Below are 56309 nucleotides of genomic sequence, written 5' to 3'. Positions count from 1 at the left end.
GCGGGGGCCGCGGCGCCCACCGCGTCGAGCAGCAGCTTCACGCCCTGCCCGGCCCGGGCGGGCTTCGCCGCTCTGCGCGCCCGGGCCGACGGCGCGGGCCGGGCGAGGTCGTGCAGATGCGCTCGCTCGGCCTCGCTCAGGCCCAGCGCACGGGCCAGGCTCTCGATCACCGACTCCGACGCACGGGTGGACTGCCCCTGTTCGAGGCGGGTGTAGTACGTGGCGCTCACCCCGGCGAGCTGCGCCAGTTCCTCGCGGCGCAGGCCCGGCACCCGGCGCGTCCCGTACGAGGCGACGCCCACGTCCTCCGGCTTGATACGGCTGCGCCGGCTGCGGAGAAACTCGCCCAGGGCCGCGTTGGAGTCGATGGCCCCATCGTCCCCGATCCGCCCGGGAGTTGACTGACCCTGTCAGTGCCAGGCAGCGCCGGCCCACCCACAACACGGTGTGGTTGCCCGCCCGGAGGACGGCGACAGTGCTGATCACCAGCACCGCGCCCCTCCGGAAGGAACCCTCCAGCATGTCCAGTCTTGATCGGGCCGTCGCCAGTGAACCGGCGGCCTCCGTGCGGATGACGGGGCGGCAGCGGCTCGCCCTGGCCCTGTTGCTCACCGCCAACTTCACCCTGGCCGTCGACTTCTCCGTACTGAACGTCGCGCTGCCCACCATCGGCGCCGACGTCGGCTTCTCCTTGGCGAACCTCCAGTGGATCGCCACCGGATTCGCGCTCGCCGCCGCGGGCTTCACTCTGCTGTTCGGGCGGATCGCGGACCTCTTCGGCCGCCGCAGGCTCTTCCAGGCGGGGATGGCGCTCCTTGCCGTCTCCTCGCTGGCGGGAGGGCTGGCGAACACGCCAGTGCTGCTTCTGACCGCCCGGGTCGCACAGGGGCTGGCCACCGCCGCGGTGACCCCGGCCGCGCTCTCCCTGCTGACCACCGCGTTCCCCGAGGGGCCGCTGCGCGCCAAGGCGCTCGGCCTCAACGGGTCCCTCGCCGCGGCGGGCTTCACCACCGGTGCGATCCTCGGCGGCGTCCTCACCGACCTGCTGAGCTGGCGCTGGGCGTTCTTCATCAACGTGCCGGTCGCCCTCGGCGTCCTCGTCCTCGCCCCGTCCGTTCTGGAGGAGGGCCGCCCCCAGGAGCGGCGCAAGCTGGACTTCCCCGGCGCGGTACTGGTGACGCTCGGACTCCTCGCACTCATCTACGGACTGACCGGCGCGGGTCAGAAGTCCTGGGGCGATCCGCAGGCCGTGGGTCCGCTGGCGGCCGGTGCGCTGCTGCTCACCCTGTTCTGGCTGGTGGAGCGGAAGGTCGCCGAACCGCTGGTCCCGGTGGCTGTTCTGCGCCGGTCCGCCGTGGCCTGGGGCAATGTGGTCGGCCTGCTGGCTTTTGTGACGCAGACCGGTCTCATCTTCCTGCTCACCCTCTATCTGCAGCGCGTTCTGCACTACACACCGCTGGAGGCGGGACTGTCCTTCATCGTGCTCGGCGTCGCCGCGTTCCTCGGCGGGGTGAGCTCGCCGAAGATCCTCGGCAAGCTCGGCACCAAGAGGATGATCGTGGCCGGCTTCCTGGCGCAGGCCGTGGCGACCCTCTCCCTGATCCTGCTCGGCGCGGACTCGGTCTGGATCACCCTGCTGCTGGTGGCGACCTTCGTCGGCGGCTTCGCCAACCTCCTGCCGATCGTGGGCTTCATGGTCACCGCGACCTCCGCACTGCCCGACCGTGAACAGGGCCTGGCGACCGGCCTGACCACCATGACGCAGCAGGTCGGCATCGTGCTGGGCATCCCCGTGCTCAGCGCCGTGTTCGCCGCACGGATGAACTCCCTCGGAGGCGAGAGCGCCGATCACGTCCTCGGCGGAATCACCACCGCGATCGGCGTCGACGCGGTGCTGTGTCTGGTGGGAGCACTGCTGGTCATGCTGTTTCTGCGTCCCGTACAACAGTCCGCCCCGCAGTAGCCGCCGAGCGCAGCAGCCCGGCCGCGGTCAGCAGCCCCAGCACCCCGGTCACCGGCAGCAGTACGTGGGTGTCCACCACCGCGACCAGGCCCGCGCCCGCCGCCAGTGCCAGCGCGTTCGGTACGAAGACCAGGGTGTTGGCGGTGGCGGCGGTGCGGCCGAGCACCTCGTCCGGGGTCTCGCGCTGCACCGCCGTCAGTGCCGCGATCAGCACGCACGGCAGGCCGAGCCCGATCGCCGCGCTGCAGGCGAGCACCACGCCGTCGTACGGCAGCGACCGCAGCCCCACCGCCGCCGCGAACAGTGCGGTCCCGGCCCCGGCGAACACCCGCTCCGGCAGCCTCCGCAGGAGCGGGCCCGCGAGGAGCCCGGCCGCGACGGAGCCCGCGCCCTGGACGGCGTACAGCACACCGGCGTACGCGGGCGAGTGTCCGAGCCCCCGGTCCACCACGGCATAGAGCGCCGCCCCGTTGAGCCCGGCGAGCAGCATGGTGGCCCCGCCCGCGCCCACCAGCGGCCGCAGTACGGGGGAGTGCCACAGCGTGCGCGCACCCTCGGCCGTGTCGGCGAGCCAGCGGCCGGCAGGGGCGCGGGCCGGCTTCTCCTCGCGTACGCGCAACGAGGCGAAGATGCCCGCTGCGAGGACGAAGGTCACCGCGTCCAGGAGCGCCACCGCGGGCCCGCCGAAGCGGACGTACAGGCCCGCGCCCGCCAGCGGGGCGAGGAGCTTCATGCCCTCATTGGCCGACATCCGCAGTCCGTTGAAGTCCCCGAGCAGCCTGTGGTCGATCGCCGCGACGACCAGCGCGGCCTCGGCGGCGTCGGCCACGACGCCCTGCGCGCCGTACACCAGCAGGACGGCGAACAGGATCCAGAGGCGGCCGGGGGAGTCCACCGCGAGCAGCGTGGGCAGCAGGGCCGCGACGGCGAGGTTCGACCAGACCAGCAGGGGCTTGCGGCGGACGCGGTCGGCGAGGGTGCCGAGCAACGGGCCGACCAGCGAGGGCGCCCACATCATGAAGACCGTCAGCGCCGCCAACGCGTTCGATCCGGTGAGGGACTTGACCCACACCCCGGCCGTCAGCCACATCGCGCTCGTGCCGAAGCCCGAGACCACGAATCCCGTCAGATAAAGCCCTGCGTTGCGGTCCCGCAGGACGCGCCCGATCGCCTGATTCATGGGGCCAGCGTGGGGGCTGAGGCCCCCGTCGACGCATCGGGAACATGCCCTAGACGAGGCCGGTGAGGGCGGGCTCGTGCGGGGCGGTCGTAGGGCTGCCCCGGAACTTAGCCTGCCGCGAACCGGCGCACAAGGCTCTATGACCGACTGGTCGGTTTTGGCTCTCCAGCAGGGCCGTTGCGATCGGAACGCGCGATTCCAGGTTTCGATCGCATGACGTACTGACTGGTCGGTATTGACAGGCGGCGGCTCCGAGGTTGTGATTCCTGCGTCACAGTCGACCGGTTCCCGCCCTGCGGGCAACCGTTCTCTCAGCGTGTTCGTCGCTACGACCGAGAGGGAAGTCCCGCACATGTACGACGGCTTGGATGCAGTGGCGCAAGCGAGCGCCGTACGCGAAGGCCGGGTGAGTCCGGTCGAACTCGTCCGGCACAGCCTCGACCTGATCGACGCCCACGACGCGACACTCGGGGCGTTCATCTCGGTCACCGCCGATGCGGCCCTGCGCGAGGCGCGGGAGGCCGAGCGGCGCATCGCGTCGGAGGGGACCGAGGGGCTGCCGCCGCTGTTCGGAGTGCCGACCGCGATCAAGGACCTGACGCCCACGGCCGGAGTGCGCACCACGTTCGGATCCAAGGCGTACGACTCCCACGTCCCGGACGTGGACGCCCACAGCGTGACCCTGCTGCGCGCGGCCGGGACGATCAGCCTCGGCAAGACCAACACCCCAGAATTCGGACTCTCCGGGTACACGGACAACGACGTCCGGGGCCAGGCGCGTTCGCCCTGGGACCTCACGCGCTCCGCAGGCGGCTCCAGCGGCGGAGCGGCGGCCGCCGTCGCCGCCGGACTCGTACCGTTCGCGCACGGCAGCGACGGGGGCGGCTCGCTGCGCATCCCCGCGAGCAGCTGCGGGATCTTCGGGCTGAAGCCCTCGCGGGGCCGGATCAGCCCGGGGCCCGACGCCAATGTGGCGGGCCTCGCCGTGGAGGGACCGCTGAGCCGCACCGTCAGGGACGCGGCCGCGATGCTGGACGCGCTGTCCGTGCCGATGCCCGGCGACCCGTACTGGGCGCCGCCGCTCCCGCCCGGCGAGACCTTCCTCGCGCACGCCGCCGAGGAGCCGGGCCGGCTGCGGATCGCCCGCTACGCCGACCTGGGCGACAGCGGATTCGCCGTGGACCCCGTGTGCCGGAAGGCGTACGAGGAGACCACCGAGCTCCTCGGGGCGCTCGGCCACGACGTCGAGGAGGTCGCCAACCCCTTCGTGGCGGAGCTCGGTGAACTCTTCTTCGTCATCTGGGGAGTTCAGTCCCTGCGCTACGAAGTCGCCCCGGAGCAGGAAGAACTGCTGCGCCCCGTCACCCGCTTCTGGCGCGAGCGCGGCCGGCAGACGAGCGCCGAGGACTTCTACCGTGCGCTCGCCGGAGCGCAGCGGCTCAGCCGGCGGGTCGTCGAGGCCACGGAGCGCTACGACGCGGTCCTCACCCCGACCCTGGGCCTTCCGCCGCAGCCTGTTGCCTACTTCACCGGTGAATCGGGCGAAGAGCTGATGGAACAGATCGGCCGCCAGAGCCTCTTCTCGCCGTTCACCAGCGGCTACAACCTCACCGGCCAGCCCGCGGCCAGCCTGCCGCTGCACTGGACCGAGGACGAACTGCCCATCGGCGTCTCGCTCACCGGCCGACCGGCCGGCGAGGCGCAACTGCTGTCGCTCTGCGCACAGCTGGAAGCGGCCAAGCCCTGGGGACACCGCCGCCCCGCCCTCTGACCCAGGTCATCCCACCCTGCCCACGTCACACCATCGCGCCCCGGAGGCTCGCATGGCCAGTTCAGTACGCCCATTTTCGCCCCGAATCCTTCCGATTCTGTTGTGCGTGGGGCTCGGCGCCACCGCCTGCACGACCAGCAGCAGCGGTTCCGGCGACACCAAGGGAGGCGGCAACGGACGCATATCCGCCGCCATGGCCTCCGACCCCACCTCGCTCGACCCGAGCAAGGGCACCATCGCCGCCGATCTGCAGATGGCGCGCATGACGTACGACTCGCTCGTCGGCCGCGACGACGGCGGGAAGGTCGTCCCCGCGCTCGCGGAGAAGTGGGACGCGACCTCCACCAAGGCCGAGTTCACCCTGAAGTCAGGGATCACCTGCACCGACGGCGCCAAGCTGACGGCGAGCGACGTCGCCGCCTCGCTCAACCGGTTCGGCGACCCGAAGACCGGAGCGACGGCCGCCGCGCAGGTCTTCGGCGCGGGCAACACCGTCACCGCCACCGGGGACGACGCCTCGCGCAAGGTGACCGTCCAGCTGAAGAACGCCTGGTCCGACCTGCTGTACGGGCTCGCGATGCCGCAGGCGTCCATCATCTGTCCGGCCGCGATGAAGGACCCCGACCTCCTCAAGAACGGCGGCAAGGGCGCGGGCACGGGCCGCTACTACCTGACCAAGGCGCAGCCGGGCAGCGTCTACAGCCTCACCGCGCACGAGGGCTACAAGTGGGGCCCCCAGTACGCGAAGCAGCCCGCCGGCAAGGAGCCCTCGGGCGCCGACATGCGGGTGGTCCAGTCCGAGGCCACCATGGCCAACGAGATGCAGACCGGCACCCTGGACTCGATCGGTCTCACGGGCGCCGACGTCGCCCGCTTCACCGGCAAGTCCGGCTACAAGATCGAGCCCGCGCCCATCGTCCGCATGATGGTGGTCTTCAACGAGCGCAAGGGGCACCCGGGCGCCGACCCCAAGGTGCGCAAAGCCATGGCGGCCGCGCTCGACCAGAAGGCGTTCAACCAGGCCGTCACGCGCGGCTCGGGCCAGCTGATGACCAGCATCGCCGACGCCAACGTCCCGTGCGTGTCCAAGGACGCCTCGCTGCTCACCGCGTACGACAAGGCGGCCGCGTCCAAGGACCTCAAGGGCCTGAAGATCACCGTCGAGGGGACCAACGCGGTCGCAGGCGGGGCCGGAAACGAGTACGTACAGGCGGCCCTGAAGGCGGCCGGCGCGAACGTCACCCTGCGCAATGTCGCCAACGCCAACTGGGGCACCGAGGTGCTCGGCAACAAGGGTGACTGGGACGTCACCGTGCTGCCCAACCTCAACCTGACGAACCTGCTCACCGCACCCGCGAGCCTCATGTCGGGACCCGAGCCGACCGCGGGCCGGAACTTCGGCAACATCCAGAACCCGGCGTTCGACAAGGCCTTCGGCAAGGCCCTGTCCACCACCGACGAGACCGCCAAGTGCGCCGCATGGGGAGACGCCCAGAAGGCGCTGCTGACGCGCAACGACGTCGTCCCGATGGCCGCCGTCAACGTCTACTACATCGACGGCAGCCGGATCCTGTCGGCCGCGCCCGACGGTCTGTACGACCCCGGCACCATCCGGCTGAAGAAGTAGTGATGAGCCAGGCCGTGCGGGTGACACCCGCTGTCAAGGTGGCGCAGGGGAAGGCCCGTTCGCCCTGGACGGGGTTCCTCGTGCGCAGGCTCGTCGGCCTGGCCGGTGTGCTCGTCACGCTGGTCGTCGGCACCTTTCTGATGATCCAGCTCGTACCCGGAGACCCGGCCCGGCAGGTGGCCGGATCGGGCGCCACGGCCGAGCAGATCGAGCAGGTACGGCACGGCCTCGGGCTCGACCGGACGCTGTGGGAGCAGTTCACGTCGTACGTCGGCGGGCTGCTGCACGGCGACCTCGGGACGTCCTTCGCGGCCGGCCGGCCGGTGAGCCAACTCATCGGCGACCGGCTGCCGTTCACCGCGCAGCTCGCGCTCATCGCGATGGTCGTCGTCCTGCTGGTCAGCGTGCCGCTGGGCATGGCGGTCGCAGTCGCCTGCCGCGGCGGGCGGCGGCGCTGGCTGGACTCCTGCTTCACCGCCGTCACCGCGGTCGCCGGGGCCGTGCCGGAGTACGTCCTCGCGACCGTGCTCGTACTCGTCTTCGCCGTCACCTGGGGCGTACTTCCGGCCGCCGGGGCCGCCTCGCTCTCCGCGATGGTGCTGCCGGTGCTCGCCGTCAGCGTCGGGCCCGTCTGCACCCTCGCGCGCATCGTGCGCAGGGAGACCGCGACCGTACTCACCCAGGACTATCTGCGCACCGCGCGCGGACACCGGCTGCGTGCGGTGCGGCTGTACTCACGCCACGCGCTGCCCAACCTGCTCACCAGCACGCTCACCCTCGGCGGGCTCATCCTCTCCGGGCTGCTCGGCGGAACGGTGATCGTCGAGATCGTCTTCGCCTGGCCGGGACTCGGGACCGGTGTCGTGAACGCGATCACTGCCCGCGACTACCCGGTCGTCCAGGGCATCGTCCTTCTCCTCGGGCTGCTCGCCACCGTGCTCAATCTCCTTGTCGACATCGTCCTGGGTCTGCTGGACCCGCGGACCCTGACCGGAAGGACGGGTCCGGCATGAGGCGCACCCTGAGGTCACCGGCGCTCCTCGCCGGAATCGTCATGCTCGGCGCGCTGCTGCTGCTCGCCGTGGTGGGGCCCTTCATCTGGGGCGATGCGGCGGACACCCTCACCGGCAACGCGCATCAACCGGCGTCCGCGGCACACTGGTTCGGTACGGACGCGCTGGGCCGTGATGTCTTCGCACGGACCATGGCGGCGACCCGGCCCACCCTCGTCATGACCCTGGCGGCCACCGCGGTCGCCGCGGTGGGCGGCATCGGGCTCGGCGCGGTGATCTGGGTGGCGGGACCCCGTACGCGAGAACTGGGCCAGCGGCTCATCGACGTGATGATCTCCTACCCCAGCGTCATCTTCGCCCTGATCGTGGCGGCCGTCCTTGGCCCGGGCTCCGTCACCTCGGTGGCCGCGATCGGCCTGGCGACCTGCCCGGCCTTCGCCCGCCTCACCACCAACCTCGCCGCCTCGGTCGCGGGCCGCGACTTCGTCGCCACAGCACGGCTGTTGGGCGTCTCGCCGCTGCGGCTCCTTCGCCGCCACCTCCTGCCGAACATCGCGGAACCTCTGCTGGTCCTGCTCTCGGTGGCGTTCACCGCCTCGCTCAAGGCGCTGTCGGGGCTCTCGTTCCTCGGGCTCGGCGCGGACTTCGACTGGGGGCGACTGCTCTTCACCGGGCTGGAAGGCATCTACGTGAACCCGGCCCCGGCACTCGGCCCCGCTGCGGCGATCGTCGTCGCGGGACTCGCGGGCGGGCTCATCGGCGACGGCCTCGCGGCGGCCGCCCAGCCCGGGCAGACGTACCGGCCGAGGAGCGAACGGGCCCGGATGCGCGAGGTGTTGAGCCGTACGGACACGAGGAGCGCAGCCCCGGACGCCTTCGCCGAAGCGCGCGAGCTCACCGTCTCCCTCCCGGACGGCACCGTCCTCGTCGACGACGTCTCCCTCCACGTCGGCCGCGGCGAGATCGTCGGCATCGTCGGCGAGTCCGGATCCGGCAAGAGCCTCACCGCGATGTCCTTCGCCAAGCTGCTCCCCGACGGCCTCACGGCGGACGCGGCCGCACTGCGCGTCGGCGATCTGGACCTCACCGGAGAGCCCGAACCCGCCCGTCTGGCACGGGAGATCGGGATCGTCTACCAGGACCCCTCCGCCTCCTTCAACCCGACGCTGAAGATCGGCAGCCAGCTCACCGAAGTGCTGCGCGTGCACGAAGGCGTCCCCCGCAAGGAGGCCGACCGACGGGCGGTCGAGCAGCTCAGGCTCGCCCGGCTCACCGTGCCCGAGCAGCGCATGAAGCAGCATCCGCACGAACTGTCGGGCGGTATGCGCCAGCGCGCCATGATCGCCGCCGCGCTGCTCACCCGGCCGCAGCTGATCATCGCGGACGAACCGACCACCGCGCTCGACGTCACGGTCCAGAAGGAAGTGCTCGGACTCATCAAGGAGGCCAACGAGCGCGACGGCCTCTCCATCCTCCTCATCTCGCACGACATCGGCGTCGTCTCGACGGTCTGCGACCGCGTCCTGGTGATGTACGCGGGCCGCCTCGCCGAGGAACTCTCGGTGGCGGACCTCCGGGAGGGACGGGCCCAACACCCTTACACCCGCGCCCTGTTGGCGGCCACGCCGGCGATCGACAGCGACCGCCCCCTGGCCGCGATCCCCGGCCGCCCGCCCCAGCCGGCGGAACGCCCGACCGGCTGCACCTTCGCACCGCGCTGCCCGCTCGCCCGCGCCCAGTGCACGGAGGAGCGGCCGCTGCTGCGGACCGAGGGGCCGCGCGTCGCCTGCCACGCACTCGACTGGGAGCCCGTACATGCCTGAGCCGGTACTGCGCATCGAGCGCCTCGACGTCTCCTTCGGCCATGGGTCGGGGCGCCGTCACGTCCTCCACGAGGTGAGCTTCGACCTGTCGGCCGGCCGTACGCTCGGCCTCGTCGGCGAGTCGGGGTCGGGCAAGTCGACGGTGGCGAAGGCCGTGGTGGGTCTGGTGCGCCCGCACGGCGGCCGGATCCTGCTCGACGGCCGGGACCTGACCCTCGTACGGAAGGCGGAACTGCACGCCCTGCGCCGCAGGGTCCAGCTGATCCCGCAGGACCCGTACGCCTCGCTCAATCCGCGTATGACGGTGGGCGACGCGATCGCGGAGGCGATCGACCCGCGCCGCGGCAGACTCGCCGAACATCGGGAGCGGGTGGGGGAGTTGCTGGCGAAGGTCGCCCTCGACCCCGCTGCCGCCGACCGCTACCCGGCTGCCTTCTCGGGCGGTCAGCGCCAGCGCATCGCGATCGCCAGAGCGCTCGCCGTCGAGCCGGAGCTGATCATCGCGGACGAGGTCACGTCCGCGCTCGACTGCTCGGTGCAGGCCGAAGTCCTCGGCGTACTGGACGGACTGCGCCGCGACATGGGCCTGACGATGCTCTTCATCTCGCACGACCTCGCGGTGGTGCGGCACGTCAGCGACGAGGTGGCGGTGATGTCGGAGGGCAGGATCGTGGAGCACCGCACCCGCGACGAACTCTTCGACGACCCGCAGCACGCCTACACCCAACTCCTGCTGGCGAGCGTGCCGAAGGTGGGCCCCGCCGCGTAGCGTCCCGCCCATGTCGTACACCCTCACCGTCCTCGGGACCGCGTCCCCGCACCCCGCCCCCGGCCGCCCCTGCTCCGGCTATCTGCTGAGCGGGGGCGGGGCACGGGTGTGGGTGGACGCGGGGCCCGGGACCTTCGCCGAGCTGCAGTGGTACGCCGACCCGGCGCGGCTCGACGCGATCTGGATCTCGCATCTGCACGCCGACCACTGCGCCGACCTGCTGAGCGCGGTGTACGGACTGGCCTACGGCGGCCTCACCCCGCCCGCGCCCGTACCGGTCTACGCGCCGCCCGGGTGCGCCCAGCGCCTGGCCGCGTTCTTCGGCCGCCCGGACCCCGGATTCCTGGCCGGGATCCTGGACTTCCGCGACCTGCACGACGGCCACGAGGCGAAGATCGGCGGCCTCCGTCTCATCAGCCGCGCCGTCACGCACGACACCGAGGCGTACGCCCTGCGCGCCGAGTACGAGGGCGCGGTCCTCGCGTACTCCGGCGACAGTGGCCCCTGCGCCGCACTCGCCGAACTGGCCCACCGCGCCGACCTGTTGCTCTGCGAGGCCGACATCGACCGGCACCCGGGCGAAGAACCCCAGGTCCATCTCACCCCCGAGGACGCCGGCGCCCTCGCCCGTACCGCCGCAGTGGGCCGCCTCGTCGTCACCCACGTCGGCCCCACCCTCACCCGCGAGGCGGCCACGGAGCGTGCCCGCCGGTCCTTCGGCGGGCCCACCGTCACCGCCCGCGAAGGGGACATCCTGCCCTTCGGGTGACAACTGGCCTGCCGCGCCGGGAAGTTCTTCTGCCGGAAGCGTTGACGAAACAAAACCACGGCCTTAGCTTCAACGCGTCGTACTTCGTACGTCATATATGAGACGCGATACGCCAGATCTGAGAGCGCTGATGACCTTTGCCCCGAGTCCGATCCCCTCACGGACCCAGTACGTGCAGGATGCGATCAAGCACGCGATCCTCACCGCGCAACTGGTGCCGGGGCAGGCCCTCGTCGAGACCGAGCTCGCCGCCCAGTTCGGGGTCTCCAAGACCCCCGTGCGGGAGGCGCTGAAGACCCTGGCGGGGACCGGGCTCGTGGTGATGAGCCAGTACAAGGGCGTCACCGTGCGCATGGTCGACGCCGAGATGGCGCGCGAGGTCTACGACGTACGGCTGCTCCTCGAACCCGAGGCGCTGCGCCGCTCCATCACCCGCAAGGCCTCCCTCGAAGCCGCGCAGGAGGCGCTGTCGCGCTCCGACACCGCCGAGGACAAGGCGGACCGGTCCCTCGCCAACCGCGACTTCCACCGGGCGCTCTACCTCCCCTGCGGAAACCCGCTCCTGGCCCGGATGCTCGACGAAGTACGCGACCAGGCCGCCCTGGTGTCCACCGTCGCCTGGTCCGCGATCCCCTCGTGGGAGCGCGAGGCGGCCGAGCACCGGGAGATCCTGCGGCTCGCGCTCGACGGTGACGCGGACGGCGCGGGCCGTGCGCTGCACGAACACATCGCCTCGTTCGTCCGGCGGGCCTTCCCCGAAGAGGGCGCCGAGGCATGAACCACCAGCACTTCGATGAAAGGTCGGTCCGCATGGACTCCTCACCGCTGAAGGCGGCCCTCGCAGACGTCGTGGCGATCCCGGTGACGCCGTTCGACCCGGACGGGTCGATCGACGAAGCCGCCCACCGGGCGCTGCTCAGAAGGCTCCTCGACGGCGGGGTGCGGACCCTGACGCCCAACGGCAACACCGGTGAGTTCTACGCGCTGACCCCCGAAGAGCGGCGCACCGTCACCGAGTTGACCATCGACGAGGCGGGCGACCGCGCGGTCATCCTGGTCGGTGTCGGACACGACGTGCCCACCGCGATCGCCGCCGCCGAGCACGCCCGCGACGCCGGCGCGCAGATGGTGATGGTGCACCAGCCCGTCCACCCGTACGTCTCGGACGGCGGCTGGGTCGACTACCACCGTGCCATCGCGGAGGCCGTCCCCGGCCTCGGCGTCGTCCCGTACATCCGCAACCCGCAGCTTCCCGGTGCGCGCCTGGCCGAACTCGCCGACGCCTGCCCCAACGTCATCGGCGTCAAGTACGCGGTCCCCGACGCCGCCCGCTTCGCCGCCTTCGCACGCGACGCCGGACTCGAGCGCTTCGTGTGGGTCGCCGGGCTCGCCGAGCCGTACGCGCCCTCCTACTTCTCCGCGGGCGCCACCGGCTTCACCTCCGGGCTCGTGAACGTCGCGCCCTCCGTTTCGCTGAATATGATCGAAGCGCTTCGATCGGGCGACTACCCGGCCGCCATGAAGGTCTGGGAGCAGATCCGCCGCTTCGAGGAACTGCGCGGCGCCAACGGCTCCGCCAACAATGTCACCGTCGTCAAGGAGGCCCTCGCCTCGCTCGGCCTGTGCCGCCGCGACGTACGCCCGCCGAGCAAGCAGCTGCCCGAGTCGCAGCGCGCCGAGGTCGCGGAGATCGCTGCGGGGTGGGGGATATGACCGCCCGCAGAACCCCCGAGCAGCTCCGCAGCCACCAGTGGTACGGCACGGACGGCCTGCGCTCCTTCAGCCACCGCGCCCGCACCCGCCAGCTCGGCTACCTGCCCGAGGAGCACCTGGGCAAGCCCGTCATCGCGATCCTCAACACGTGGAGTGACATCAACCCGTGTCACGTCCACCTCCGCGACCGCGCCCAGGCGGTCAAGCGCGGAGTCTGGCAGGCCGGCGGTTTCCCGCTCGAATTCCCGGTCTCCACGCTCTCCGAGACCTTCCAGAAGCCGACCCCGATGCTCTACCGGAACCTCCTCGCCATGGAGACCGAAGAGCTCCTGCGCTCCTACCCCGTCGACGGCGCGGTCCTGATGGGCGGCTGCGACAAGTCCACCCCCGCCCTCCTCATGGGCGCCGCCACCGTCGACCTGCCGACTGTCTTCGTGCCGGCCGGCCCCATGCTGCCCGGTCACTGGCGCAATGAAGTCCTGGGCTCCGGCACCGACATGTGGAAGTACTGGGACGACAAGCGCGCCGGACTCATCGGCGACTGCGAGATGGCCGAGCTGGAGAACGGGCTCGCCCGCTCGCCCGGCCACTGCATGACGATGGGCACCGCCTCCACGCTCACCGCCGCTGCCGAAGCGCTCGGCGTCACCGTCCCCGGCGCCTCCTCCATCCCCGCCGTCGACTCGGGACACGACCGGATGGCCGCCGCCTCCGGACTGCGGATCGTCGACATGGTGTGGAACGACCTCAAGCTGTCGAAGCTGCTCACCCCCGAGGCGTACGAGGACGCCGTCGCCACCGTTCTGGCGCTGGGCGGCTCCACCAACGCCGTCATCCACCTCATCGCGATGGCGGGCCGCTCCGGAGTCACCCTCACCCTCGACGACTTCGACCGCATCGCCCGCACCGTCCCGGTCCTCGCCAACCTCCGCCCCGGCGGCCGGTATCTGATGGAGGACTTCCACTTCGCGGGCGGACTCCCGGCGTTCCTGGCCGAGTTGGGGGAGGAGACGCTCCACCTCGACCGCCCCACCGTCTCGTACGGCACGATGCGCGAGCAGCTCGACGGCGCCCAGGTCCACAACCCGGACGTCATCCGCCCCCGCAGCAACCCCCTCGCCGACGAGGGCGGCGTCGCCGTCCTGCGCGGCAACCTCTGCCCCGACGGCGCCGTCATCAAGCACATCGCCGCCGAGCCGCACCTGCTCAAGCACACCGGTCCCGCGGTCGTCTTCGACGACTACAGGACCATGCAACGCACCATCAACGACCCAGAGTTGGGCATCACCGCCGAGCACGTCCTGGTGCTGCGCAACGCCGGCCCCAAGGGCGGCCCCGGCATGCCCGAGTACGGCATGCTCCCCATCCCCGACCACCTCCTCAAGCAGGGCGTCCGTGACATGGTGCGGATCTCCGACGCCCGGATGAGCGGCACGAGCTACGGCGCCTGCGTCCTGCACATCGCCCCCGAGTCGTACGTCGGAGGGCCCCTCGCCCTCGTCCGCACCGGAGACCGCATCACCCTCGACGTCGAGGCCCGCACCCTCCATCTCGACGTCACCGACGAGGAGTTGGCGGAGCGCCGCGCCGCCTGGACCCCGCCGCCCACCCGCTTCGAGCGCGGCTACGGCGCCCTCTACAACGAGCAGATCACGCAGGCCGACACCGGCTGCGACTTCGAGTTCCTGGCCAGGCCGGGAGAGGTCGCGGACCCGTACGCGGGCTGACGCAACCCCCGCACTTTGTTCGTCCGCAGTTCCGATCGGTATCTGGAAAGCGCTTGCACAGCAGATACGCAGAATCAACAGAGAACGGAGAAGAGTCATGGCACAAGCCGCAGCCGTGGCCACACCCAAGAAGCCGCCCCGGCGCCGGAGCGCGACGCCGCGCCGCCTCCCGTATCTGCTGATCGCGCCCGCAGGCCTGCTGATGCTGGGCTTCATCGCGTACCCCGTGATCAGCGTCTTCTACTACAGCCTCCAGAACTACAACGTCACCAAGCCCTGGCGGAACGGATTCGCGGGCCTCGACAACTTCAAGCGGATCTTCACCGAGGACGACCAGTTCTGGACGACGCTCGCCTTCAGCGGGCAGTGGGTCATCACCCAGATCGCCCTGCAGCTCGCCCTCGGCCTCGGGCTCGCGCTCATCGTCAACCAGACGTTCATCGGCCGCGGCATCTCCCGCGCGATGGTCTTCTCGCCGTGGGCCGTCTCCGGGGTGCTGACCTCCACCATCTGGATCCTGCTCTACAACTCCTCGACGGGCTTCAGCCGTTACCTCGCGGACGCCGGCATCGGCTCGTACGGAACCTCCGTGCTCTCCGACACCGGTACCGTCTTCTGGGCCGCGACCGTCGCCGAACTCTGGCGCGGAGTCCCCTTCTTCGCGATCCTCATCCTCGCCGACCTGCAGTCCGTCTCCAAGGAGCTGTACGAGGCGGCGTCCGTCGACGGGGCGGGCAGGCTGCGCCAGTTCTTCCACATCACGCTGCCGCACCTCAAGGACGCCATCATCCTGGCGACCCTGCTGCGCGGCGTCTGGGAGTTCAACAACGTCGACCTCCTCTACACCCTCACCGGCGGCGGCCCCGCGGGCGAGACCACGACCCTCCCGCTCTATGTCGCCAACACCGGGATCGAAGGGCACGACTTCGGTTACGCCTCCGCGCTGACCACCGTCGCCTTCGTGATCCTCCTCTTCTGCTCGATCGTCTATCTCCGCCTGAGCAAGTTCGGAGGCGAAAAGTGACCGCCGCACTCGCCGAGAAGCGCACGGACACCCCCGTGTCCGACGCCCCCGGGCCGCCCGCCCCCGTACGCCGCACGAAGCGCGAGCGCGCCTTCGACGACGTACCGCGCTGGCAGATCTACCTCCCGCTCGGGCTGTATCTGCTCTTCACGCTCATCCCGTTCTACTGGATGCTGCTCTTCGCCGTCCGCCCGGCCGGATCGACCTCGCTGGTCCCCTGGCCGATGACCTTCGACCACTTCGACAAGGTCTGGAACGAACGCAGCTTCGCGACCTTCTTCCAGAACAGCATGATCGTCGGCGTCGCCACCCTGGTGGCGACCACGGCGGTCGCACTGGCCGGCGGATACGCGCTGGCGCGCTTCAACTTCCGTATCAAGGGCGGCTTCATGCTGGCCCTGCTCTGCTCGCAGTTCATCCCGGGCGCGCTGATGCTGGTCCCGCTCTTCGAGATCTTCAAGAACCTCCAGCTGATCAACTCCCTGGTGAGCGTGATCATCGCGGAGACCGTCTTCCAGCTGCCGCTCTCCATCATCCTGATCAGCGGCTTCATCAAGAACGTGCCGGTCTCCCTCGAAGAGGCCGCCTGGGTAGACGGCTGCGGACGCTTCCGCGCCTTCTGCGCCGTGGTGCTCCCGCTGCTGCGCCCCGGACTGATCGCGGTCGGCTCCTTCGCCTTCGTGCACAGCTGGAACCACTTCCTCTTCGCCCTGATGTTCCTCAGCGAGCAGGACAAGCAGACGATCCCCGTCGGCCTCAACACGCTCATCGGCGCGGACAGCGTCGACCTGGGCGCCCTCGCGGCAGGCGGTGTCATCGCGGCCGTACCCGTCGTGATCGTCTTCGCCTTCATCCAGAAGTGGCTGGTCACCGGCTTCAGCGCAGGGGCGGTGAAGGGATGAGCGCGATACCCGTCGTCCTCGCGGGCGCCCGCGGCCACGGCCGCTGGCATCTGGAGAACATCCGCCGCCTGCAGGCCACCGGCCTGGTCACCCTCGCCGGAGTCTGCGAGCTGAAGCCGCTCACCGACAAGGAGCTGGAGGGCTTCGGCACCCCCGAGCAGTCCCCGGACTTCGCCGCTCTCCTCGACTCCACGGGCGCCGGGATCGCCGTCATCTGCACCCCGATCCCCACCCACACCGACCTGGCCCTGACCGCCGCCGAACGCGGAGTGCACGTCCTCCTGGAGAAGCCGCCCGCTCCCTCCTACGCGGAGTTCCGGCGGATGGCCGACGGTGTGAGCGCGGCAGGCGTCCACTGCCAGATCGGCTTCCAGTCGATGGGCTCGCACGCCCTGGAAGCGGTACGGGAACTCATCGCGACGGGCGCGATCGGCGAGGTCACCGGCATCGGCGGCGCCGGAGCCTGGGTGCGCGACGAGGCGTACTTCCGCCGCGCCCCCTGGGCGGGCCGCCGGCGCATCGGCGGCACGGACGTCGTCGACGGCGTACTGACGAACCCTCTCGCGCACGCGGTCGCCACCGCCCTAGCCCTGGACGGGAGTTCACGCGCCGAGGACATCGGGACCATCGAGGCCGAGCTCTTCCGGGCCAACGACATCGAGGCCGACGACACCTCGTGCGTACGGATCACGACCCGGCGCGGCACCCCCGTCGTCATCTCCGTCACCCTCTGCGCCGCCGCACCGGACGAGCCGTACCTCCTCGTCCACGGCACCCGCGGCCGTATCACCTTCTGGTACAAGGACGACCGGATCCTGGTCCAGCGCGCCGGCCAGGGCCCCGAGGAGTCCGTCCACGGCAGGACCGACCTCCTGGAGAACCTCGTCGCCCATCTCGCGGGCGAGGCCGACCTCCTGGTCACCCCGGACCTGACGGGCGCCTTCATGCGGGTCGTCGAAACGGTTCGAACCGCCCCCGAGCCGGCCGCGATCCCCGCCGACGCGTGGAGCGAGTCCACGGACGCGAACGGGGTGCGCCGCCGCACCGTCCACGGCATCGACGGGCTGGTCGCCGCCGGAGCCGACACCCTCACCCTCTTCTCCGAACTGGGCGTCCCCTGGGCGCTCCCGAGCGAGGTGCACTCGTCATGAGCGATGCGATCCTGCTGCGCTGCGCAGGCCGCCCCGTCGGCCGCTACCTCTACCGGCCCGAACTCGAAGCGCGGCTCTCCCCGCGCCCGTACCTCCATCCGCTCACCACGCTCGCCGGGGTCGCCGTCACCGAGGAGATGCCCGGCGACCACCTCCACCACCTGGGCGCGGGGGTCGCCGTGCCCGACGTCGCGGGCCGCAACTTCTGGGGCGGGCGCACCTACGTCCGCGGGCAGGGCTCCACCGAGCTCGACAACCACGGCATCCAGCGCCACACCGGCTGGAAGCTCCGCGACCCCGACGGCTTCGTCGAGGAACTGGCGTGGACGGCAGGGACGGGTGAGCTGCTGCGCGAGCACCGTACGGTCGCCGCAGGTCAACTCGGCCCGCACGCATGGGTGCTGGACTTCACCTTCTCGCTGACCAACACCACCGGCGAGGACCTCTCCATCGGCTCCCCGGCCACCAACGGCCGCCCCGGCGCCGGATACGGCGGCTTCTTCTGGCGCGCCCCCAAGGAGGCCGGCCGGCCCGCCGTCTTCACCGCGGACGGCGACGGCGAGGACGCGGTCCACGGCCGCAGGGCCGACTGGCTCGCCCTGGCCGGCGACGGCTGGACGCTGGTCTTCGCCGGGGCCAACGAGGAGACCCGGCGCGACCCCTGGTTCGTACGGACCGAGGAGTACCCCGGGGTCGGCTCGTCCCTCGCCTGGGACCAGCGGGTGCCGGTGGCCGCGGGGCAGACGCTGGTACGGCGCATCCTGACCGTCGTCGCCGACGGCCGCCTGGAGCGCGACGCTGCGGCCGCGCTGGTGCGGAAGGCGGTCAGCGCATGAGCGACGACGGCATGTACCGCAACCCGATCCTGCACGCCGACTGGTCCGACCCCGACGTCGTACGCGTCGGCGACGACTACTACCTCACCGCCTCCAGCTTCGGCCGCGTCCCCGGCCTGCCGCTCCTGCACTCCCGCGACCTGGTCAACTGGACGCTGATCGGCCACGCCCTGGACCGCCTGGAGCCCGCATCGGCCTTCACGTCCCCGCGCCACGACTGCGGCGTCTGGGCGCCGTCGATCCGCCACCACGACGGCCGCTTCTGGATCTTCTGGGGCGACCCGGACCACGGGATCTACCAGGTCAACTCCCGTGACGTACGTGGCCCTTGGAGTGCGCCGCACCTCGTGAAGCCGGGCAAGGGGCTGATCGACGCGTGCCCGCTCTGGGACGAGGAGAGCGGTGAGGCGTACCTGGTGCACGCCTGGGCCCGCTCGCGGTCCGGGGTGAAGAACCGCCTCACCGGGCACCGCATGTCGCCCGACGGCCGCGAACTCCTCGACGAGGGCAAGGTCATCGTCGACGGCGACCTGCTGCCCGGCTGGTTCACCCTGGAGGGCCCCAAGCTGTACCTCCGCGACGGCTGGTTCTGGATCCTCGCCCCCGCGGGGAGCGTCGAGACGGGCTGGCAGGGCGCGTTCCGCTCGCGCGACTTCTTCGGCCCGTACGAGGAGAAGGTCGTCCTGGAGCAGGGGTCCACCGAGATCAACGGGCCGCATCAGGGCGGCCTGGTCAGCACCCCGGCGGGCGAGGACTGGTTCCTGCACTTCCAGGCGAAGGGCGCCTACGGACGGGTGCTGCATCTGCAGCCCGTGCGCTGGCCCGAGGGCGGCTGGCCGGTGATGGGCGACGCGGGCGAGCCCGTGCTCGTACACCGCAAGCCCGAACTGCCCCCGCAGCCCGTCGAGTTGCCCGCGACCGACGACGGGTTCCCCGGCGGACGCCACGGACGCCAGTGGCAGTGGACCGCCAACCCGAGGCCCGGCTGGACGGTCGCGCACGGCGGGGACGGGCTGCGGCTCACCTGCGTACGGACGCCGTACGCGCACGACCTGCGCCGGTTGCCGCACGTCCTGACCCAGCGGCTGCCCGCCGAATCCTTCCGGGTCGAGGTGGAACTCACCCTCGGCAGCGAGGAGTTGGGGGCGAGGGCGGGGCTCGCCGTCCTGGGCGACGACTTCAGCTGGATCGGCCTGGAGCGGACCGAGGACGGGGTCCAGCTCGTCCACCGGTACGCCGAGGGTGTCGCCGAGCGCGAACGGGACGCCGCGCACGCACGCCCCGCCCCCAGGGGCAGCGCCCGGCTCCGTATCGACGTCGCACCGGGCGCCCGCTGCCGCTTCTCCGCAGACACCGGGGACGGCTTCCGCCCCTCGGGACTTGTCTTCACCGCCACCCCCTGGCGCTGGGTCGGAGCCCTGCTCGGCCTCTTCGCCACCGCACCCGAGGGCACGGGGCCCGCCGGGACCGCGAGCTTCACCACCTACCGGATCACACCAAGAGAGACGAGCCGACCATGACGAAGTTCTCGAAGTCCCTCGGGAGCGCGGTCGCACTGACCGCGGTTCTCGCCCTGACCACGACCGCCTGCGGGGACGACGGCAGCAGCGGCGGCGGTGACGAGGGCAGCGGCAAGGGCACGATCACCTTCTGGGACAACAACGGCGGTCCCCGCACGGAGATCTGGACCGAGATCATCAAGGACTTCGAGAAGAAGAACCCGGACATCAAGGTCAAGTACGTGCCGATCCCGATCGCCGACGTGCAGTCGAAGTACGACACGGCGATCTCGGGCGGCGGGCTGCCGGACGTCGGCGGTGTCGGTACGGCGTACCTCGCCAACATCGTCGCCCAGAACGCCCTGGAGCCGGTCGGCGACCGCATCAAGAGCTCCAGCCTGAACGGCAAGCTGGTCCCGGCGACGGTGGACAGCGTCAAGGCCGCCGGCGGCAAGGGCGACGAGATGTACTCCGTGCCGACCTCGGTGAACAACGGCACGCTCTGGTACCGCACCGATCTCTTCACGGCGGCCGGTCTGGACGCCCCGTCGACCTGGGCGAAGTTCTACACGGCGGCGGAGAAGCTCACCGACGCCAAGAACAACAAGTTCGGCTACACCATCCGCGGTGGCGCCGGATCGATCGCCCAGGCGATCGACGCCTCGTACGGGCAGTCGGGGATCACCGACTTCTGGAGCGGTGACAAGACCACGCTGAACGACCCGAAGAACGTGGCGGCGCTGGAGAAGTACGTCGGCCTCTTCAAGAAGACGACGCCGTCGGCCGACCTCAACAACGACTTCACGAAGATGGTCGCCCAGTGGGACACGGGCACGATCGGGATGCTGAGCCACAACCTCGGCTCGTACCAGGACCACGAGAAGGCGCTGAAGGGGAAGTTCGCCGGCATCCCCAACCCGATCGGTGACAGCGGCACCCGGGTCCAGGTCTCCAACCCGGTCGACGGGCTCGGTCTCTTCAAGGCGAGCAAGAACAAGACGGCCGCCTGGAAGTTCATCGAGTTCGCCGCGTCGCACACCGAGAACAGCAAGTGGAACGAGTCCGCGGGCGCGATCCCGGCCAACACCGAGGCGGCCAAGGACTCCTGGATCACGAGCGTGGAGCCGACCAAGCTCGCGGCGGCGGCGCTGACGGACGGCTCCACGAAGATCGTGCAGCTGCCGTACTACCTGCCGGACTGGAACAACATCAGCAAGGCCGACAACGAGCCGGAGTTCCAGAAGCTGCTGCTCGGCAAGGTCACCGCGAAGGCGTTCCTGGACAAGATCGCCGATGAGCTGAACACGGCGCAGGCGGAGTGGAAGCAGCAGAACAAGAGCTGACCCTCCCCATGAACGGGGTCCGGCGGCGGCGACCTGTCCCGATCGCCGCCGGACCCTCCCGTACACCTCACTCACTCAGCTAGGAGCCGCAGTGCGTACACAGTCATGTCATGGACGCGTCACAGGAATCGTCGTCGGCTGCACCGCTCTGGTGCTCGCCCTGACCGGGGCGGCCACCGCCCAGGCCGCACCTCACCACGACCCGGCCCGCGCTGTCCTCGCCGCGAACGACGGCTGGGCGGCGGAAGGCGCCGGCACCACCGGTGGGTCGACTGCGACGGGCGACCACGTCTACACGGTCTCGACCCGCGCCGAACTCATCGCCGCGTTCGCGGACGCGGGGAGTGCTCCCAAGATCATCAAGGTCAAGGGCACGCTCGACTTCAACGCCGACGACGCCGGCAACGAGCAGACCTGCGCCGACTATGCCGCCCCCGGCTACGACTTCACCCAGTACCTCGCCGACTACGACCCCGCCGTCTGGGGCTACGACACCAACCTGGACCAGGAGCCCGCCACCAGCCAGGAGGGCCTGCGCCGCGCCTCGGCCGCCGCCCAGGGCGCCCGCGTCCAGGTCCAGGTCCCCGCCAACACCACCATCGTCGGCATCGGCAAGAACCCGAAGATCCTCTCCGGCGACCTCCAGATCAAGGGCGTCGACAACGTCATCGTCCGCAACCTCACCTTCGAGGACGCCTTCGACTGCTTCCCGCAGTGGGACCCCACCGACGGCGACACCGGCAACTGGAACTCCGAGTACGACAACCTCGTCGTCTACGGATCCACCCACGTCTGGATCGACCACAACACGTTCACCGACGGCCGCCGCCCCGACAGCGCGCAGCCGTTCTACTACGGCCGGATCTACCAGCAGCACGACGGCGAACTCGACGTGGTGAAGGGCGCGAACTACGTCACCGCGTCGTGGAACGCCTTCACCGACCACGACAAGACGCTGCTCTTCGGCAACAGCGACAGCGCGAGCGCCACGGACGCGGGCAAGCTCAAGGTCACCCTGCACCACAACCTCTTCAAGGGGATCACCGAGCGGGCGCCGCGGGTGCGCTTCGGGCAGGTCGACACGTACAACAACCACTTCGTGGTGACGGCCGACCAGGAGTACACGTACAGCATCGGCGTCGGCGTGAACTCGCAGATCGTCGCCGAGGCCAACGCCTTCACGCTGCCGGCGGGGATCGGCGCGGACCGGGTGCTCTACAAGTGGAAGGGCGCGGGCCTGACGGCGGCGGGCAACTACGTCAACGGCAGGGCGACGGACGTCCTGGCCGCGTACAACACCGCCAACCCGACGGCGCTGCTGGGCGGGGACGCGGGCTGGGTGCCGGCGCTGCGCACGAAGGTGGACAGCGCGAAGAACGTCCCGTGCACGGTGGACCGCGAAGCGGGCGCGGGCAAACTGCGCTGACGCGCTTCCCGGTGCGGGCCCTGCTCAGCCCTGCCCAGCCCTGCCGGGCCCGCACCTGTCACGGCCCCGTCCGGCCGGAACTGCCCGACGGGGCCCACCCGCTCACCCCAACTTCCGCACGAGCCGCAGCGAAGGAGCATCACCATGCCCTCGCACCACCCGCAAGCACCGCACCCGGCCCGCCGCTCCCTCCTCCTGGCCGGAGCCACCGCGTTCACCTTCGGCTTCGGTCTGGGCCGCGCCCCCGATGCGCAGGCCGCCGGACGCCTCCCCTTCGGCCGGTACGGATCACCGTCCCGCCGCCTCAACACCCGGACCCTGTACGTCGACGCGGGCGGGCGGGGCGACCACACCACCGTCCAGGCCGCCGTCAGTGCCGTACCCGGTGACGGGTGGACCCTCGTCCTCGCCCCGGGCACCTACCGCGAGACCGTCCTCGTCCCCGCCGCCGCGACCGGCCTCACCCTGCTCGGCACCGGCGACGCGCGCTCCACCGTCATCGTGTACGACAACGCCGCCGGCACCGCCAAGCCCTCCGGCGGTACGTACGGAACGAGCGGCTCCGCCACCGTCACCGTCCAGGCCGCCGGCTTCACCGCCCGCTCCCTCACCTTCGCCAACGACTGGCTGCGCGCCGACCACCCCGAGATCAGCGGCACCCAGGCCGTCGCCCTCAAGGTCCAGGGAGACAGGTCCGCCTTCCACGCCTGCCGCTTCCTCGGCCACCAGGACACCCTGTACGCCGACACCCTGGGCCTCGCCCTCTTCGCCCGCCAGTACTTCGAGGACTGCTACGTCGAGGGCGACGTCGACTTCGTCTTCGGCCGCGCCAGCGCCGTCTACGACCACTGCCACTTCCACACCCTGGACCGCACCGACCTGGCCTCCGCCCCCTACGGCTTCGTCTTCGCGCCCTCCACGGCGGTCGCCGACCCGCACGGCTACCTCGTCGTCGACTCCCTGGTCACCAGCGGAGCCCCGAACGCGTACTACAAGCTGGCCCGCCCCTGGGTACCGAGTTCGGACACCACCGCGCGCCCGATGCTCACGGTCCGCGAGACCCGCCTCGGCGCGGGGATCGACGCCGTCGCCCCGTACACGAACATGTCGGACGCCTACCCCTGGCAGTCCCAGCGCTTCGCCGAGTACCGCAACACGGGCCCTGGCGCGAAGACCACGGACCCCGCGTCCCGCCCCCAACTGACGGACGACGAGGCCGCGTTGCACACCCGTTCCACCTATCTGGGTGACTGGACCCCCTGGAAGGGATGCTGAGATGCGCCGCCGTACGCTCCTCACGGGCATGGCGGCAGGCGCCGCCCTCGCTCTCACCGGAACCGCCGCCGAAGCCTCCCCGCGCCGCACCCTCCACGTACGCCCCGGCCGCTCGGTCCAGGCCGCGGTCGACGCGGTCCGCGGCGACGGGTGGACGATCGTCGTCGCGCCCGGCACGTACCGCGAGACGGTGACGATCCCCGCCACCGCCACCCACCTCACCCTGCGCGGCGCGACCGGAGACCCACACGATGTGGTGATCGTCTTCAACAACGCCAACGGGACCGTGAAGCCCGACGGCACCACCTACGGGACTGCGGGCTCCGCCACCCTCACCTCGGCCGCCCCCGGCCTCACCGTCCGCGACCTGACCGTCGCCAACGACTGGCTGCGCGCCGACCACCCGGAGATCACCGGCACTCAGTCGGTCGCGGTCTACGCCACGGGCGACCGCACCTTCTTCGACCACTGCCGTCTCCTGTCCCACCAGGACACGCTGTTCGCGGACACGGCCGCCCTCACCACCTTCGACCGCCACTACTACCGCGACTGCTACATCGAGGGCGACGTCGACTTCGTCTTCGGCCGCGCGACGGCGGTCTTCGAGTCGACGCAGTTCCACGCCCTCGCCAGGGCCGTTGAATTCACCCCCAAGGGCATGGTCTTCGCCCCCTCCACCGCCCGCGCCAACCCCCGCGGCTTCCTCGCGACGCGCTGCCGCATCACGTCGTCGGCGGGTGCGGGGGAGTACTGCCTGGCGCGCCCCTGGGTCCCGTCGTACGAGACGACCGCGCACCCCATGCTGACCGTCCGCGACACCTGGATGGGCCCGGGCATCAGGGCGGCCGAACCGTACACCGACATGCGCGCCGCGTACCCGTGGCAGACGATGCGCTTCACGGAGTACGCGAACATCGGCACCGGCGCCGAGACGACGATCCCCGCGAACCGCCCCCAACTCACCGCCACCGAAGCCGAGTCGCACACCACAACCACCTATCTGGGTGGCTGGCGCCCGTACACGGAACCCCGGACCGAGGGCCCCGCCGCCCACCGCCCCTTCCGCATCTTCGCGACCGGCGACTCCACGGCCTCGATCTACGCCACCGACACCGCACCCCGCACCGGCTGGGCCCAGGCGCTGCCCGTCTTCACCGGCCACGGCGTCACGATCGTCGACCGGGCCCTGTCCGGCGCGAGCACCAAGAGCTACGAGGACGCCGGCCTCCTCGACGCGGTCCTGCGCGACATCCGCCCCGGCGACTGGCTCCTCATCTCCTTCGGCCACAACGACGAGAAGACGACGGACCCCACCCGCGGCACGGACCCGTACACCACCTTCCAGACCTACCTCCGCACCTTCCTGGACGGCGCCCGCCAGCACGGCGCGCACCCGGTGCTCGTCACCCCGGTCGAACGCCGCCGCTTCGACGCCACCGGCCATGCGAAGGCGTCGCACGGCGACTACCCGGCCGCGATGCGAGCCCTGGCGGCGGCCGAGGGCGTCCCTCTCGTCGACCTCCAGGCGCTGAGCCTCGCGCTCTGGGAGAAGCTCGGCCCCGAGGGCACTACGTCCTGCTTCCTCTACGCGGACGCGGGCACCAACCCCAACTACCCCACAGGCGTGGCCGACAACACCCACTTCCAGGCGCACGGCGCGATCGAGGTGGCCCGCCTGGTCGCCGCAGAACTCCGCACCCAGCACCTCCTCCCCGCCGGAACCTGGCACGGCCTGGACCGCGAGGTCCCGGACTCCGCCATCGTCTTCCCGCCCGAACTCCCGGATCTGACATGAGACGTGCCCGTACGGTCGCCGCCACGGCCCTCACCCTGTTCGCCGCACTCCTCCCCACCCCGGGCCAGGCCGCCACCCCTCCCCACGGCCCCACCGGCTGGGCCACCGCGGGCTCCGGCACCACGGGCGGCGCGGGAGCCGCCGCCGACTCCGTCTGGACGGTCACCACCCGCGCCGAACTCAAGACCGCGCTGGGCAACCACGGCGACCCCACAGCCCCGAAGATCATCAGGATCCGCGGTGACATCAGCGGTCACGAGGCCGACGACGGCACGATCCGCACCGCCGAGAACTACGCGCCGGGCTTTGACCTCGGCGCGTACATGTCCTGCTTCGGCGAGTCCGGGACCACCTGGTCCGACACCCGCTTCGACTACTGCAAGCAGCAGCGCATCCTGCGCCAGACGGGATCGAACGCGGAGAAGCTGCAGATCCAGCTGACCGTGCCGAGCAACACCACGGTCCTCGGGGTGGGCGACGACGCCCGGCTGCTCGGCGTCGACCTCACGGTCAACGCCGGCACCAACATCGTCGTCCGCAACCTCACCCTGGAAGCCCCGGTCGACTACTTCACCACCTGGTCGCCCGACGACGGCGCGGAAGGCAACTGGAACGCCCGCTTCGACGCCATGTCCGTGGTCACCGGAGTCAACCTCTGGGTCGACCACTGCACCTTCACCGACGGCCGCCACCTGGACAGCAAGGCCCCAACGGGCTTCCACGGAAAGCCCGTTCAGCGTCACGACGGCCTGCTCGACATCGAGGACGCCGCCGACTACATCACGGTCTCCGACAGTCAGTTCCGCGACCACGACAAGACGCTGCTCATCGGCTCCGGCGACAGCAGGGGCGACCGCGACCGCGGCCATCTGCGCATCACCTTCGCCCGGAACCTCTTCGCCAACACGGCGGAGCGCTCGCCACGGGTCCGCTTCGGGCAGGTCCACACGTACAACAACTACTTCACGGCCTCCACGACGGACCGCGAATCCCCGGTCCTCAGCGAGAAGCTGGGCGGCGCAGGCTACTTCCTCGGCCTCGGCCTGGAATCGGCGATCGTCTCCGAGAACAACGCGTACTCCTACACCGGCCCCGGCGCGTCCCCGGACGTGATCGTCGCCGACTTCAAGGGCAACCGCTTCAGCGACCGGGGCTCCTGGTTCAACGGCCGCCCGGTCGACACCGAGTCCGTCGCCAGGACCAAGTACGAGACGACGCGAGCAGCGGCCGTGACCGAAGCGGAATCCACCGGAACTCCCGTCCCCGACTGGGCCACCCAGGACTTCACGACGGACCCCGGCTGGAGCCCCTCGGCCGCGTACGCCTACCACCCGCTGCGCTCGGCGGCAGCGGTGAAGAGTTACGTCCTGCGCCACTCCGGCGCGGGCCGCGTCTGAATCGACGGAAGGACCCGCACGTCATGCGTCGTATCAGCTCAGCCCTCACCGCGCTCACCCTCGCCGCGTCCGGCAGCGTCCTCGCGCTCGCCGCCCCGGCCCATGCCGCGACGGTCGTGGTGGACACCACCGCCGAACTGACCAGCGCGATCTCATCGGCCACGGCCGGAACGGTCATCCAGGTCCGCGCCGGCACGTACTACCCGACGGCCACGCTCCAGTCGACGACGAACGGCACCTCGTCCTCACCGGTCACGCTCCAGGCGTACGGCTCGGAGTCGGTGAAGATCGACGGATCATCGCTCCCCTCCGGAGACTGGATCTTCAAACTGACCGCGGACTACTGGAACGTCTCGAACCTCACCTTCCAGAACTCCCCGGACAGCGCGGTCGTCTGCCAGTCCTGCACCGGCACCCTCTGGTCGAACATCAAGACCATCAACAACGGCGACTCCGGCTTCACGCTCACCGGCGACGGCACGGTGAACAACACCGTCAAGAACATCGACTCCTACGGCAACTACGACGCCGCCAACCATGGCGAGAACGCCGACGGAATCGCGATCAAGTACGGCTCGGGCACCGGAAACCTGGTCACCGGCGCCCGGATGTACAACAACTCGGACGACGGCATCGACCTGTGGTCCTTCGCCTCACCGGTCACGATCGAGCACTCCTGGTCGTTCGGCAACGGCAAGAACCGCTGGTCGGACTCGGCGTTCGCGGGCGACGGCAACGGCTACAAGCTGGGCGGCGACGGCGACACGGTCGCGCACGTCGTCAACAACTCGGCGGCCTGGGACGACGCGGGCAACGGCTTCACGGAGAACAGCAACACGGGCGCGATCGTCATCAACCGCACCACGGCGTACGCCAACGGCAAGTGGGGTTACTACTTCGCCACGGGCGCGGCGAAGCTCGGCAAGAACCTGGCGGTCTCGAACGGCAGCGGCACGGTGACGAAGAGCTCTGCGGTCGCGTCGTCCGGCAACAACTGGGACTCCGGAATCGCAACCCCGTCCTTCCTCTCGACGGACGCGACAACGACGTACAACGCCCGCTCAAGCAGTGGCACGCTCCCGGCGACGACGTTCCTCACGACGGGCTCGTCCAGCATCGGCGCGACGATGAACTGACGGCCGTCCCAAGCCACTTGAGCCGAATGAGAAGGAATCGGCCGGACCTCGTGGGAATTTCCCTGTCCGCCCGGGACTTCGGACTGGCATGGGAGCGGAACCGAAGAACGAACGCGCACTGGTCATCGGCGGCGGCGGAGTCGCCGGGATCGCCTGGGCGACAGGCGTACTGGCGGGCCTCGCCGATGCCGGGACCGACGTCACCGACGCGGAACTCCTGCTCGGCACGTCGGCAGGGTCGGCGGTGGCCGCGCAGATCACCAGCGGCACGGAACTGCCCGAGCTGTTCCGGGCCCAGGTGGACCGCGAACTCCAGCGGAAGGAACTGGAGCCGCGTGAGGGTGCGCTCGCGGCGGTCTTCGCGTTCGGCGAGAAGGTGGACGGCGAGGTGAGCGACCCGGTCGAACGCCTGCGCCGCATGGGCGAGTTCGCGCTGTCCGCCGACACGGTGACGGAGGCCGAGCGGCGCCCGGTGATCGAGGCACGCCTGCCGTCCCACACCTGGCCGGAGCGCAACCTCTCCGTCGTTGCGGTGGACGTCGCGACCGGCGAGACCCGGATCTTCGACCGCACGTCGGGCGTACCCCTCGTGGACGCGGTGACCGCGAGCTGCGCCATCCCGGGCGTCTGGCCGGCAGTCACGATCGGCGGCGCCCGCTACATGGACGGAGGCATCCGCTCCTTCACCAACCTCGATCTCGCGGCGGGACATGCCCGTACGGTCGTCATCGCGCCGATGCCCGACCCGGTGCTGGAAGCCGACGCGGCGGCGATCGCGGCGGCGGGCGGCCTGATCGAGGTCATCACCCCCGACGAGGCCGCGCTGACAGCCTTCGGTACGGACCCCCTGTCCCCCGCTAGCCGAACCCCTGCGGGCCACGCGGGCTTTGAGCAGGGCAGGGCCGCCGCCCGGGCGGTCGCCGCGGTGTGGATCGAGGCGTAGGGGCCGCTTGGCAGGCTTCCACCCCGCGACCAGCAGATGGAGCGATGCCCGACCCTGTCAGGCCTTGCGTCGATCCGTGGAGGCCAGCCACCGCCAGCGTCGGCGCTCCGTGACGAGGGTGGCGGCAGTGAGCAGAGACACGAGGACCGCCGCCTGGACGGGCCATGCCGACCAGGCGGAGACGACGGCTGCGGTGAGCTGGAGCAGCACGAGCAGGATCGTGACCGTCCCCGGGACCGGGACGATCACCTGCTTCTTGTCTCCGGGGGTGGAGAAGACGGTCGGAAGGCCGATCAGCACCACCACTGCCACGACTGCGAGCGGCCAGGAGTACGTGGACAGGGCCCACGGGGTGGCCACCCAGGCGACGAGTTCTGTAGTGAAGCGCAGGACAGATGCCAAGCGGTCGTCCGGTCGATCCACGATGTTCCCCCCAAGGGCTGCGTAGTTGACCAGCGGAGGAGATCCTACGACGTACTGTCGGCGGCTTCGGCTTCGCATAGGGTCGCCCGCATGCGCGATGTGCGGGTGGTGTTGATCGGGGGGACGTCGAATGTCGGCAAGTCGACCGTCGCACAAGTGGTGGCTGAGCGGCTGGGGTTCGCGTACCGGTCGACCGACGGGCTGGCGCGGCATCCCGGGCGGCCCTGGCGCACGTCGGAGTGGGAGGTGCCCGCGCATGTTGCCGAGCACTACGGCTCCCTCACCGTCGACGAGCTGATCGTCTCCGTACTCGACCACTACGAACGGCTCTGGCCCCGTATCGAGGAACTGGTCACCGAGCCGGGGCTCGTGCTGGAGGGGTCTGCGCTCTGGCCCGAGCGGGTCGCGAAGTTGGCCGTCCCCGGTGTGGCCGCCGTCTGGCTCACGGCGGGCGAGGACGTTGTCCGCGAGCGCATCCGTGGGGCGGGGCGGTACGCCGAAGTCGGTGACGGGGAAAGGCACTTGATGGACCAGTTCCTGGCGCGGACCGTGCGTTATCAGGCACTCATGATCGACGCCGTCGACCGGCTGGGGCTCCAGCGGATCGACGCGGGCGGTGGCCGGTCGGTCGAGGAGTTGGCCGGTGCGGTGATCGCGGCAGTGGGTGGCTAAGCCAGGCCCAGACGTACCGCGCGCTCCACGGGGGAGTACTCCCCGTCCGCGCGGTCCAGGTCGAGCAGGCCCGTCGGTATCAAGGGAGGCTGCGCGATGAATCGCGCGTCCTTGCCCCGGTTCGGCTGGGCCGCGTGGATCAGGAACGGGTGGCAGAGGTAGACGTCGCCCGCCCGGCCCGTGGCGAGAGCGGTGGAACGGTCGGGGGCATCGAGGCGGCCCGCTCCGTCCATCGTCGCGCAGAGGGTGAACATGTCCGCGCCGGTCTCGCCTGCGGGCTCCAAGAACGCCGGGACGTCCAGGTGCGAGCCCACCTTGATCCGGGTCGGGCCGTCGTCGACGCCGACGTCCGAGAACAGGAACAGCATCAGCAGCGCGCGACCCTGGGAGCGGAGGTTGAGCCAGTATCCGCTCTCGCCCTCGGGGGTGTAGCTGGCGTCCATGTGCCAGCCGGTGTCGCCCGGGTCGTCGGGGTGCGGGAAGCGGATGGGGAAGGTGCCGATGCCCTGGCGTGGGAACCAGCGGCCTTCGCCGACCAACTGGTCGAAGGCACCGTGCAGGCGAGGGGTCGTGGCTGCCTGCTGGAAGGGGGTGTGGCCGTACCCGTTGAGCCTGATGACCGGCTCGTTCCAGGTGCCGGGGTCGTCTGGATCGCATCCGGTCTCGTGCCACAGGAACGCCCGGCACTCCTCCGCCAGTGAGCGCGGGAACGCCTCCGGGAGGTGGACGAAGCCGTCCGTCACGAAGCGCTCGATCTCGTCCGCGGTCAGAACATCTTGCATGGCGTGATTCTTGGCGGGGGCGCGGAGGTGCGCAAATCAATTTCCTTTCCCGGCGGGCCGATGCCGTCTAGCCTCCCTCTGAACAGCACGTGATCCCACAGGAGTTGGAATGCCCGGTCGCCCGAGCACGCGTTGACGCCGTAGGTCGTAGCCGACCTGTCAATCGCGTGCTGCCCCGCACTCCGCTCCGCGGCACAGCGAACTCTCCTCCCGCAGCCACTCAAGGGATTCCTGTGCCGTCACGCTCGTCCTCTTCTCGCGCTCTCTGGCGCGATTCCGATTTCCGCCACCTCTGGGCGGGGCAGACCGCCTCCCAGTTCGGGGCGCAGAGCAGTCAGGTCGTCCTGCCGCTCGTCGCCGTCGTCGCGCTGCAGGCCGGCGCCGTCCAGCTCGGCGCACTGCGCGCCGTACAGCAGCTGCCGATCCTGTTCTTCTCGCTCATCGTCGGTGTGTGGGTGGACCGTTGGCGGCCCCGCAGCGTGATGGTGCTGGCCGACTTCGGGCGGGCAGCGGTACTGGCCGCGATTCCCGTCGCGGTGCTGCTCGGCATGCTGGGCATGCCGGTGCTGCTCGTTGTCGGCTTCCTCGTCGGGACGCTGTCCGTCTGCTTCGACGTGGGCTACCAGGCCTCTCTCGTACGAGTGGTGGCGCGCGACCGGCTGGCGCAGGGCAACAGTGCGCTCGAGGGGAGCAGGTCCGCGGCGCAGGTCGGTGGTCCGGCGCTGGGCGGGGCGATGGTGTCGCTCGTGTCCGCGCCGTACGCCGTCGTGGCGAGCGGGGGATTCTTCCTGCTGTCCGCGTTGTCGATCCGGCGGATACGGAGCGGGGAGACCGCGCCACGGCGGGCCGAGCAGCACCCGCGCGTCGGTCGGCAGATCGCCGAAGGGCTTCAACTCGTCTTCCGCAACGCCGCGTTGAGATCCGTCGCCGTCGCCAGCGGGATCTTCCAGTTCTCCTTCGCCGCACTGATGACCGTCTACCTGCTCTTCCTGCCCCGCACCCTGCACCTGTCGGGGGCCACCGTCGGGCTGGTGCTGGCGGCCATGGGGCCGGGCGCGCTGCTCGGGTCGCTGCTGTCCGCGCGCCTGCCCGGGCGGTTCGGCTACGGCACCGTGATGGTGGCCTCCGCCTTTCTCGCCGACGGCGTGATGCTCTGCGTACCCGCCCTGCACGGCTCGTCCGCCGCCACCGTCGCCCTCCTCATGGCGGTCAACTTCCTCTTCGGCGTCTTCAGCCAGCTGGTCGACGTCACCGTCACAACGGTCCGGCAGACGCTCACGCCCGCACGGATCCAGGGGCGCGTGGTCGCCACGATCAACTTCCTCGGTATGGGGATGACGCCGCTCGGCTCGCTGCTCGGAGGATGGGTGGCGGGTCGCTGGGGACTACGAACAGGCTTGTTGCTGACCGCAGTTGCTCTGGCGGCATCCCCGCTGTTCATGGCCTCGTCACCGCTCGCCCGGCTGGGGAGACGTCTTCCGGGTGCCGAGGTTCTGTAGCGCTCAGAACTCCGTGGTGTCGATGGTCAGCTCGAATGGCTCGGGTAGCGGCACGGGTGTCCCGAACGGGTGGGGGCCGTCCTGCTTTGTGTATCCGAGCCTGCCGGGCTGGGCAAACAGCGTGCACGCACGCTCCTGGCGATCGATCAACAGGTAGAGCGGAGCACCGTACTCGGCGTACCTGCGTCGCTTCACGGTGCGGTCGGTGTCCCCGTTGGACTCCGACGTCACTTCCACGACGAGAAGAGTCTGGTCCGGGAGCAGAGCGCCCGCCCCCTTGGCCAGCTCCTTCGGGACAACCGCGAGGTCCGGTACGTACCAGTTGCTGCTGCCCGGAAGATCCAGGTTCCCGGATCCCGCACGGCAGCCGAGCGCGCGCAAGGACGGCCCGAGTTGCTCGCGGATGAGGTCCGCCACGTTCTCGTGGTCCCAGGTAGGCACGGTCTGCTCGATGACCCCCTCGACGATCTGCACCCGGTCGCCCTGGATGTGCTGGATCGCATACTTCAACGCGGTCTCGGGGTCAGCGACCGCGTACTCGTGCGGCTGAGTACTCATCGGCTCTCCGTCGGGTGTCGTGACAGCAGCTTGACCACCGCCTCCGGGTTTAGCGCATCTCGCGGCGGCTTCTCTGCATTTCTACCGGGAATCCACCCGATCAAGGGAACCTGCGACACGGCATGATCCCCGTATGCAGATATCGGGGAAGCCCAGTACGACGACCTGGTCCGAGCGCCAACTGGTCCGCGACGGCGTCCGGCTCGTGTGCCGTGACTGGGGCGGCGGCGGGCAGCCCCTGCTTCTGCTGCACGGGCTCGCCGGGTGTGCGGGGGAGTGGGACGCCGTTGCGCGGCGGCTGAGTCCCCGGTTCCGGGTTCTTGCCCTGGACCAGCGCGGGCACGGCAGCAGCGAGCGGTTGCCGGGGGACGTCTCGCGCGGCGCCTGCGTCGCCGATGTCGTTGCCGTACTCGACGAGTTGGGGCTGGAGTCCGCCGTCCTTGTCGGCCAGTCGCTCGGCGGGCACACGGCCATGCTCACCGCCGCCGCGCACCCGGACCGGGTTCGCGGGCTCGTGCTGGTCGAGGCGGGGGCGGGCGGGCCGAGCCCCGGTGTGGAGGTCCGCATCGGCGGGTGGCTCGACTCGTGGCCGACTCCGTTCGCGACCCGCGATACCGCCGTGCAGTTCCTGGGCGGCGGGCCCGTCGGCGAAGGCTGGGCGGCCGGGCTCGAGGAGCGGGACGGTGGCTGGTGGCCGCGGTTCGACCGGGACGTCATGGTCCGGTCGATCACCGAGCTCGGGCAGCGCTCCTTCTGGGGCGAGTGGGAGCGGGTCGTCGGACCGACCCTGGTGGTCCTGGCGCAGTCAGGGTTCATCCCACCCGAGGAGGCCGACGAGATGTTCCGCAGACGTCCGGCCACCGAGGGCATGAGCGTCCCCGGCACCGGTCACGACCTGCACCTGGAGCGGCCCGACGTCCTGTGCGCGGGGCTCGTCGACTTCCTGAGCGGGTCCGTTGACGGACGAGGCGACTGAGACGTTGAGCGGCGGTGGGAGCCCGGGTTCCCGACCGGCCGTCCTCACCGTACGAAAGTGACCTGCAGCTCCACATCGAGGTGCCGCTGCGCCATCCCCCGCGCCGCCTTCACCCCGAACGCCATCCGGTCGATCCGCGTCGTCGCGCGGGCGGTGAACCCCTTCGGTGTCTGCGCGTACTCCTCGATCGTCAGCGTCACCGGCTGCGAGACGTCCCGCACGGTGAGCGTGCCGGTGAGCGTCGACTCGGTGATGCTGCCGGTCTCGTACGTGATGGTGGGGTGCCCGGCCGCGTCCAGGAAGCGGGCCGAACGGATCGCGCCGTCGCGGCCCTTGCTGCCCGTGGTGAAGCTCGCCGCGTCCAACTCCACGTGAACCGCCGAACCGGCGAGCGGCTCCGCGATGTCCGCCGTCCCGGACACGATGGCGAACGTGCCGCGCACCGGGCCCAGGCCGAACATGTGGGCCGTCCTGAAGATGACGGTCGATGAGCCGGTGTCGATGTTGTAGCGGCCAACGAGCGGGGGCTCCGCCGTGGTGTGATTTCCGTCGGGTGTCATGCCTCCATTGCACGGCACCCCAGTGGCTGGGCGGAAGGGCCGCGCACGTGCCCTCTGCCCGACTTTTCCTGAGGGGAGTTGTTGATGGCAGTACGCCGTGTTGTGCCCAACATCCGTACGGAGGCCATGGAGGAGAGCCGGGACTTCTACGGCCGCCTCGGTTTCGAGGAGGTCATGAACCACGGCTGGATCATGACGCTCGCGTCACCCTCCCAACCGGCGGCGCAGGTCAGCGTGATGACCCACGACAAGACCGCCCCCGTCGCCCCCGACCTCAGCGTGCAGGTCGACGACGTGGACGCGGCGTACGCGGCCATGGTGGCGGACGGCGCGGAGATCGTGCACCCGCTGCAGGACGAGGAGTGGGGCGTGCGGCGCTTCTTCGTCAGGGACCCCAGTGGGCAGGTCGTGAACGTACTGAGCCACCGCGAGACCCCTTCGGAAACCCGCGCCGGCTGATCGCGTACGGGCCCCGGGGCGGCCCCCGGCGGGCCGGCGGACGGCCGTTCGCCCCGGGGGAGGGGGGCGGGGTCCACGGTGCCGGTCCCGGGCCCGTCGGCGGGCGTCCGTAGCCTCCGCGCGTGTGGTCTGACCTGGGCCTTTTGGCCGTACGGTCCTACGATTTCCCCCTCGGGAAAGGGGACTTGATGGACCGGAACATCCGAACCGTGGACGACGCACTGCGCCTCCTTGACAGCCTGTTCGCACCGGAGGCCGACCGCTGGACGAGCGGAGGCGCGGACTGGTGGGACGGCTTCTACGCGGACCGCTCGAAGGCGGTGCCGTTCTTCGTGGCGAAGCCGGACGAGAACCTCGTCTCGTACGTCGACCGGGGGCTCGTCACCCCGGGCCGCACCCTCGACCTGGGCTGCGGCCCGGGCCGCAACGCCCTCCACCTCGCCTCCCTCGGCTTCACGGTGGACGCAGTCGACCTGTCCCCGGCCGCCGTCGCCTGGGGCGAGGAGCGTGCCCGCGAGGCCGGGGCCGACGTCCGGTTCCTGTGCGGGGACGCCTTCGCGCTCACGCTCGCGGACGGCCAGCTGGCCGGACCGTACGACCTGATCTACGACTCCGGCTGCTTCCACCACCTGCCGCCGCACCGCCGCATCAGCTACCTCGCGCTCCTGGACCGCGTGCTCGCCCCCGGCGGCCACTTCGCCCTCGCGTGCTTCGCGTCCGGCGGCATGGGCTCCGAACTCCCCGACGCGGACTTCTACCGCCAGTCCGCTCTCCACGGCGGGCTCGCCTACACGGCGGAGTCGCTGCGCCTGATCTTCTCCGAACTGAACCTTACGGAGGTCGAAGTGCGTCGTATGCGTGACGAAGCACCCGAATCCCCGCTGTTCGGCGAGGAGTTCCTCTGGACGGCCCTCTTCCGCTACGGGAGGTCCACCGACGCGCCGACCGGGATCCGGGCGTAGACCTTCCCGCCCTCCTCGTCGCTGAGCCAGGCGTCGAAGTTCTCCCGGCCCACCTCGCTGTGATGGGCGTCATGGATGGGGAACGCGCGCGCCGGGCCGATCGCGCGGAAGAAGGTGATGGCCTCGCCGTGCTTGATCCACGGTCCCGAGGAGGGGAGCAGGAGGGTGTGGACCGGTTCGTCGGGGACGAAGAGCGAGTCGCCCGGGTGGTACACGCCCTCCACGACAAAGCCGATGTTGGGGCAGCCGGGCAGCCCGTCGACGATCTCGGCGTGCGCGCCGCCGACCGCGCGCACGGTGAATCCGGCGGCGGTGAAGGTGTCGCCCACCTCGACGGCGCTCACGCCGTCGCCCAGCTCGGAGGCCAGGGCGGGGTGGGTGTGAACGGTCAGTGCGGGGTTGTTCTTTCGGGCTGCCGTGAGCTGTTCGACGTCGACGTGGTCCTCGTGCTCGTGGGTGATGAGCACGGCGGTCGCGCCGGTCAGAACCCCTGGCCCGGACAGGTTGCCGGGGTCGATCACGAGCACGCGGCCGCCCTCTTCGAGACGCACACAGGCATGGCCGTACTTGGTCAGACGCATGCGATCAACCTATCGGCTGTGAGTCGTACAACGGATGAGTAAAGGGGGTTGTGCGGTGGATGTGATGCGCGTAGATATCCAGTCACCTGCGCGTCCGAGATCCCTCCCCGGTCGGAAGACCAGAACCGGAGTCAACCCTTCATGCGTACCTCCCTCAGAGTGGCGGGCCTCGCCACCGCCTGCGCCGTCGCCGGCACGGTCCTGTACGGCGCGAGCACGGCGGGCGCGGGCAGCGCCCAGTCCGAACACACGGCGGAGCCCCACAACATCGGCTCGCTCGTCACCGAGATCTCCCAGTACTACGGCGCCGCCAAGGACGCCAACGGCGTCTGGCAGGCCTCGTCCGACAGCGCGTACGCCAAGGACCTGGCGCGCGTCGAGGCGAAGGCCAAGCGCACGATCGCCGATGCGGCCGCCCGGCACGGCGGCAAGGGCAAGAAGCCGGCGGTCGTCTTCGACATCGACGACACCCTGCTGCTCAGCCTCGACTACGAGATCAAGACCAACTACACGTACAACAGCGCCACTTGGGCGACGTACGTGGCCCAGGCGGACCGCCCGGCCGTCTTCGGCACGCCCGAGCTGATCGCGTACGCCGCGAAGAAGGGCGTGGCGGTCTTCTACAACTCCGGCCTCAAGGAGTCGCAGCGCGCGGACGCGGTCGCGAACCTGAAGAAGGTCGGGATCGACGTCAACCTCGACGCCGACCACATCTTCCTGAAGGACGCGGCCAACCCGCCCGCGTACCTGAGCGACTGCGCGACGGTCACGGCCTGGACCTGCACGACCGTGCAGTACAAGGCGGGGACCCGCAAGCACATCGAGTCCGAGGGCTACAACATCGTCGCCAACTTCGGGGACCAGTTCTCCGACCTGCAGGGCGGCTACACGGACAAGACGTTCAAGCTCCCGAACCCGACGTACTTCGTGCAGTAAACATCATCAGCCGAGCCGACAGCCCCCGTCCCGCAGCCGGGCGGGGGCTATCGTGCGCCGGTGACCGATTCCGCCCTGCGTCCCCTGCTGTTCGTCGATGTCGACGGCCCACTGATCCCGTTCGGGGCGACGCGGCATCAACTCCCCGACGGCTACCCGACGTACGCCCCGGAATCGGATGCACATCGGCTGCTGTCCAGGCTCGATCCAAGGCTCGGCACGCGGCTGGCCGCCCTGCATCACCCCGTACGGGCGCTCCTCCACCGCGTCGACCCCGCCCGGGGGCTCACCGGTGCGGACTTCGACGTGTTGGGGGCGTGGCTCCGGGCGGGCTGAGTCGCGCGTAGTCCGGCGGCAACCATTCGCGGGGGCGGCGGCGACTGGAGGGGCGGAGGCGGTCGCGGTGCGGGAGCCCGGACCGCCTCCGTCCCCCCCCCAGCCCCGAGGAAAGGAACGGCTGCTGTGAGCAGCACGACCGGACGCCACCGCAGGACCCGTACGATCACCCTCGCCGCCGCTGTCGCCGTCGCGGCCGGCGCGGGCGGTGCCTACCTGGGTCTCGCCCCCGACGGTGCCGACGCCGCCTCCTCCACCGTCGTCGTCTCGACGACCGCCGCCCTGCAGAGCGCCGTGGCCGGCGCCACCGCCGGGACCACCATCCAGCTGCGCGCGGGCACGTACTACCCGACCAGCACCCTCAAGTCGACGGCCAGCGGCACCTCCGCCGCCCGGATCACCCTCACCGCGTACGGCAGCGAGAAGGTGAAGATCGACGGTTCGAAGCTCGCCGCGGGCTCCTGGCTCGCCGGGATCTACGGCAGCTACTGGACCGTCCAGAACCTCACCTTCCAGAACTCGCCCGCCCAGGGATTCGTCGTCACGTCCTCCACCGGCGGCATCTTCAAGAACGTCGTGACCGCGAACAACGGCGACTCCGGCTTCACCCTGCGCGGCGACAACACCACCAACAACCTGGTCCAGAACCTGGACAGTTACGGCAACTACGACGCGGCGAACCACGGCCAGAACGCGGACGGCCTCGCGATCAAATTCGGCTCCGGCACCGGCAACAAGGTCACCGGCGCCCGCCTCTACAACAACTCCGACGACGGCATGGACCTGTGGCAGTGGGCCAGCCCCGTCACCATCGAGCACAGCTGGGGCTTCGGCAACGGCAAGAACCGCTGGTCCGACAGCGCCTTCGAGGGCAACGGCAACGGCTTCAAGCTCGGCGGCGGAGGCGCCGTCGCCGCCCACGTCGTCAACAACAACGCCGCCTGGGACAACGCGGGCAACGGCTTCACCGAGAACAGCAACCCGGGCGCGATCATCCTCGATCGCAACACCGCCTACGCCAACACCTCGGCCGGGTTCTTCTTCTCCGTCTCGAAGTCGAGGCTCGCCAGGAACCTCGCCGTCTCCAACGGCGGCGGCAAGGCGACCCTGGGCGGCTCCACGGTCTCGGCCGCCAACAACTGGGACTCCGGGGTCGCCACCCCCTCGTTCGTCTCCACCAGCGCCACCACGGCGTACGGTGCCCGGAGCAGCAGCGGCGCGCTCCCGGCGACGACCTTCCTCACCACGGGCTCGACGACCATCGGGTCGACGATGAACTGACGCACCTCGCACGGCACATGGAGAAAGCCCCCACCGGGTCCCACCGGTGGGGGCTTTCGTCCAGGGGCGGGCTACTCGTAACTGATGTCGGAGGCCGTGAACTTGCAGTACGTGCCGTCGGGCCCGCTGCCGGTCTCCGTCGGCTCCGCGCCGGTGCTGTTGCCCGTGTAGCGCACACAGGTCTTGATCTTCTTGCTGCTGTCTCCGTGGATACGGATGTTGCGCAGCGCCACCGTGTCCCCGTAGTTGGTGTTGATGCCGGCGATCGCCTTGCCGGGCGCGGTGATGTCGACGTCGTTCACGATGATCGTGCGCTTGTACTGCTTGGAGCAGTTGCCGCAACTGCGCACCAGCTTGCCGAAGTTGGACAGCTGGAACTTGGTGATGACCAGCTTTCCCGCACCGTTGAACTGGAACGTCTTGTCGGTGGCGCTCTTGGCTCCGCCGCCGTAGACCGTGTAGACGGACGACGCCGACGTGCCCTTGAACGTCGCCGCGTCCTCGCCGACGTCCTCCCACCACACGTTCTGCAGTGTGCAACTGCCCGCGCAGTGCACGCCGTCGGCGGCCGGGGAGCCGATGATGACGTTCTTGAGGACGGCCCCGTCCTTGAGGTTGAAGATCGGGTCCTGGCCCTCGTCCTGACCGCTGCCGCCCAGGTCGCCGCTTCCGGTGAACCGCTTGTAGCCGCCGTCGTACGTCCCCGAGACCGAGATCGTCGACGAGACCGACTGGCTGCCCTTGGCCGTGGGCCAGGCGCTTGCCGCACCCGCGGACGACAGCGAGACGCTGGTGAAGACCGCCGCGCCGGTCAGCCCGACGGCGGTGACCAGGGCGGCGACGGTACGGCGGCGCGTGAGGCGCCGCTTGTGTTGACTCATGGTGGCCATTCCTTGCGTGGGGGCGAGACCTTTCGCTCAGTGGTCGTCGCCGTGCAGGGATGGGTTGCCGCCCCGGTGAGGAATTCTCAGGCGAAGTCGCCCTTCGCCTCCGCCTGTTTGCCCGAGGCCGTCCCGCGGACGGTGTACGTGTCGTCCTTGGCGTCGCGGCCGCCCTCCGCGTGGTTGTACTGGCCCGCGAAGACATGCTGTCCTGCGGGCACCGTACGGCCGTCCTTCAACGTCCAGCGGTAGACGAGGAATCCGTCGTCCTCGTGCACCGAGACGGTGAAGTCGTCGACGGGCAGATCACGCCAGTTGCCGGTGTCGACGACCCCGCCGGTCTGTGCGACGCGCAGTTCGACCGTGAGCGCGGAGAGCGGCGCGCGGTTCTTGAAGGTGATGTCGGACTGCGCCCAGTAGTCGTTGGAATCAGGGTCGAGGGACCCGTCAGCCCACAGCTCCCCGGCACCCGGCGCGGCCGGCGGCGAGGCGGAGTGCGGGGTGCCGCTGGGGGTGCGGCCGGGGGTGGTCGCCGGGGTCCTCGCCGGTGGGACCGCATGGTGCGAGGGCTGCGTGCTGGTGCTCGCGTGGGGCGTGGGCGAGGACGGGCCGGCGGTCGTCGCCGTCTCGTCGGGCGACGGGCTGGTCGCCACCGTCTGCTGCGGCCGGTGGTCCTGGACGGCCGAGGCGACGGCGTACCCGCCCGCCGCGCAGGCACCGGCGACGACGGCCGTCGCGCCGACGGCGCGCAGCCACGGGCCGAACCTGTGCGGGCGGCGGCCCCGGAACCGTACGGGGTCCGGCTCGAACATGCCCTGTTCCACCCGGGCGAGGATCCGCTCCCGCTCGGGGCGGTGCGCCCGGGCGGCGTCCTTCAGCTGCTTCTCCAGGCTCTCCATCAGTTCCTCCCTCCCGTACGACCGGTGGCCATGGCGGCGCGGATGCGCACCGGGGTCTCCTCCGTGCCGAGTATCCGGCCGAGCTCGGCCATGCCCTTGAACGTCTGGCTCTTGACCGTACCCACCGAGATGCCCAGCGCCTGGGCGGTGTCCCGCTCGGAGAGGTCGAAGCCGTGCCGCAGGACGACGCAGGCCCGCTTGCGGAACGGCAGTTGACGCAGCGCGTCCTGCACATCGACAATGCCAGGTATGTCGGGTTCGTCGACGCTTTCGCTCCGGTTCGACCAGAAAAGGGTGATGCGCCGCCGCTCGCGCACCGCGCTCCTGATCCGCGAGCGGGCCATGTTGGAGACGACTCCACGGGCGTACGCGACGGGATACTCGGCGACACGGACCCGGTCCCAGCGGTGCCAGAGCGCGAGGAGCGCATCGGCGGCGAGGTCGTCGGCCGCGTCCGCCTCACCGGTCAACATATGGGCGAGGCGGGCGAGTTCGGCGTAATGCGCCTCGAAAAAGGCATGGAACTCGGCGGCAGCGGCGTCGTCGACGGCTGTGCCCACGGGGGAACTCTCCCTGTACGAAAGCTGTGAATGCTGCCCGCCCCCCTTGCGGTCCCGCCCGAGCGGGAGCCGAGAGCGTACCAGCGCACGCCGGGAGCGCGAACACCCGTACCCGCGCTCCCGCGCACATCCGTCAGCCTGCCGCCGTACAGCCCCGCCGGGCGGCACTCACGACGAGCTGAGCGCCGCCTTCATCATCTTCTGCGCGATCGGGGCCGCGAGCCCGTTCCCGCTGACCTCCGAGCGGGCCGCGCCCGAGTCCTCGATCAGCACCGCGACCGCCACCTCCTTGCCGGTGGAGGAGTCCTTGCCGTACGAGGTGAACCAGGCGTACGGCGTCTTGCTGTTGTTCTCGCCGTGCTGCGCCGTGCCGGTCTTGCCGCCGACCTCCACCCCGCTGATCTTCGCGTTGGTGCCGGTGCCCTCGTTGACGACGGTCTGCATCGCGCTCTGCAGCTGCTGCGCCGTGGCCGAGGAGACGACCTGCTTCGACGAGGGATCCTCGTACGACTTGACCGTGGTGCCGTCCGCGTCCGTCACCTTGGAGACCATGTGCGGCGAGACCAGCACACCGTCGTTGGCGATCGCCGCCGAGACCATCGACATCTGCAGCGGCGTCGCCGTCACGTCGAACTGGCCGATTCCGGTGAGCGCGGTCTGCGACTTGTACTCCGTCTCCGGGTAGACGCTCACCCCCGCCCGCACCGGAACGTCCAGCTTCTCCGTGTTGAAGCCGTACTTCTCCGCCATCGCCTTGACCTTGGACTGGCCGAGATCGACGGCCATCTTCGCGAAGACGTTGTTGCACGAGTACTGCAGCGCGGTGCGGATCGAGGCGTTCTCGCAGGGCGCCGACGCGTTCTCGTTCTTCAGGACGGTCGTGGTGCCGGGCAGCGTGTACGGGTTCGGGCTGGTCGTCTTCGTGTCGACCGACGAGTACAGGCCGTCCTCCAGCGCCGCCGAAGCCACCACCAGCTTGAACGTCGAACCGGGCGGCAGCGCCTGGCGCAGGGCCCGGTTGAGCATCGGCTGGTTCTTGTCCTTGGTCAGCTTCTCCCAGGCCGTGCCGTCCGTGGAGCCGCTGATCGTCGACGGATCGTAGGAGGGCGTCGAGACCATGCCGAGGATCTTGCCGGTCTTCGGGTCGATCGCGACCGCCGCGCCCTTCTTGTTGCCGAGCGCCTTGTACGCGGCCTTCTGCACGGCCGGGTCGATCGTCGTCAGCACGTCGCCCGGATCGGTCGCCTTGTGGGTGAGGGTGTCGAGCGGGTTCTTCAGCGAGGTGTCGGTGCCGCCGAGGATGTCGCTGTAGATGCCCTCCAGCTGGGTCGCCCCGTACACCTGCGAGCTGTAGCCGGTCACCGCCGAGTAGAGCTTGCCGTCGGTGTAGGTGCGCTTGTACTTCAGGTCGCCGCTGTCCGTCTCCTTCGATCCGGTGACCGTCGAGCCGGCCACGATGATGTCCCCGAGCGGGTTCGCGTACTGCGCGATAGTGGTCCGCCGGTTGAGCTTTTCGTCCGCGAGGGCCTGGCCTTCGTAGAACTGCACGTAGGTCGCACGGCCCAGCAGGGCGAGGACCAGCAGCAGACAGAAGACAGAGGCGCGCCTGATCGTCTTGTTCATCCCACTGGAGGGACGCGTGGGCCCGGGCGTGACGTTCCGTGATTCGGGTTTTCTCAGAAATCTCTCATTTGGGCCGAATGAACCCGGATTCGTACGCGGCGATCACAGCCTGTGTGCGGTCGCGTACGCCCGTCTTCGCCAGGACCGCCGCCACATGGGACTTGACGGTCGCGGGGCCGACCTCCAGCCGGGCCGCGATCTCGGCATTGGTCAGCCCCGTCGCCATCTGGCGGAGCACCTCGGCCTCGCGGTCGGTGAGCCGGGACGCCCACGGCGGGGGAGCCGGCTTCTGCGAACTGTGGAGCGCGGCGAGCTCGCGTACGGCGGCGGGGAACAGGAGCGAGTCGCTGCGGGCGACCAGGCGCACCGCCTGGACCAGGTCCTCGGCCGCGGCCCGCTTCAGCAGGAATCCGGCGGCCCCCGCGCGCAGCGCGTCGTACACGTAGGAGTCGTTCTCGAAGGTCGTGACCACGACGATCCGCGGCGGCTCGGCGAGCGTGGAGAGGATCTGTTCGGTGGCGCGGATGCCGTCGATCTCCGGCATCCGGACGTCCATCAGGACCACGTCGGGGCGCAGCGAGCGGACCACCGAGACCGCCTCGGCGCCGGTCGTCGCCTCGCCGACCACCTCCAGATCGGGTTCGGCGTCGATGATGACGCGCAGCGCGGTGCGGACCATGCGCTCGTCGTCGGCGAGCACGACCCGTGTGATGGCCGCGGTCACCGGGGGAGCTCCGCCGTCAGGCGCCAGACGCCGTCGTGCGGGCCCGCGGCCGCCCGGCCGCCGAGGAGCGCCGCGCGCTCGGCGATGCCGGGCAGACCCCGGCCGCCTCCGGGACGTACCACCGGAGCGTGCTCCGGGAGCGGGTTCTCCATCGTGATCTCCACTTTCTCCTCCAGTACCGCGATCCTCAGGCCGACCCGTGAACTCCCGCCGTACCGCAGGGCGTTGCTCAGCCCTTCCTGCACGATGCGGTACGCCTCCCGGGACACGGCGGCGGCCAGAACCGCCGGGTCGCCCGTCACCGTGCAGTCCACCTTCACGCCGCAGTGCGCGAGCAGCCCGTCGAGCCCCTCCAGGGTCGGCCCCGTCGCCCCCTGGTCCTCGCCCTCCCTCAACAGGCCCAGTACGGCGTCGAGTTCACCCACCGTGCGCCGTGTCGTCTCCTCGATCGCGGTGAGCGCCTCCCGTACGAACTCCACATCCGTCTCCAGCACCCTGCGCGCCGCACCCGCCTGCAGCGTCACCGCGCTCAGCGCATGGCCCACCGAGTCGTGCAGCTCCCGCGCCAGCCGGTTGCGCACCGCGAGGTCCGCCGCGCGCTTCTCGGCTGCGGCCAGCCGGTCCGTCGGCGAGGGGCCGAGCAGTACGGGCGCCGTGCGGGCCAGCAGCTCACCGGCCGCGGCGGCGCAGAGCGCCAGCGCGCACAGCATCGCCAGACCTGCGGGCGGTGCCAGCAACGCCCGCCACCCGTCGAAGACTTGACTCACTCCGTACCGCGAGGTGCGCAGCGAGTCCGAGAACGGCAGCGCGATCAGCAGCACCGCGAACGGCGGAAGGGCGAGCGTGGCCCCGCTGACCACCCCGCCGGCCCCCACGTGCAGTGTGTACCAGCCCGCCGTGCGCACGCGCGCCGCCCGCGACCCGGCGGGACCGTCGGCCAGCAGCCCGCCGTCGATGCCGCAGAGCGCCCGTACCGCGTACACGGACAGCGGCCGCACGAGCGGCAGCAGCCCGGTCACCGCGGCGAGCGGCAGCGCGAAGCCGAACGCGGCGAACTGGTGGGGGAGCGAGGAGAAGGCGTCGCTGCTCGGTGCGAACGCGCCCACGATCACCATGCCGACCAGGAAGTACGGCATGAGCAGCGCACCGCCCAGGATCAGATGCACCCAGCGGCGGCGCGCCCGCGCCCCGAGGAGCCGCCTCACGAGGCCCGGCGGGCGGTGAGGAAGCGGGTCAGGACGACTGCCCCGAGCAGGCCGACGATCATCTGGCCAGCGTAGGTGAGGTACAGGAGTCCCGTGGCCCCTCCGTCCGTATCGCCCAGCGGCCGCAGCGCCGCACTGAGCGCCATCCACGCGCCCCAGCAGCCCAGCGCCGCCGATCCGGTCCAGGCCAGGGCGAGCGCGGTCCTGCGGTGGTCGCGACGGAGGACGAGGGCCGGTACGCCCACCGCCGCGATCAGCGACAGCAGCACGTAGACGGCGTTCAACGCACGGGTGTCGCTGCCGACTTCGGCGATCCGCCCGGCATCCAGTCCGGCCGTGGACCCGCACGCCCACATCAGGTGCAGGGCGCCGACGGCCAGGGCGACGAGGGCGGCGGCGATCGCGGCGGCCCGGTACCGCCGGGCGACCGGCGTGTCCGGACCGGTGCGCCACAGACGGCCCCAGCGCCGGATCGCGTACGGCACGAAGAGCCCGGCGAGGGCCAGGGCCTGCACGATGAAGCCGCTGTACACGACGGAGAAGACCCAGCCGTCGAGGAACGGCTCGCGCGCCGCGCCCCCGCCGCCGCCCGCTCCCCGCACGGCGAGTTGCAGCGGAAAACCGGCGACGATCGGGGTGAGCAGCCCGGTCGCGACGAACACGGGGACGGCCGGCAGCCAGGACGGGACGCGCAGCCCCCAGGGCCTGGTCAGCAGCAGGACGATCACGACGAGGGTGGCGTCCAGCACCACCGAGACGGCGTTGCCCACGACGAGGGCGCTGCCCGGGCGGCGCAGCGAACTCCCCTCCGGGATGCCGACCACGCTCCCGGAGAGCCAGGCGATCTTGAGCGAGAGGTACGGCAGACAGGCGGCGAGCGCGAGGGCCCGCAGGACGCGCTGGTACGTACGGAGCGGGATATCAGGGGCGTCAGGAGCCGATACAGCGGCGGCGGGAGCGAGCGGTGTCTGTGTCATGACACCCACGCTCCCGCCGGGCCCGGCTCCGTACGTCCTGCGCTGCGACGATCCGTCTCCGCCGTGCGGCGGAGACGGGGGTCACTCCGGCAGGGCGAGCACGACCTCGTCGATCTCCTCGCCGCGGAAGTTGGCGAAGCCGCGCTCGTGCCCGGTGACGACGAAGCCGCACTTCTCCAGGACCCGCCGCGAGCCCGTGTTGTCGGCGGCTGCGCGGGCGAACAGTGGGCGCTCGGTCACGATCGCCAGGAGACCGCGGAGGGCGGCGGTGGCGACGCCCTTCCCCCAGTACGCGCGGTCGATGAAGTACGTGACCTCGCGCTCGCCGGGGACCCCGTACACGGCGGCGTGGCCGACGACCGCGCCGTCGGCGAGCACCGTCCGGTTCACGACGGACGCGTCGGCGCGGAGCCTGGCCCAGTGGGCGTCGAAGTAGGCCCGGTCGGTGGGGTCCTTGCAGGTGAAGGCGGCCATCCGGTTCGACTCGGGGTCGCTCATGTGCCCGTAGATGACGGGCAGATCGGCGTCCTCGACCTCGCGCAGCGCAATCTCCATGGCGTCAGAGCCTACGAGTCGCCAGTGTCAGCCGGTCCCGGGCGTCGAAGAGCGCGTCCTTGACCATCTGCTCATGGGCGGGGGTCAGCCGGGCGACGGGCACCGAGCAGCTGATCGCGTCGCGCGCCGGGGTGCGGTACGGGATCGCGACGCCGAAGCAGCGCAGGCCCAGGGTGTTCTCCTCGCGGTCGACCGCGTACCCCTGCTCACGGATCAGGTGCAGCTCTTCGATGAGCTTCTCGCGGTCCGTGATCGTGTGCTCGGTCAGCTGCGGCATGGTCTCGGGCAGCATCTTGCGGACCTGCTCGTCGCTGTGGGTGGCGAGCAGCGCCTTGCCGAGCGAGGTGGAGTGCGCGGGCAGGCGGCGGCCGACGCGGGTGAAGGGGCGCAGATAGTGCTGCGACTGGCGGGTGGCCAGATAGACCACATTCGTCCCGTCGAGGCGGGCGAGGTGGATGGTCTCCGTCGTGTCGTCCGAGAGCCGGTCGAGGGTGGGCCGGGCGGCGGCCACGACCTCGTCCCCGTCGATGTACGAGGTGCCCACCAGCAGGGCCCGCACCCCGATGCCGTACCGCGTGCCGGTCGCGTCCGTCTCGACCCAGCCGAGCTCCACGAGGGTGCGCAGCAGCATGTAGAGGCTGGACTTGGGGTAGCCGACCGCCTCCTGGACGGAGGCGAGGGAGTGCATGCCGGGGCGCCCGGCGAAGTATTCGAGGAGCTCCACCGTCCGCACCGCGGACTTGACTTGTGCCCCACCTGTCTCGGCAGCCGACATTCGATCTTGCCCCTCTTGTCAATGCGGAACGCCCGTTATTAGAGTTCCTGGGTATTCATCATCAGGAACCGTGTTCAGAATACCGAACGGACCTGATGGGCGGCAGTAGATCTGGAAGGACGTTCGCGGTGGCAGCAACACCAGTCTGGAGTGTCGACCCCCGAACCGGGAAGCCGCGTGAAGAGGTTGCGGTGGAGGCGACGGCTCAGGAGGTGGACGAGGCGGTGCGCGCCGCTCACGCGGTACGCGGATCCCTTGCCGACCGGAGCGTACGCGCCGCCTTCCTGCGCGCCGCCGCCGACCTCCTCGACGAAGCGGGTCCGCACGTCATCGAGGCCGCAGACGCGGAGACCGCGCTCGGCCCGGGCCGCCTCACGGGCGAACTGGCCCGCACCACGGCCCAGTTCCGCGCGTTCGCCGCTGTGATCGAGGAGGGCGCCTTCCTCGACATCCGCATCGACCACGCCGACGCGAACGCGACCCCGCCCATCCCGGACCTGCGCCGCTTCAAGATCCCCCTCGGGGTCGTCGCGGTCTACGCGGCCTCCAACTTCCCCCTCGCCTTCTCCGTCCCCGGCGGCGACACCGCGAGCGCGCTCGCGGCCGGCTGCCCGGTCGTCGTCAAGGCGCACCCCGACCACCCGGCGACGTCCGAGCTGTGCGCGTCGGTGCTGCGCAGGGCGGCGGAGAGCGTGGGCCTCCCGGCCGACGTCCTCTCGGTCGTCCACGGCTTCGAGGCGGGCGTCGAGCTGGTCAAGCACCCGCTGGTCTCGGCCGCGGGCTTCACCGGTTCCGTACGAGGCGGCCGCGCCCTCTTCGACGCGGCGGCCGCCCGGCCCACCCCGATCCCCTTCCACGGCGAACTCGGCTCCCTCAACCCGGTCGTGATCACCGAGGCGGCCGCCGTCGAGCGTGCCGAGGAGATCGGCACCGGGCTCGCGGGCTCGATGACGCTGGGCGTGGGCCAGTTCTGCGTGAAGCCGGGCTTCGTCCTCGCTCCGTCGGGCGACGCGGGCGACGCACTGGTCAAGTCCCTGACGGCAGCGGTCAGTTCAACGGCCGCGGGCGTCCTCCTCGACCACCGTATGCGCGACAACTTCATCGCGGGCGTACGGGAGCGGGCCGAGCTCCCCGGGGTCGACGCCCCGGTGACGCCCGGCGCGGGCGGCGAGCACACGGTCAGCCCGGGCTTCCTCACGGTGGCGGCGTCGGAGCTGGCCTCGGACGGCGCCCACGACCTGCTCCTGGAGGAGTGCTTCGGCCCGGTGACGGTGGTGGCGCGCTACGACTCGGCGGCGGAAGTCACCGCGGTCCTCTCGCGCCTCCCCGGCAACCTCACGGCGACGCTCCAGGTGTCGGCGGCCGAGGCGGCGGGCGAGGGCGACGCGTCCGACCTCCTCACGGAGGTGACCCCGCTGGCGGGCCGCGTCCTGGTCAACGGCTGGCCCACGGGCGTGGCAGTGGCCCCCGCCCAGCACCACGGCGGCCCCTACCCGGCGACCACGTCGACGTCGACCTCGGTCGGCGGCACGGCGATCGAGCGCTGGCTGCGCCCGGTCGCGTACCAGACGACCCCGGAAGCCCTGCTCCCGCCGGAGCTGCGCGAGGCGAACCCGCTGTCGCTTCCGCGCCGAGTCGACGGACGCCCGGAGTGACACCGGACCTCCCCGAACTCCCCTTCGGCCTGCGGGAGTACGGCCCGCAGGCCCCCTGGGGATACGAGGCCGGAACCCTCTCGGTCCGTACGGGCCCGAGAGAGGACCGCTTCGTACCCCCGGCGGGCGAGTCGCTCGACCCGGCGTCGGACGCGCCGCGCCTGCTGGGGACGCCCCCGGCGGGCGACTTCCAGCTGATCGCGCACGTGACGGTGGACTTCACGGGCGACTTCGACGCGGGCCTGCTGTACCTCCATGTCTCGGACCGTGAGTGGGCGAAGCTCTGCCTGGAACGGTCCCCGGACAAGCCCACGATCTGCACGGTGGTGACACGGGGCCGCTCGGACGATGCCAACTCCTGGGTGGTGGACGGGAATTCGGTCTGGCTCCGGATCACGCGGTCGGGCAAGGCGTTCGCGTTCCACGCGTCGCTGGACGGCGAGACGTGGACGTTCGTCCGCGTCTTCGCGCTCGGCGACGCGGAGTCGGCGGAGGTCGGCTTCATGGCGCAGGCACCGGTGGGGGAGGGCTGCGGGGTGAGCTGGACGGGCATCGAGTACCGCGGCTATGCCCCGAAGGACATGAGGGACGGTTCGTAACGCTGTTCCGTGTGTCCTCGATCTCCCCCTTGACGGGCTGGACTTGCCTGATGTGGGCTTACCGGTGTCGCATCCGAACGGACCGCAAGCGGCCATTGAGCAACCCCCACCCACGCCAGGTACCTCCGCGAGAGCGGCGCCGGTTTAGGCGCAAAACCAGGCGGGGGTCCGGGGGCGGAGCCCCCGAATTGGGGGTGCGCAGGGCGCGGCTCCCGCACACTGGGCCCCGGGGTCCGGGGCGGAGCCCCCCACGCGGCGGAGCCGCAAAATGTCACAGCCGGGAAGGGGCGGGGTGGGGGCCAATGAAAACGCAGAGGCCAACGCTGGAGGCAGTCGCGGCCCGGGCTGGAGTCGGCCGCGGAACCGCGTCACGGGTCGTCAACGGATCCGGCCGCGTCAGCCAGGAGTCCACGGCAGCCGTCCTCCGAGCCGTCGAGGAACTGGGCTACGTCCCCAACTCGGCAGCCCGCGCCCTGGTCCGCCAGCGCAACGACACCGTCGCGTTCGTAGCCGCCGTGACCGACGACCGCGGCTTCTGGGAGGACCCCTTCTACTCGCCCCTCGTACGGGGTGCCACCGCGGTCCTCGCCGCCGAAGGCATCCAGCTCCTCCTTGCCATCGCCCAGTCCCAGCAACAACACGCCCAGCTCAACGCGTTCCTCTCCTCCCGCCACGTAGACGGGGTCCTGCTCAGCTCCCTGCACGAAGGGGACCCGCTCCCCGCCCTGCTCGACGCCAGCGCCGTACCCACGGTGCTGGTGGGCGCCCCCTCCGGCTACACACCGGCCTTCGGCGTCGACGTGGACAACGAGACCGGCGCCCACCACGCCGCACAGCACCTGATCGACCGGGGCCGCCACCGTATCGCCGTCATCACGGGCCCCCTGGGCATCCAGGCCAGCGCCGACCGCTGGAACGGTTTCCGCAGCGCGCTCGCGGAGGCGGGCCTGACCCCCGGCCCGGTCGCGCACGGCGACTTCACCCGCGACTCCGGATCCGAGGCCATGCGCCAACTCCTCGCAGGCGGAGGCGAAATGGATGCACTTTTCGCGGCCAACGACCTCATGGCGGCCGGCGCTCTTGACGTCCTGCGCGCCGCCGGCCGCCGCGTCCCGGACGACGTCGCCGTCGTAGGCTTCGACGACACCTGGGTGGCCGCCGCCACGGATCCCCCGCTCACATCAATCCACCAGCCACTCGAAGAGATGGGCCGCGAGGCCGCGCGCCTCATGCTCGCCCGGATCCGCCAGGACGACATCCCCGAGCCAAGAGTCCTCTTCGAACCGCGCCTCGTGGTGCGCGAGTCCGCCTAGTCACGCCCGCCCCGCCCCGCCACCCGCAGCCGCGCCGTGGCCACCGACGTGACCAGCAGCAGAGCCGCACTCACCAGCAGCGCCTCCCGCATCCCCGATGCGAACCCTCCCCGCCCCGCCACCAGCGCCCCGAACACCGCCACCGCGAGCCCGCCCGCGACCTGCCGCGCCGCGTTCAGCACCCCCGCGGCCAGCCCGGCCCGCTCCTCCGGTACCGCCTCCAGCACGGCCGTCGTCAGCGGCGGAATGGTGAGCGCGACGCCCACGGCCATCGGCACCGTCGACAGTGCCAGCAGGAGCCCGGGTGTGTCGGCCGAGACCAGGAGCAGTACCAGCAGGCCCGCCACCGCCGTCAGCTGCCCGGCCAGCAGCGGCACCCGGAATCCGTACCGGCCCGCCAGCTTTCCCGCCAGGAGATTGACCACCGGGATCAGCGCCGTCATCGGCAGGAACATCAGTCCGGCGCTCAACGCCGAAGCCCCGCGCACCTGTTGGTAGAAGAGGCTCAGTACAAAGATCACCCCGTAGAACGCCACGCTGTTCGCAGCTCCCGCGGCCACCGCCACCGACACCGTCCGGTCGCGGAAGAGCCCCAGCGGCACCACCGGGTGCGGATGCCGCGACTCGACGACCAGGAACGCCACCAGCGCGACGACGGCGATCACCCCCGCGACCGCCCCGGCGACCCCGCCCTCGATCACCGCGTACGTCACCGAGGCCAGCATCAGCACAGCCGCCAGCTGCCCCGGTACGTCCACCGGGGTCGGCCGCCGCTCCGACCGCGGCGCCCGGGCCAGCAGCACCAGCGCTGTGATCCCCGCCGGCAGATTGATGAAGAAGATCCCGCGCCAGCTCCACGCCGAGGTCAGCGCCCCGCCGGCCACCGGACCCAGTGCGACGGCCAGCGAGGCCCCGGCCGCCCAGAGCGAGATGGCCCGGGCACGCCGCACCGGATCCGGGTACGCCTGCCGTACGAGAGCGAGCGAGGCCGGCAGCATCAGCGCGCCCGCGGCCCCCTGCACCACCCGCGCCCCGATCAGCACCCCGAGCCCCGGTCCGAAACCGCACGCCGCGGAGGCCAGCGTGAAGAGCGCGATCCCGATGCCGTACGCCCGGACGGCCCCGATCCGGTCCGCCAGCGCCCCGGTCGAGAGCATCAGCGACGCGAAGGCGAGGGTGTAGCCGTCCACCACCCACTGCAGCCCCGCGAGCCCGCCGCCCAGATCGGATCCCATCGCCGGCAGGGCGACCGTCACCACCGTCGCATCCAGCGTGACCAGGAAGAACCCCAGGAGCGCGGCGATCAGGACCAGCCCGGGGGAGGCCAACTTCCGATCGGTGCGAGGGGTTTGGAGCACTGCGTTCGTCGTCATGCCCCCAGGCTGCCGATCATGAAGCCCGTGCAATAGTGGCCTGATTGCCATACGTCCGGAGGTTCTGGCCATGTCCGTCACGCGCCGCCGCATCACCGTCATCGCGTCCCCGCCCGTATCGATGTTCAATCTCGCGATCCCGGAGATGATCTTCGACAAGGTGGAGGTCGACGGCGCCCCCGGCTACGAGACGGTCATCTGCGCCCCGGACCCGGGGCCGGTCGCCACCACCGGCGGCCTCGACATCCGCATCCCCCGCGGCCTGGAAGCCGTCGAGGGCGCCGACACGGTCATCGTCGCGGGCGCGGGCGTCCGCCAGAACTTCGACGCCCGTACCGTGGACGCCGTCCGCCGCGCCGCAGCCGACGGCCGGCAGATCGCCTCCATCTGCAGCGGCGCCTTCCTCCTCGCCGAGGCGGGCCTGCTCGACAACCGCCAGGCCACCACGTACTGGCAGATGGCCGGCGAGCTCGGCGAGCGCTATCCCGCCGTGGACCTCCAGGACGACGTCCTCTACGTCCAGGACGAGCAGATCCTCACCGCCTCCGGTTACGCCGCCGGAATCGACCTCTGCCTGCACATCGTCCGCACCGACTACGGGGCCGCCGTCGCCAACACCGTCGCCCGCCTCGCCCTCGTCGCCCCCGTGCGCCCCGGCGGCCAGACCCAGTTCACCGAGACCCCGCTCCCGCCCGAGCGCGGCGCCTCCTTCGCCGACACCCGCGCCTGGGCCATGCGCCACCTCGACGAACCGCTCACCCTCACCGACCTGGCCCGCCACGCGGGCGTCTCCGTCCGCACCCTCTCCCGCCGCTTCCAGGCCGAGACCGGCGTCTCCCCGCTCCAGTGGCTCCTGCACCAGCGCATCGAGCGCGCCCGCGAACTCCTGGAGACCACGGCCCTCCCCATGGACACCGTCGCCCGCTCCAGCGGCCTCGGCACCGCCGACTCTCTCCGCGCCCACCTCATCCGCAAGACGGGCCTCACCCCCTCCGCGTACCGCGCCTCCTTCAGTCGCCTCGCAACCGCACGCTGATCCCCGTACGTCTCTCCCACCATGATCCGCACAGCGCTCCCCACCGACGTCGACACCATCGCCGCCTTCCACGCGGCCGCCCGCGCCACGTACTACGAGGGCCACATCCCGGAGTCCGAGTACGCGACCCCGGCCATCCACGCGCAGGTGAAGGAGGGCTGGCACCGTGCCGTCGCCCGCGCCGACGGCGCCGTCCTCTGCGCCGAGGACGGCGGCCGGGCCGTCGCCGTCGCCGCCTTCAAGGAGATCGACGGGACGATGACCCTCACCCAGTTCCACGTCGACCCCGCCCGCTGGAGCCGAGGCGTCGGCTCCGCCCTGCACACCGCGGTCGTCGCCGCGTGGCAGCAGGCCGAGGTCCCCGCCGCCCGCCTTGAGGTGTTCGAGCACAACCTGCGCGCCCAGCGCTTCTACGCCCGCCACGGCTGGGCCGCCGACGGCAGGGACTCCGACCACGTCCGGATGAGCCTCACCGTCCCCGCCGGGGAATGACCAGCTCAGCGGCCGTGTTCTCCCCACAGCACACGAATCGCCCCCTTTGGAGAGAAGAAGCCACATGCTGCGCGTCGAGATCTGGTCCGACATAGCCTGCCCCTGGTGCTACGTCGGCAAGGCCCGCTTCGAGAAGGCCCTCGCGGGCTTCCCGCACCGCGACCAGGTCGAGGTCGTGCACCGCTCCTTCGAGCTGGACCCCAGCCGCACCAAGGGCGACTCCGGTCTCGTGATCCCGATGCTCGCGAAGAAGTACGGCATGACCGAGGCGCAGGCCCAGGAGGCCGAGAACAACCTCGGCACGAACGCCGCCGCCGAAGGCCTCGCGTACCTCACCGAGGGCCGCGACCACGGCAACACCTTCGACATGCACCGCCTCCTGCACTTCGCCAAGGAGCAGGGCCGCCAGGACGAGCTGATCGGCATCCTCTACCGCGCGAACTTCGCCGACGAGCGTTCCGTCTTCGACGACGACGAGCGCCTGGTGGAGCTCGCCGTCGAGGCCGGTCTCGACGCGGACGCCGCCCGCAAGGTCCTCGCCGACCCGTCCGCGTACGCCGAAGACGTACGCACCGACGAGCGCGAGGCCGCCGAACTCGGCGCCAACGGCGTCCCGTTCTTCGTCCTCGACCGCGCCTTCGGCGTCTCCGGCGCCCAGCCCGCCGAGGTCTTCACACAGGCGCTCGCCCAGGCCTGGGACGCCAAGCCGCGCCTGACGACGATCAGCAGCGCCGACGGCGAGGTCTGCGGCCCGGACGGGTGCGCGGTGCCGGGCGCGGGCGCCGACGCATAAGCAGCGCTTAGAGGTACCCGCCAACTATTCGCAATGGACGAGCAGTTGGCGGGGCCTCAGAGTGGGATGCATGGAATCTCTCGCGCCCACCGCCTTCACGCCCGGGACCACGTACCTCAACACCGCGAGCACGGGCCTGCTGCCCCTCGATGCCGTCACGGCCATGCACGAGGCGGCGCTGTCCGCCGCCTCGGGACTCCATCTCGACCTGTTCGCGGACGTGGAAGCTTCCCGCGCCGCCTTCGCGCGCATCGCCGGAGTCTCCGTCTCGCGGGTGGCCGCCGGGGCGTCGGTCGCCGTCTACACGGGTCTGATCGCGACCTCGCTCCCCGAGGGCGCCGAAGTCCTCGTCGCCGAGGGCGACTTCAGCTCGCTGGTCAACCCCTTCTTCGTACGCGCCGACCTCAAGGTCCGCACCGCACCCCTGGAATCCCTCGCCGAGGCCGTACGCCCCGGCACGGCCCTGGTCGCGGTGAGCGCGGTCCAGTCCGCCGACGGCCGCCTCGCCGACCTCTCCTCGATCCGCGACGCGGCCCGCGCCCACGGCGCCCGTACCCTCGTCGACGCCTCGCAGTCGGCGGGCTGGCTGCCGATGACCGCGACCCAGGACGACTACACGGTCGCCGTCGCCTTCAAGTGGCTCACCTGCCCGCGCGGGATCACCTTCTTCGTCGTCCCCGAGGACCTGGGCGGGCTGACCCCCGTCTTCGCGGGCTGGGTGGCGGGGGAGGAGCCTTGGGACTCCTGCTACGGCCCCGTCACCGAACTCGCCCACTCCGCCCGCCGGTTCGACGAGAGCCCGAGCCTCTTCTCGTACGCCGGGGCCCGCCGCTCCCTCGCCCTGATCGAGGAGATCGGCCCGGAGACGATCCACGCCCACAACACCGCCCTCGCGGACCGCTTCCGTGCGGGACTGGCCCGGCTGGGGCACGAGGTGGTCGCCGCGCCGGGATCGGCGATCGTCTCGGCGCCGGGACTCGGCCACCGCCAGCCCGAACTCGGCGAGGCGGGCGTCCAGCTCTCCGACCGCGCGGGGAACCTGCGCGCAGCCTTCCACCTCTACACGACGGCTGCGGACGTGGACCGGGCGCTGAACGTGATGGAGGGCTGAACTCCCCTACGCGCCGGGGCAGTTGGCGGTGTCGACGCAGAGGTTGGCCTCGACCTTACTGAGCAGCCGCGTCAGCTCGGCCCGCTCCCCGGCGTCGAGCCCGACGAGCGTGTGCTCCTCGAGGGAGGTCCAGGCGCGCTCGACGTCGGCGAGCAGGGCGCAGCTCTTGTCCGTCGCCTCGACCAGGACGGCCCGCCGGTCGTTCGGGTCGGGGCAGCGGCGTACATGACCGGTCTGTTCCAGGCGCTGGAGCATCTTGGTCACGGTGGACGGGTCGAGGTCGAGGACCCGGATCAGCTCGGACTGGCGTGCCGGCCCCGCGTCCCACAGGTACATCAGCAGGAACTCCTGCCCCGGATACAGGCCCGCCTCCTTGAGCGCCTTGCCCGCCGCGATGCGGTGCAGTCGCGAGACGCGGGAGACGAGGTGGCTGACGGGGCCGCCGCGCGCCGCGCTGGGGAGGCCGGTACAGGCAGGGTCTGCGGACGCTTCGGAGGTCATGCCACGAGATTACCTTGGCCGACCAATGAATGCGCTATGGTGGTGCTCGTCGGATTGCTTGGCCGACCAACTTAACGCCTTCACTTCCCCCCGGGAGCAGCCATGACCACCGTGTTCGACCCGATCGACC

At 70.8% G+C, this 56309-nt stretch carries 56 protein-coding genes and 1 pseudogene (2 of these 57 only partly in view); 39 read left to right on the top strand and 18 right to left on the bottom strand.

Annotated elements, in window-relative coordinates; genetic code table 11:
• Positions 1–302 carry the 5' portion of a helix-turn-helix transcriptional regulator gene (locus OG707_RS06950; protein WP_443071276.1) on the bottom strand. It extends 532 nt beyond the left edge of the window, so only the first 302 of its 834 coding nucleotides appear in the window; the start codon lies at positions 300–302; its stop codon lies off the left edge, out of view.
• 218 nt (positions 303–520) lie between these two features.
• Between OG707_RS06950 and OG707_RS06945 the strand changes: the two genes are divergently transcribed.
• Positions 521–1963 (top strand): MFS transporter, encoded by a 1443-nt coding sequence (locus OG707_RS06945; RefSeq protein ID WP_329115463.1) that lies wholly within the window; start codon positions 521–523, stop codon positions 1961–1963.
• Here OG707_RS06945 and OG707_RS06940 read toward each other — a convergent pair.
• Positions 1920–3143 (bottom strand): MFS transporter, encoded by a 1224-nt coding sequence (locus tag OG707_RS06940; RefSeq protein ID WP_329115461.1) that lies wholly within the window; start codon positions 3141–3143, stop codon positions 1920–1922. The two genes, OG707_RS06945 and OG707_RS06940, sit on opposite strands and share 44 nt — an antisense overlap.
• 352 nt (positions 3144–3495) lie before the next feature.
• Here OG707_RS06940 and OG707_RS06935 point away from each other — a divergent pair, with 352 nt between their 5' ends.
• The 22 genes and pseudogenes from OG707_RS06935 (at position 3496) to OG707_RS06830 (ending at position 29082) form a co-directional block, all read left to right on the top strand.
• On the top strand, positions 3496–4914 hold the full coding sequence (locus tag OG707_RS06935; protein WP_329115459.1) for an amidase: 1419 nt from the start codon (positions 3496–3498) through the stop codon (positions 4912–4914).
• Between the two features lie 106 nt (positions 4915–5020).
• Complete coding sequence (locus OG707_RS06930) at positions 5021–6541, top strand: ABC transporter substrate-binding protein (RefSeq protein ID WP_329115457.1); 1521 nt, start codon at positions 5021–5023, stop codon at positions 6539–6541.
• A 2-nt stretch (positions 6542–6543) separates the two neighbouring features.
• Positions 6544–7554, top strand: a complete 1011-nt coding sequence (locus OG707_RS06925) for an ABC transporter permease (protein WP_329115456.1) — start codon at positions 6544–6546, stop codon at positions 7552–7554.
• A complete protein-coding gene (locus OG707_RS06920; RefSeq protein WP_329115455.1) occupies positions 7551–9377 on the top strand; it encodes a dipeptide/oligopeptide/nickel ABC transporter permease/ATP-binding protein in 1827 nt (608 codons plus the stop codon). The genes OG707_RS06925 and OG707_RS06920 overlap by 4 nt, the downstream gene beginning before the upstream one ends.
• Complete coding sequence (locus OG707_RS06915) at positions 9370–10146, top strand: ATP-binding cassette domain-containing protein (RefSeq protein ID WP_329115454.1); 777 nt, start codon at positions 9370–9372, stop codon at positions 10144–10146. Before OG707_RS06920 ends, OG707_RS06915 begins: the two co-directional genes overlap by 8 nt.
• 10 nt (positions 10147–10156) lie before the next feature.
• Entirely contained in the window at positions 10157–10915 is a 759-nt protein-coding gene (locus OG707_RS06910; protein WP_329115452.1) for an MBL fold metallo-hydrolase, read from the top strand.
• A gap of 130 nt (positions 10916–11045) precedes the next feature.
• A complete protein-coding gene (locus OG707_RS06905; protein WP_329115450.1) occupies positions 11046–11693 on the top strand; it encodes a GntR family transcriptional regulator in 648 nt (215 codons plus the stop codon).
• A gap of 32 nt (positions 11694–11725) precedes the next feature.
• Positions 11726–12628, top strand: a complete 903-nt coding sequence (locus tag OG707_RS06900) for a dihydrodipicolinate synthase family protein (protein WP_329115447.1) — start codon at positions 11726–11728, stop codon at positions 12626–12628.
• Positions 12625–14355, top strand: a complete 1731-nt coding sequence (araD, locus tag OG707_RS06895) for an L-arabinonate dehydratase (protein ID WP_329115445.1) — start codon at positions 12625–12627, stop codon at positions 14353–14355. The genes OG707_RS06900 and araD overlap by 4 nt, the downstream gene beginning before the upstream one ends.
• 97 nt (positions 14356–14452) lie before the next feature.
• A complete protein-coding gene (locus OG707_RS06890) occupies positions 14453–15379 on the top strand; it encodes a carbohydrate ABC transporter permease (RefSeq protein WP_329115443.1) in 927 nt (308 codons plus the stop codon).
• On the top strand, positions 15376–16281 hold the full coding sequence (locus OG707_RS06885) for a carbohydrate ABC transporter permease (RefSeq protein ID WP_329115441.1): 906 nt from the start codon (positions 15376–15378) through the stop codon (positions 16279–16281). The genes OG707_RS06890 and OG707_RS06885 overlap by 4 nt, the downstream gene beginning before the upstream one ends.
• Entirely contained in the window at positions 16278–17432 is a 1155-nt protein-coding gene (locus OG707_RS06880; protein ID WP_329115439.1) for a Gfo/Idh/MocA family protein, read from the top strand. Before OG707_RS06885 ends, OG707_RS06880 begins: the two co-directional genes overlap by 4 nt.
• Positions 17429–18268 carry a PmoA family protein gene (locus tag OG707_RS06875; protein WP_329115437.1) on the top strand — a complete coding sequence of 280 codons (840 nt, stop codon included), beginning with the start codon at positions 17429–17431 and terminating at the stop codon, positions 18266–18268. Before OG707_RS06880 ends, OG707_RS06875 begins: the two co-directional genes overlap by 4 nt.
• The gene (locus OG707_RS06870) at positions 18265–19788 is read left to right on the top strand and encodes a glycoside hydrolase family 43 protein (protein ID WP_329115435.1); all 1524 of its coding nucleotides are present in this window, start codon (positions 18265–18267) and stop codon (positions 19786–19788) included. The genes OG707_RS06875 and OG707_RS06870 overlap by 4 nt, the downstream gene beginning before the upstream one ends.
• The gene (locus tag OG707_RS06865; RefSeq protein ID WP_329115433.1) at positions 19785–21110 is read left to right on the top strand and encodes an ABC transporter substrate-binding protein; all 1326 of its coding nucleotides are present in this window, start codon (positions 19785–19787) and stop codon (positions 21108–21110) included. The genes OG707_RS06870 and OG707_RS06865 overlap by 4 nt, the downstream gene beginning before the upstream one ends.
• Positions 21111–21201: 91 nt before the next feature.
• Positions 21202–22536, top strand: coding sequence for a pectate lyase family protein (locus OG707_RS06860; RefSeq protein ID WP_329115431.1), 1335 nt, complete (start codon positions 21202–21204; stop codon positions 22534–22536).
• A gap of 144 nt (positions 22537–22680) precedes the next feature.
• Positions 22681–23811 (top strand): pectinesterase family protein, encoded by a 1131-nt coding sequence (locus OG707_RS06855; RefSeq protein WP_329115430.1) that lies wholly within the window; start codon positions 22681–22683, stop codon positions 23809–23811.
• A 1-nt stretch (position 23812) separates the two neighbouring features.
• A pseudogene (locus OG707_RS06850) lies at positions 23813–24832 on the top strand (pectinesterase family protein); the annotation flags it as partial.
• Positions 24812–25606, top strand: coding sequence for a rhamnogalacturonan acetylesterase (locus OG707_RS06845; RefSeq protein ID WP_329127643.1), 795 nt, complete (start codon positions 24812–24814; stop codon positions 25604–25606). The pseudogene OG707_RS06850 and the gene OG707_RS06845, both read left to right, overlap by 21 nt.
• Positions 25603–27003: a pectate lyase family protein gene (locus tag OG707_RS06840; RefSeq protein ID WP_329115429.1), complete on the top strand. Its 1401-nt coding sequence runs from the start codon at positions 25603–25605 to the stop codon at positions 27001–27003. Before OG707_RS06845 ends, OG707_RS06840 begins: the two co-directional genes overlap by 4 nt.
• A 23-nt stretch (positions 27004–27026) precedes the next feature.
• The gene (locus OG707_RS06835) at positions 27027–28139 is read left to right on the top strand and encodes a right-handed parallel beta-helix repeat-containing protein (protein WP_329115428.1); all 1113 of its coding nucleotides are present in this window, start codon (positions 27027–27029) and stop codon (positions 28137–28139) included.
• 88 nt (positions 28140–28227) lie between these two features.
• Positions 28228–29082 (top strand): patatin-like phospholipase family protein, encoded by an 855-nt coding sequence (locus OG707_RS06830; protein WP_329115426.1) that lies wholly within the window; start codon positions 28228–28230, stop codon positions 29080–29082.
• Positions 29083–29139: 57 nt separating this feature from the next.
• Here the strand turns inward: OG707_RS06830 and OG707_RS06825 are convergent, their stop codons facing one another.
• Positions 29140–29505, bottom strand: a complete 366-nt coding sequence (locus tag OG707_RS06825) for a hypothetical protein (protein ID WP_329115425.1) — start codon at positions 29503–29505, stop codon at positions 29140–29142.
• 90 nt (positions 29506–29595) lie between these two features.
• Between OG707_RS06825 and OG707_RS06820 the strand changes: the two genes are divergently transcribed.
• Positions 29596–30177 carry an AAA family ATPase gene (locus OG707_RS06820; RefSeq protein WP_329115424.1) on the top strand — a complete coding sequence of 194 codons (582 nt, stop codon included), beginning with the start codon at positions 29596–29598 and terminating at the stop codon, positions 30175–30177.
• Here OG707_RS06820 and OG707_RS06815 read toward each other — a convergent pair.
• The gene (locus OG707_RS06815) at positions 30174–30959 is read right to left on the bottom strand and encodes a phytanoyl-CoA dioxygenase family protein (RefSeq protein WP_329115423.1); all 786 of its coding nucleotides are present in this window, start codon (positions 30957–30959) and stop codon (positions 30174–30176) included. The two genes, OG707_RS06820 and OG707_RS06815, sit on opposite strands and share 4 nt — an antisense overlap.
• A 233-nt stretch (positions 30960–31192) precedes the next feature.
• On the opposite strand from OG707_RS06815, the gene OG707_RS06810 reads away from it, so the two are divergent.
• Complete coding sequence (locus OG707_RS06810) at positions 31193–32458, top strand: MFS transporter (RefSeq protein WP_329115422.1); 1266 nt, start codon at positions 31193–31195, stop codon at positions 32456–32458.
• A gap of 3 nt (positions 32459–32461) precedes the next feature.
• Here the strand turns inward: OG707_RS06810 and OG707_RS06805 are convergent, their stop codons facing one another.
• Complete coding sequence (locus tag OG707_RS06805) at positions 32462–33016, bottom strand: Uma2 family endonuclease (RefSeq protein WP_329115421.1); 555 nt, start codon at positions 33014–33016, stop codon at positions 32462–32464.
• Between the two features lie 133 nt (positions 33017–33149).
• Between OG707_RS06805 and OG707_RS06800 the strand changes: the two genes are divergently transcribed.
• A complete protein-coding gene (locus tag OG707_RS06800) occupies positions 33150–33992 on the top strand; it encodes an alpha/beta fold hydrolase (RefSeq protein WP_329115420.1) in 843 nt (280 codons plus the stop codon).
• A 44-nt stretch (positions 33993–34036) separates the two neighbouring features.
• Here the strand turns inward: OG707_RS06800 and OG707_RS06795 are convergent, their stop codons facing one another.
• Positions 34037–34552 (bottom strand): YceI family protein, encoded by a 516-nt coding sequence (locus OG707_RS06795; RefSeq protein WP_329115419.1) that lies wholly within the window; start codon positions 34550–34552, stop codon positions 34037–34039.
• Between the two features lie 84 nt (positions 34553–34636).
• Between OG707_RS06795 and OG707_RS06790 the strand changes: the two genes are divergently transcribed.
• Positions 34637–35011 (top strand): VOC family protein, encoded by a 375-nt coding sequence (locus OG707_RS06790; protein ID WP_329115418.1) that lies wholly within the window; start codon positions 34637–34639, stop codon positions 35009–35011.
• Positions 35012–35199: 188 nt separating this feature from the next.
• Positions 35200–35973, top strand: a complete 774-nt coding sequence (locus OG707_RS06785) for a class I SAM-dependent methyltransferase (RefSeq protein WP_329115417.1) — start codon at positions 35200–35202, stop codon at positions 35971–35973.
• On the opposite strand, the gene OG707_RS06780 is transcribed toward OG707_RS06785, so the two are convergent.
• Positions 35931–36554, bottom strand: a complete 624-nt coding sequence (locus tag OG707_RS06780) for an MBL fold metallo-hydrolase (protein ID WP_329115415.1) — start codon at positions 36552–36554, stop codon at positions 35931–35933. The two genes, OG707_RS06785 and OG707_RS06780, sit on opposite strands and share 43 nt — an antisense overlap.
• Positions 36555–36695: 141 nt before the next feature.
• Here OG707_RS06780 and OG707_RS06775 point away from each other — a divergent pair, with 141 nt between their 5' ends.
• From OG707_RS06775 to OG707_RS06765, 3 genes are all read left to right on the top strand, one after another.
• Positions 36696–37490, top strand: coding sequence for an HAD family acid phosphatase (locus OG707_RS06775; RefSeq protein ID WP_329115413.1), 795 nt, complete (start codon positions 36696–36698; stop codon positions 37488–37490).
• A gap of 60 nt (positions 37491–37550) precedes the next feature.
• On the top strand, positions 37551–37826 hold the full coding sequence (locus OG707_RS06770) for a hypothetical protein (RefSeq protein ID WP_329115411.1): 276 nt from the start codon (positions 37551–37553) through the stop codon (positions 37824–37826).
• Between the two features lie 126 nt (positions 37827–37952).
• Positions 37953–39107: a right-handed parallel beta-helix repeat-containing protein gene (locus tag OG707_RS06765; RefSeq protein WP_329115409.1), complete on the top strand. Its 1155-nt coding sequence runs from the start codon at positions 37953–37955 to the stop codon at positions 39105–39107.
• Positions 39108–39178: 71 nt separating this feature from the next.
• Here OG707_RS06765 and OG707_RS06760 read toward each other — a convergent pair whose 3' ends face one another.
• The 9 genes from OG707_RS06760 to OG707_RS06720 form a co-directional block, all read right to left on the bottom strand.
• The gene (locus OG707_RS06760; protein ID WP_329115407.1) at positions 39179–39988 is read right to left on the bottom strand and encodes a pectate lyase; all 810 of its coding nucleotides are present in this window, start codon (positions 39986–39988) and stop codon (positions 39179–39181) included.
• Positions 39989–40074: 86 nt separating this feature from the next.
• Positions 40075–40887 carry a hypothetical protein gene (locus tag OG707_RS06755; protein WP_329115405.1) on the bottom strand — a complete coding sequence of 271 codons (813 nt, stop codon included), beginning with the start codon at positions 40885–40887 and terminating at the stop codon, positions 40075–40077.
• The gene (locus tag OG707_RS06750) at positions 40887–41447 is read right to left on the bottom strand and encodes a SigE family RNA polymerase sigma factor (RefSeq protein ID WP_329115404.1); all 561 of its coding nucleotides are present in this window, start codon (positions 41445–41447) and stop codon (positions 40887–40889) included. Before OG707_RS06750 ends, OG707_RS06755 begins: the two co-directional genes overlap by 1 nt.
• Before the next feature lie 168 nt (positions 41448–41615).
• Positions 41616–43070, bottom strand: coding sequence for a peptidoglycan D,D-transpeptidase FtsI family protein (locus OG707_RS06745; protein ID WP_329115402.1), 1455 nt, complete (start codon positions 43068–43070; stop codon positions 41616–41618).
• Between the two features lie 64 nt (positions 43071–43134).
• Positions 43135–43794, bottom strand: a complete 660-nt coding sequence (locus tag OG707_RS06740; RefSeq protein WP_329115400.1) for a response regulator transcription factor — start codon at positions 43792–43794, stop codon at positions 43135–43137.
• Positions 43791–44999, bottom strand: coding sequence for a sensor histidine kinase (locus OG707_RS06735; protein WP_329115398.1), 1209 nt, complete (start codon positions 44997–44999; stop codon positions 43791–43793). The genes OG707_RS06740 and OG707_RS06735 overlap by 4 nt, the downstream gene beginning before the upstream one ends.
• Positions 44996–45976, bottom strand: a complete 981-nt coding sequence (locus OG707_RS06730) for a hypothetical protein (RefSeq protein WP_329115396.1) — start codon at positions 45974–45976, stop codon at positions 44996–44998. The genes OG707_RS06735 and OG707_RS06730 overlap by 4 nt, the downstream gene beginning before the upstream one ends.
• A gap of 81 nt (positions 45977–46057) precedes the next feature.
• A complete protein-coding gene (locus OG707_RS06725) occupies positions 46058–46531 on the bottom strand; it encodes a GNAT family N-acetyltransferase (RefSeq protein WP_329115394.1) in 474 nt (157 codons plus the stop codon).
• Between the two features lie 4 nt (positions 46532–46535).
• Positions 46536–47306 (bottom strand): IclR family transcriptional regulator, encoded by a 771-nt coding sequence (locus OG707_RS06720; RefSeq protein ID WP_329115391.1) that lies wholly within the window; start codon positions 47304–47306, stop codon positions 46536–46538.
• A 128-nt stretch (positions 47307–47434) separates the two neighbouring features.
• Here OG707_RS06720 and OG707_RS06715 point away from each other — a divergent pair, with 128 nt between their 5' ends.
• From OG707_RS06715 to OG707_RS06705, 3 genes are all read left to right on the top strand, one after another.
• Entirely contained in the window at positions 47435–48961 is a 1527-nt protein-coding gene (locus OG707_RS06715) for an aldehyde dehydrogenase (NADP(+)) (RefSeq protein ID WP_329115389.1), read from the top strand.
• A complete protein-coding gene (locus OG707_RS06710; RefSeq protein WP_329115388.1) occupies positions 48958–49560 on the top strand; it encodes a DUF1349 domain-containing protein in 603 nt (200 codons plus the stop codon). Before OG707_RS06715 ends, OG707_RS06710 begins: the two co-directional genes overlap by 4 nt.
• A gap of 302 nt (positions 49561–49862) precedes the next feature.
• Positions 49863–50873 carry a LacI family DNA-binding transcriptional regulator gene (locus OG707_RS06705; protein WP_329115386.1) on the top strand — a complete coding sequence of 337 codons (1011 nt, stop codon included), beginning with the start codon at positions 49863–49865 and terminating at the stop codon, positions 50871–50873.
• On the opposite strand, the gene OG707_RS06700 is transcribed toward OG707_RS06705, so the two are convergent.
• A complete protein-coding gene (locus OG707_RS06700) occupies positions 50870–52246 on the bottom strand; it encodes an MFS transporter (RefSeq protein ID WP_329115384.1) in 1377 nt (458 codons plus the stop codon). The two genes, OG707_RS06705 and OG707_RS06700, sit on opposite strands and share 4 nt — an antisense overlap.
• 70 nt (positions 52247–52316) lie before the next feature.
• On the opposite strand from OG707_RS06700, the gene OG707_RS06695 reads away from it, so the two are divergent.
• The 4 genes from OG707_RS06695 (at position 52317) to OG707_RS06680 (ending at position 55678) form a co-directional block, all read left to right on the top strand.
• The gene (locus tag OG707_RS06695; RefSeq protein WP_329115382.1) at positions 52317–53282 is read left to right on the top strand and encodes a GlxA family transcriptional regulator; all 966 of its coding nucleotides are present in this window, start codon (positions 52317–52319) and stop codon (positions 53280–53282) included.
• Positions 53283–53303: 21 nt separating this feature from the next.
• Positions 53304–53774 carry a GNAT family N-acetyltransferase gene (locus OG707_RS06690; RefSeq protein ID WP_329115380.1) on the top strand — a complete coding sequence of 157 codons (471 nt, stop codon included), beginning with the start codon at positions 53304–53306 and terminating at the stop codon, positions 53772–53774.
• A gap of 67 nt (positions 53775–53841) precedes the next feature.
• Entirely contained in the window at positions 53842–54567 is a 726-nt protein-coding gene (locus tag OG707_RS06685) for a DsbA family oxidoreductase (RefSeq protein WP_329127642.1), read from the top strand.
• Between the two features lie 70 nt (positions 54568–54637).
• Complete coding sequence (locus OG707_RS06680) at positions 54638–55678, top strand: aminotransferase class V-fold PLP-dependent enzyme (protein WP_329115378.1); 1041 nt, start codon at positions 54638–54640, stop codon at positions 55676–55678.
• 6 nt (positions 55679–55684) lie between these two features.
• On the opposite strand, the gene OG707_RS06675 is transcribed toward OG707_RS06680, so the two are convergent.
• Positions 55685–56179: a MarR family winged helix-turn-helix transcriptional regulator gene (locus tag OG707_RS06675; protein ID WP_329115376.1), complete on the bottom strand. Its 495-nt coding sequence runs from the start codon at positions 56177–56179 to the stop codon at positions 55685–55687.
• Between the two features lie 102 nt (positions 56180–56281).
• Between OG707_RS06675 and OG707_RS06670 the strand changes: the two genes are divergently transcribed.
• On the top strand, positions 56282–56309 hold the 5' portion of the coding sequence (locus tag OG707_RS06670; protein WP_329115374.1) for an alkene reductase. Its footprint extends 1040 nt past the window's final position; the window shows 28 of its 1068 coding nt (coding positions 1–28); its start codon is at positions 56282–56284; its stop codon lies off the right edge, out of view.

This window comes from Streptomyces sp. NBC_01465, from assembly GCF_036227325.1.
GTDB lineage: Bacteria > Actinomycetota > Actinomycetes > Streptomycetales > Streptomycetaceae > Streptomyces.
The sequence above is the reverse complement of the archived record's forward strand: the minus strand, read 5'-3'. Positions and strand labels throughout refer to the sequence as shown.

What these genes read in the sequence shown, in the direction of transcription:
- OG707_RS06805 (WP_329115421.1), bottom strand. Translation starts at nt 33,016, where the DNA reads ATGAGTACTCAGCCGCACGAGTACGCGGTCGCTGACCCCGAGACCGCG.
- OG707_RS06730 (WP_329115396.1), bottom strand. Translation starts at nt 45,976, where the DNA reads ATGACACAGACACCGCTCGCTCCCGCCGCCGCTGTATCGGCTCCTGAC.
- OG707_RS06910 (WP_329115452.1), top strand. Translation starts at nt 10,157, where the DNA reads ATGTCGTACACCCTCACCGTCCTCGGGACCGCGTCCCCGCACCCCGCC.
- OG707_RS06870 (WP_329115435.1), top strand. Translation starts at nt 18,265, where the DNA reads ATGAGCGACGACGGCATGTACCGCAACCCGATCCTGCACGCCGACTGG.
- OG707_RS06890 (WP_329115443.1), top strand. Translation starts at nt 14,453, where the DNA reads ATGGCACAAGCCGCAGCCGTGGCCACACCCAAGAAGCCGCCCCGGCGC.
- OG707_RS06920 (WP_329115455.1), top strand. Translation starts at nt 7,551, where the DNA reads ATGAGGCGCACCCTGAGGTCACCGGCGCTCCTCGCCGGAATCGTCATG.
- OG707_RS06800 (WP_329115420.1), top strand. Translation starts at nt 33,150, where the DNA reads ATGCAGATATCGGGGAAGCCCAGTACGACGACCTGGTCCGAGCGCCAA.
- OG707_RS06820 (WP_329115424.1), top strand. Translation starts at nt 29,596, where the DNA reads ATGCGCGATGTGCGGGTGGTGTTGATCGGGGGGACGTCGAATGTCGGC.
- OG707_RS06705 (WP_329115386.1), top strand. Translation starts at nt 49,863, where the DNA reads ATGAAAACGCAGAGGCCAACGCTGGAGGCAGTCGCGGCCCGGGCTGGA.
- OG707_RS06840 (WP_329115429.1), top strand. Translation starts at nt 25,603, where the DNA reads ATGAGACGTGCCCGTACGGTCGCCGCCACGGCCCTCACCCTGTTCGCC.
- OG707_RS06790 (WP_329115418.1), top strand. Translation starts at nt 34,637, where the DNA reads ATGGCAGTACGCCGTGTTGTGCCCAACATCCGTACGGAGGCCATGGAG.
- OG707_RS06775 (WP_329115413.1), top strand. Translation starts at nt 36,696, where the DNA reads ATGCGTACCTCCCTCAGAGTGGCGGGCCTCGCCACCGCCTGCGCCGTC.
- OG707_RS06935 (WP_329115459.1), top strand. Translation starts at nt 3,496, where the DNA reads ATGTACGACGGCTTGGATGCAGTGGCGCAAGCGAGCGCCGTACGCGAA.
- OG707_RS06855 (WP_329115430.1), top strand. Translation starts at nt 22,681, where the DNA reads ATGCCCTCGCACCACCCGCAAGCACCGCACCCGGCCCGCCGCTCCCTC.
- OG707_RS06835 (WP_329115428.1), top strand. Translation starts at nt 27,027, where the DNA reads ATGCGTCGTATCAGCTCAGCCCTCACCGCGCTCACCCTCGCCGCGTCC.
- OG707_RS06830 (WP_329115426.1), top strand. Translation starts at nt 28,228, where the DNA reads ATGGGAGCGGAACCGAAGAACGAACGCGCACTGGTCATCGGCGGCGGC.
- OG707_RS06695 (WP_329115382.1), top strand. Translation starts at nt 52,317, where the DNA reads ATGTCCGTCACGCGCCGCCGCATCACCGTCATCGCGTCCCCGCCCGTA.
- OG707_RS06815 (WP_329115423.1), bottom strand. Translation starts at nt 30,959, where the DNA reads ATGCAAGATGTTCTGACCGCGGACGAGATCGAGCGCTTCGTGACGGAC.
- OG707_RS06675 (WP_329115376.1), bottom strand. Translation starts at nt 56,179, where the DNA reads ATGACCTCCGAAGCGTCCGCAGACCCTGCCTGTACCGGCCTCCCCAGC.
- araD (WP_329115445.1), top strand. Translation starts at nt 12,625, where the DNA reads ATGACCGCCCGCAGAACCCCCGAGCAGCTCCGCAGCCACCAGTGGTAC.
- OG707_RS06905 (WP_329115450.1), top strand. Translation starts at nt 11,046, where the DNA reads ATGACCTTTGCCCCGAGTCCGATCCCCTCACGGACCCAGTACGTGCAG.
- OG707_RS06720 (WP_329115391.1), bottom strand. Translation starts at nt 47,306, where the DNA reads ATGTCGGCTGCCGAGACAGGTGGGGCACAAGTCAAGTCCGCGGTGCGG.
- OG707_RS06865 (WP_329115433.1), top strand. Translation starts at nt 19,785, where the DNA reads ATGACGAAGTTCTCGAAGTCCCTCGGGAGCGCGGTCGCACTGACCGCG.
- OG707_RS06725 (WP_329115394.1), bottom strand. Translation starts at nt 46,531, where the DNA reads ATGGAGATTGCGCTGCGCGAGGTCGAGGACGCCGATCTGCCCGTCATC.
- OG707_RS06700 (WP_329115384.1), bottom strand. Translation starts at nt 52,246, where the DNA reads ATGACGACGAACGCAGTGCTCCAAACCCCTCGCACCGATCGGAAGTTG.
- OG707_RS06875 (WP_329115437.1), top strand. Translation starts at nt 17,429, where the DNA reads ATGAGCGATGCGATCCTGCTGCGCTGCGCAGGCCGCCCCGTCGGCCGC.
- OG707_RS06915 (WP_329115454.1), top strand. Translation starts at nt 9,370, where the DNA reads ATGCCTGAGCCGGTACTGCGCATCGAGCGCCTCGACGTCTCCTTCGGC.
- OG707_RS06785 (WP_329115417.1), top strand. Translation starts at nt 35,200, where the DNA reads ATGGACCGGAACATCCGAACCGTGGACGACGCACTGCGCCTCCTTGAC.
- OG707_RS06795 (WP_329115419.1), bottom strand. Translation starts at nt 34,552, where the DNA reads ATGACACCCGACGGAAATCACACCACGGCGGAGCCCCCGCTCGTTGGC.
- OG707_RS06755 (WP_329115405.1), bottom strand. Translation starts at nt 40,887, where the DNA reads ATGGAGAGCCTGGAGAAGCAGCTGAAGGACGCCGCCCGGGCGCACCGC.
- OG707_RS06880 (WP_329115439.1), top strand. Translation starts at nt 16,278, where the DNA reads ATGAGCGCGATACCCGTCGTCCTCGCGGGCGCCCGCGGCCACGGCCGC.
- OG707_RS06690 (WP_329115380.1), top strand. Translation starts at nt 53,304, where the DNA reads ATGATCCGCACAGCGCTCCCCACCGACGTCGACACCATCGCCGCCTTC.
- OG707_RS06940 (WP_329115461.1), bottom strand. Translation starts at nt 3,143, where the DNA reads ATGAATCAGGCGATCGGGCGCGTCCTGCGGGACCGCAACGCAGGGCTT.
- OG707_RS06680 (WP_329115378.1), top strand. Translation starts at nt 54,638, where the DNA reads ATGGAATCTCTCGCGCCCACCGCCTTCACGCCCGGGACCACGTACCTC.
- OG707_RS06945 (WP_329115463.1), top strand. Translation starts at nt 521, where the DNA reads ATGTCCAGTCTTGATCGGGCCGTCGCCAGTGAACCGGCGGCCTCCGTG.
- OG707_RS06780 (WP_329115415.1), bottom strand. Translation starts at nt 36,554, where the DNA reads ATGCGTCTGACCAAGTACGGCCATGCCTGTGTGCGTCTCGAAGAGGGC.
- OG707_RS06925 (WP_329115456.1), top strand. Translation starts at nt 6,544, where the DNA reads ATGAGCCAGGCCGTGCGGGTGACACCCGCTGTCAAGGTGGCGCAGGGG.
- OG707_RS06900 (WP_329115447.1), top strand. Translation starts at nt 11,726, where the DNA reads ATGGACTCCTCACCGCTGAAGGCGGCCCTCGCAGACGTCGTGGCGATC.
- OG707_RS06745 (WP_329115402.1), bottom strand. Translation starts at nt 43,070, where the DNA reads ATGAACAAGACGATCAGGCGCGCCTCTGTCTTCTGTCTGCTGCTGGTC.
- OG707_RS06760 (WP_329115407.1), bottom strand. Translation starts at nt 39,988, where the DNA reads ATGAGTCAACACAAGCGGCGCCTCACGCGCCGCCGTACCGTCGCCGCC.